General features: G+C 63.3%; 38 protein-coding genes. 18 read left to right on the top strand and 20 right to left on the bottom strand.

The window, feature by feature from the left end:
• Window positions 1-91 precede the first annotated feature (91 nt).
• The 6 genes from CP49_RS04175 to CP49_RS04150 all read left to right on the top strand — a co-directional run bounded on the left by CP49_RS04175 (window position 92) and on the right by CP49_RS04150 (window position 6,704).
• On the top strand, window positions 92-1,633 hold the full coding sequence (locus CP49_RS04175; protein ID WP_057849039.1) for an acyl-CoA synthetase: 1,542 nt from the start codon (window positions 92-94) through the stop codon (window positions 1,631-1,633).
• Window positions 1,634-1,801: 168 nt separating this feature from the next.
• A complete protein-coding gene (locus tag CP49_RS04170) occupies window positions 1,802-2,962 on the top strand; it encodes an alpha/beta fold hydrolase (RefSeq protein WP_057849038.1) in 1,161 nt (386 codons plus the stop codon).
• Between the two features lie 86 nt (window positions 2,963-3,048).
• The gene (gene mbfA / locus CP49_RS04165) at window positions 3,049-4,020 is read left to right on the top strand and encodes an iron exporter MbfA (RefSeq protein ID WP_057849037.1); all 972 of its coding nucleotides are present in this window, start codon (window positions 3,049-3,051) and stop codon (window positions 4,018-4,020) included.
• A gap of 181 nt (window positions 4,021-4,201) precedes the next feature.
• Window positions 4,202-5,674 (top strand): amidase, encoded by a 1,473-nt coding sequence (locus CP49_RS04160; protein WP_057849036.1) that lies wholly within the window; start codon window positions 4,202-4,204, stop codon window positions 5,672-5,674.
• Between the two features lie 76 nt (window positions 5,675-5,750).
• Window positions 5,751-6,311 (top strand): hypothetical protein, encoded by a 561-nt coding sequence (locus tag CP49_RS04155; protein WP_057849035.1) that lies wholly within the window; start codon window positions 5,751-5,753, stop codon window positions 6,309-6,311.
• A gap of 39 nt (window positions 6,312-6,350) precedes the next feature.
• Window positions 6,351-6,704 (top strand): nuclear transport factor 2 family protein, encoded by a 354-nt coding sequence (locus tag CP49_RS04150; RefSeq protein ID WP_057849034.1) that lies wholly within the window; start codon window positions 6,351-6,353, stop codon window positions 6,702-6,704.
• 104 nt (window positions 6,705-6,808) lie between these two features.
• Here CP49_RS04150 and CP49_RS04145 read toward each other — a convergent pair whose 3' ends face one another.
• Together CP49_RS04145 and CP49_RS04140 are read right to left on the bottom strand one after the other, a co-directional pair.
• The gene (locus CP49_RS04145) at window positions 6,809-7,897 is read right to left on the bottom strand and encodes a Zn-dependent alcohol dehydrogenase (protein ID WP_057849033.1); all 1,089 of its coding nucleotides are present in this window, start codon (window positions 7,895-7,897) and stop codon (window positions 6,809-6,811) included.
• A 47-nt stretch (window positions 7,898-7,944) separates the two neighbouring features.
• Window positions 7,945-9,714, bottom strand: a complete 1,770-nt coding sequence (locus CP49_RS04140; RefSeq protein WP_245310489.1) for an acyl-CoA dehydrogenase family protein — start codon at window positions 9,712-9,714, stop codon at window positions 7,945-7,947.
• A 482-nt stretch (window positions 9,715-10,196) separates the two neighbouring features.
• Between CP49_RS04140 and CP49_RS04135 the strand changes: the two genes are divergently transcribed.
• Window positions 10,197-10,898 (top strand): SDR family NAD(P)-dependent oxidoreductase, encoded by a 702-nt coding sequence (locus tag CP49_RS04135; protein WP_057849031.1) that lies wholly within the window; start codon window positions 10,197-10,199, stop codon window positions 10,896-10,898.
• A gap of 129 nt (window positions 10,899-11,027) precedes the next feature.
• Complete coding sequence (locus CP49_RS04130) at window positions 11,028-11,858, top strand: enoyl-CoA hydratase (RefSeq protein WP_057849030.1); 831 nt, start codon at window positions 11,028-11,030, stop codon at window positions 11,856-11,858.
• Between the two features lie 43 nt (window positions 11,859-11,901).
• On the opposite strand, the gene CP49_RS04125 is transcribed toward CP49_RS04130, so the two are convergent.
• The gene (locus CP49_RS04125; protein ID WP_057849029.1) at window positions 11,902-12,534 is read right to left on the bottom strand and encodes a GNAT family N-acetyltransferase; all 633 of its coding nucleotides are present in this window, start codon (window positions 12,532-12,534) and stop codon (window positions 11,902-11,904) included.
• Between the two features lie 69 nt (window positions 12,535-12,603).
• Window positions 12,604-12,807 (bottom strand): DUF1127 domain-containing protein, encoded by a 204-nt coding sequence (locus tag CP49_RS04120; RefSeq protein WP_057849028.1) that lies wholly within the window; start codon window positions 12,805-12,807, stop codon window positions 12,604-12,606.
• Window positions 12,808-12,922: 115 nt separating this feature from the next.
• Between CP49_RS04120 and CP49_RS04115 the strand changes: the two genes are divergently transcribed.
• The 4 genes from CP49_RS04115 (at window position 12,923) to tcuB (ending at window position 17,728) form a co-directional block, all read left to right on the top strand.
• On the top strand, window positions 12,923-13,822 hold the full coding sequence (locus CP49_RS04115; protein WP_057849027.1) for a transcriptional regulator GcvA: 900 nt from the start codon (window positions 12,923-12,925) through the stop codon (window positions 13,820-13,822).
• Between the two features lie 189 nt (window positions 13,823-14,011).
• Complete coding sequence (gene tcuA, locus CP49_RS04110; RefSeq protein ID WP_156438038.1) at window positions 14,012-15,403, top strand: FAD-dependent tricarballylate dehydrogenase TcuA; 1,392 nt, start codon at window positions 14,012-14,014, stop codon at window positions 15,401-15,403.
• Window positions 15,404-15,562: 159 nt separating this feature from the next.
• Window positions 15,563-16,591: an alpha/beta hydrolase gene (locus CP49_RS04105; protein WP_057849025.1), complete on the top strand. Its 1,029-nt coding sequence runs from the start codon at window positions 15,563-15,565 to the stop codon at window positions 16,589-16,591.
• Window positions 16,592-16,621: 30 nt separating this feature from the next.
• Window positions 16,622-17,728 (top strand): tricarballylate utilization 4Fe-4S protein TcuB, encoded by a 1,107-nt coding sequence (tcuB, locus tag CP49_RS04100; protein ID WP_057849024.1) that lies wholly within the window; start codon window positions 16,622-16,624, stop codon window positions 17,726-17,728.
• A gap of 145 nt (window positions 17,729-17,873) precedes the next feature.
• On the opposite strand, the gene CP49_RS04095 is transcribed toward tcuB, so the two are convergent.
• From CP49_RS04095 to CP49_RS04080, 4 genes are all read right to left on the bottom strand, one after another.
• The gene (locus CP49_RS04095; RefSeq protein WP_156438032.1) at window positions 17,874-18,479 is read right to left on the bottom strand and encodes a DedA family protein; all 606 of its coding nucleotides are present in this window, start codon (window positions 18,477-18,479) and stop codon (window positions 17,874-17,876) included.
• Between the two features lie 92 nt (window positions 18,480-18,571).
• Entirely contained in the window at window positions 18,572-18,985 is a 414-nt protein-coding gene (locus tag CP49_RS04090; RefSeq protein WP_057849022.1) for a Rieske (2Fe-2S) protein, read from the bottom strand.
• Window positions 18,985-20,094, bottom strand: a complete 1,110-nt coding sequence (locus CP49_RS04085) for an amidohydrolase family protein (protein ID WP_057849021.1) — start codon at window positions 20,092-20,094, stop codon at window positions 18,985-18,987. Before CP49_RS04085 ends, CP49_RS04090 begins: the two co-directional genes overlap by 1 nt.
• Window positions 20,091-21,176 carry an amidohydrolase family protein gene (locus CP49_RS04080; protein WP_057849020.1) on the bottom strand — a complete coding sequence of 362 codons (1,086 nt, stop codon included), beginning with the start codon at window positions 21,174-21,176 and terminating at the stop codon, window positions 20,091-20,093. The genes CP49_RS04085 and CP49_RS04080 overlap by 4 nt, the downstream gene beginning before the upstream one ends.
• 133 nt (window positions 21,177-21,309) lie before the next feature.
• Between CP49_RS04080 and CP49_RS04075 the strand changes: the two genes are divergently transcribed.
• Together CP49_RS04075 and CP49_RS04070 are read left to right on the top strand one after the other, a co-directional pair.
• Window positions 21,310-21,792 carry a CinA family protein gene (locus CP49_RS04075; protein ID WP_057849019.1) on the top strand — a complete coding sequence of 161 codons (483 nt, stop codon included), beginning with the start codon at window positions 21,310-21,312 and terminating at the stop codon, window positions 21,790-21,792.
• A gap of 169 nt (window positions 21,793-21,961) precedes the next feature.
• Window positions 21,962-22,852 carry a VOC family protein gene (locus CP49_RS04070; protein WP_057849018.1) on the top strand — a complete coding sequence of 297 codons (891 nt, stop codon included), beginning with the start codon at window positions 21,962-21,964 and terminating at the stop codon, window positions 22,850-22,852.
• Window positions 22,853-23,011: 159 nt separating this feature from the next.
• On the opposite strand, the gene CP49_RS04065 is transcribed toward CP49_RS04070, so the two are convergent.
• The 3 genes from CP49_RS04065 to CP49_RS04055 all read right to left on the bottom strand — a co-directional run bounded on the left by CP49_RS04065 (window position 23,012) and on the right by CP49_RS04055 (window position 26,710).
• Window positions 23,012-24,319, bottom strand: a complete 1,308-nt coding sequence (locus CP49_RS04065; protein ID WP_057849017.1) for an HlyD family type I secretion periplasmic adaptor subunit — start codon at window positions 24,317-24,319, stop codon at window positions 23,012-23,014.
• Complete coding sequence (locus tag CP49_RS04060) at window positions 24,316-26,058, bottom strand: type I secretion system permease/ATPase (RefSeq protein WP_057849016.1); 1,743 nt, start codon at window positions 26,056-26,058, stop codon at window positions 24,316-24,318. The genes CP49_RS04065 and CP49_RS04060 overlap by 4 nt, the downstream gene beginning before the upstream one ends.
• A gap of 382 nt (window positions 26,059-26,440) precedes the next feature.
• Window positions 26,441-26,710 (bottom strand): GlsB/YeaQ/YmgE family stress response membrane protein, encoded by a 270-nt coding sequence (locus CP49_RS04055; protein ID WP_057849015.1) that lies wholly within the window; start codon window positions 26,708-26,710, stop codon window positions 26,441-26,443.
• A 166-nt stretch (window positions 26,711-26,876) separates the two neighbouring features.
• Between CP49_RS04055 and CP49_RS04050 the strand changes: the two genes are divergently transcribed.
• Entirely contained in the window at window positions 26,877-27,092 is a 216-nt protein-coding gene (locus CP49_RS04050) for a hypothetical protein (protein WP_156438030.1), read from the top strand.
• 57 nt (window positions 27,093-27,149) lie between these two features.
• Here CP49_RS04050 and CP49_RS04045 read toward each other — a convergent pair whose 3' ends face one another.
• The 7 genes from CP49_RS04045 to CP49_RS04015 form a co-directional block, all read right to left on the bottom strand.
• A complete protein-coding gene (locus CP49_RS04045; protein ID WP_057849013.1) occupies window positions 27,150-28,127 on the bottom strand; it encodes an ABC transporter ATP-binding protein in 978 nt (325 codons plus the stop codon).
• Entirely contained in the window at window positions 28,124-29,536 is a 1,413-nt protein-coding gene (locus CP49_RS04040; protein ID WP_057849012.1) for an Asp-tRNA(Asn)/Glu-tRNA(Gln) amidotransferase GatCAB subunit A, read from the bottom strand. The genes CP49_RS04045 and CP49_RS04040 overlap by 4 nt, the downstream gene beginning before the upstream one ends.
• On the bottom strand, window positions 29,533-29,730 hold the full coding sequence (locus tag CP49_RS04035) for a hypothetical protein (RefSeq protein WP_057849011.1): 198 nt from the start codon (window positions 29,728-29,730) through the stop codon (window positions 29,533-29,535). The genes CP49_RS04040 and CP49_RS04035 overlap by 4 nt, the downstream gene beginning before the upstream one ends.
• Window positions 29,727-30,806 carry an ABC transporter ATP-binding protein gene (locus CP49_RS04030; protein WP_057849010.1) on the bottom strand — a complete coding sequence of 360 codons (1,080 nt, stop codon included), beginning with the start codon at window positions 30,804-30,806 and terminating at the stop codon, window positions 29,727-29,729. Before CP49_RS04030 ends, CP49_RS04035 begins: the two co-directional genes overlap by 4 nt.
• A 4-nt stretch (window positions 30,807-30,810) precedes the next feature.
• Complete coding sequence (locus CP49_RS04025) at window positions 30,811-31,689, bottom strand: ABC transporter permease (protein ID WP_420807589.1); 879 nt, start codon at window positions 31,687-31,689, stop codon at window positions 30,811-30,813.
• Between the two features lie 12 nt (window positions 31,690-31,701).
• Window positions 31,702-32,655 carry an ABC transporter permease gene (locus CP49_RS04020; RefSeq protein ID WP_057849008.1) on the bottom strand — a complete coding sequence of 318 codons (954 nt, stop codon included), beginning with the start codon at window positions 32,653-32,655 and terminating at the stop codon, window positions 31,702-31,704.
• Window positions 32,656-32,842: 187 nt separating this feature from the next.
• Window positions 32,843-34,501 carry an ABC transporter substrate-binding protein gene (locus CP49_RS04015; protein ID WP_057849007.1) on the bottom strand — a complete coding sequence of 553 codons (1,659 nt, stop codon included), beginning with the start codon at window positions 34,499-34,501 and terminating at the stop codon, window positions 32,843-32,845.
• 198 nt (window positions 34,502-34,699) lie between these two features.
• Between CP49_RS04015 and CP49_RS04010 the strand changes: the two genes are divergently transcribed.
• The 3 genes from CP49_RS04010 (at window position 34,700) to CP49_RS04000 (ending at window position 37,411) form a co-directional block, all read left to right on the top strand.
• A complete protein-coding gene (locus CP49_RS04010) occupies window positions 34,700-36,313 on the top strand; it encodes an ABC transporter substrate-binding protein (protein WP_057849006.1) in 1,614 nt (537 codons plus the stop codon).
• A 178-nt stretch (window positions 36,314-36,491) separates the two neighbouring features.
• Window positions 36,492-36,701 carry a hypothetical protein gene (locus CP49_RS04005; RefSeq protein ID WP_057849005.1) on the top strand — a complete coding sequence of 70 codons (210 nt, stop codon included), beginning with the start codon at window positions 36,492-36,494 and terminating at the stop codon, window positions 36,699-36,701.
• Window positions 36,702-36,760: 59 nt separating this feature from the next.
• The gene (locus tag CP49_RS04000; protein ID WP_057849004.1) at window positions 36,761-37,411 is read left to right on the top strand and encodes a hypothetical protein; all 651 of its coding nucleotides are present in this window, start codon (window positions 36,761-36,763) and stop codon (window positions 37,409-37,411) included.
• Between the two features lie 116 nt (window positions 37,412-37,527).
• Here CP49_RS04000 and CP49_RS03995 read toward each other — a convergent pair whose 3' ends face one another.
• On the bottom strand, window positions 37,528-39,753 hold the full coding sequence (locus CP49_RS03995) for a CHASE2 domain-containing protein (protein ID WP_057849003.1): 2,226 nt from the start codon (window positions 39,751-39,753) through the stop codon (window positions 37,528-37,530).
• Between the two features lie 76 nt (window positions 39,754-39,829).
• On the bottom strand, window positions 39,830-42,059 hold a 2,230-nt coding region (locus tag CP49_RS45760; RefSeq protein ID WP_197423013.1), incomplete at its 5' end, for a VCBS domain-containing protein.

The raw sequence follows: 42,059 nt of genomic DNA, 5'->3' as shown, positions 1-42,059 counted from the left end.
CCTCGGCTACCTCGCTCCGCTCGAAGCTCTCGCCAATCTCCCGGGACCAAACACGTGCGCAGGGGCGACCACATTGTTTTCGGGATTATGAATGACCCACCCCTCTATCCACGCCCGCAACACACCGAACAAGATCGCCTATCAGATGGCGGGGACCGGCAAGGCGATCACCTATCGCGAACTGGACGAACTCTCGAACCAGGGCGCGCAACTGTTCCGCTCGCTTGGCCTGAAGGCCGGCGACCACATCGCGCTCTTGATGGAAAACCGCCTCGCTTTCATGGAAATCTGCTGGGCGGCGCAGCGCGCAGGGCTCTATTACACCGCGATCAGCCGCTATCTGACGCAGGACGAGATCACCTACATCGTCAGGGATTGCGGCGCAAAAGTCTTCATCACCACGCCGAAATGCGCCGAACAGGTCAGGAGCCTCGTCGGCCAGCCCAGTGGACCGCTGCTCTACATGATGGACGAGCCGGAGCCTGGCTTCCGTTCCTATGACAAGGAAGCCGCCGCGCAGCCGGCTACGCCGATATCGGATGAAGTGGCGGGCTACGACATGCTCTATTCCTCCGGCACCACCGGGCGGCCGAAGGGCATCAAGAAGGAGTTCGAGGGCAAGGCGATCGACGTGCCGAACCCGCTCCTGAAAATTCTCTGCGCCGACATGTGCGGCATGTCGCCCGACAGCATCTATCTGTCGCCGGCGCCGCTCTATCATGCGGCTCCCTTGCGCTTCAACATGATGGCGATCACGCTCGGCGGCACCTCCATCATCATGGAGCATTTCGACGCTGAGGAATTTCTGAGACTGGTCGAAAAATACAAGGTCACGCAGTCGCAGCTCGTGCCGACCATGTTCGTGCGCATGCTGAAGCTGCCGGACGAGGTGCGCCAGCGTTACGACGTCTCGACGCTGAAGGGCGCCATCCACGCCGCGGCCCCCTGCCCGGTCGACGTGAAGGCAAAAATGATCGAGTGGTGGGGACCGATCCTGATCGAGTATTACGCCGGCTCCGAAGGCAACGGCGTCACGGTTTCGACGTCGCAGCAATGGCTGACCCATCGCGGTACCGTCGGCCGCGCGGTGGTCGGCAAGGTCAAGATTCTCGACGAGAACGACGAGGAAAGGCCGGTGGGCGAGATCGGCACGGTCTATTTCGCCGATGCGCCGGCCTTCACCTATCACAACGACCCCGAGAAGACGAAGAAGGCCTACAACGACAAGGGCTGGTCGACGCTCGGCGACGTCGGCTATCTCGACGCGGAAGGCTTTCTCTATCTCACCGACCGCAAGAGCTACATGATCATCTCCGGCGGCGTGAACATCTACCCGCAGGAAACCGAGGACGTGCTGATCACCCATCCCGCCGTCTCCGACGTCGCCGTGTTCGGCGTGCCGAACGAGGAAATGGGCGAAGAGGTCAAGGCCGTCGTGCAGCCGCACGACATGTCGAAGGCCGGCAAGGCGCTCGAGGCCGAACTGATCGCGTTCTGCCGAAAAAATCTATCCCCGATCAAATGCCCGAAGAGCATCGACTTCGAGGCTGAACTGCCGCGCACGCCGACCGGGAAACTGGTGAAGCGGCATTTACGCGATCGGTATTGGCCGAAGGCGGCAGCGAAGGGGTAAATCTCTCCATTGTCGTCCCGGCGAACGCCGGGACCCATAACCACCGCTGTTGATCGCTTTACAAAGCTGGGGCCACAGCCTTTTATCGCGGCAAACATTTGTGGTTATGGGTCCCGGATCGCGCTCGCTACGCTCGCTTGTCCGGGACGACAAGGGAGTGCGCAACCGATGAACACGACAACCATCCTCCCCGAGATCCCGCTCCCCTCCTCCATCCGCTCGCGCTACGTCGACAACATCAACGGCCTGCGCATGCACGTGCTGGAAGCCGGCTTCGAGACACGCGGCAGGCCTTGCGTGCTGCTGCTGCACGGTTTTCCCGAACTCGCCTTTAGCTGGCGCAAGGTGATGCCGGTTCTCGCAGAAGCCGGCTATCACGTGATCGCGCCGGACCAGCGCGGCTATGGCCGCACCACCGGATGGGATCCGGACTACGACGGCGATCTCGCCTCGTTCCGGCTCCCCAATCTGGTGCGCGATGCGCTGGGGCTGGTGTCGGCGTTCGGCTATCGCAGCGTCGACGCCGTCATCGGGCATGATTTCGGCTCGCCGGTCGCCGCATGGTGCGCGCTGATCCGGCCCGACGTGTTTCGCTCCGTCGTCATGATGAGCGCGCCGTTCGGCGGCCCGCCGTCACTGCCCTTCAACACCGTGGACGGACCGGCCATATCAGCAGCAGAAGATCCCATTCATCGCGATCTTGCCGCGCTGCCGCGCCCGCGAAAACATTATCAGTGGTACTATTCGACACGCGAGGCGAATAGCGACATGCACCACGCGCCGCAGGGCGTGCATGATTTTCTCCGTGCCTATTACCACCACAAGAGCGCGGACTGGAAAGCCAACAAGCCCTACCCGCTCAAATCCTGGACGGCGGACGAAATTGCGAAACTCCCGACCTATTATGTGATGGACCTTGCCAAGGACATGGCCGCCACCGTGGCGGAAGAAATGCCGTCGGCCGCCGAAATCGCCGCCAACAAATGGCTGCCGGACAGCGAGCTTTCCTTTTACAGCGCCGAGTATGAACGCAACGGATTCCAGGGCGGCCTGCAATGGTATCGCTGCGGCACCTCGGGCGCGTTCCTGCCGGAATTGCAGATATGGTCGGGCCGTACCATCGACGTGCGCTCTGCCTTCATCTCCGGCAAGCAGGACTGGGGCACCTATCAGCGCCCCGGCGTGTACGAGGCCATGCAGAAGGCCTGCACCAACATGATCGGCTGCAATCTCGTCGATGGCGCAGGCCACTGGGTGCAGCAGGAGCAGGCTAACGAGGTGAGCTGGTTGCTGGTGCAATTCCTGCGAGGGGCGAAGGCAAGCGCTTAGACGAGGTGAACCCGGCCACGCCCGGCAATTGACCGCGGCGACAGCCAACATTAGAATAATTCTAAATTATAAAAAAGGCCCGTTCCGTGAAGAATTTCGCCGATCTCACTGAGCGCGAAGTGCTGGCCGTTGCGATCTCTTCCGAGGAGGAAGACAGCCGCATCTACATGACGTTCGCGGAAGATCTCGCCGAACGCTATCCGGATTCGGCCAAGGTGTTCGAGGAGATGGCCGAGGAAGAACGCGGCCATCGTCACCGTTTGCTCGAACTTTATGAGAAGCGTTTCGGGACGCATCTGCCGCCGATCCGCCGCGAGGACGTCAAGGGCTTCCTGAGGCGACGCCCGATCTGGCTGACCAAAAACCTGCCGCTCGACACCATCCGCAAGGAGGCCGAGACGATGGAGCTCCAGGCCGAGCAATTTTACATCAAGGCCGCAGAGCAGGCCGAGGACGTCGGCGTGCGCCGCCTGCTCGGCGACCTCGCCGAGGAGGAAAAGGGCCACGAGAAACTCGCGATCAAACTCACCGGCGAAATCTTGAAGCCCGACGTGCGCGCTGAAGAGGATCGGACGCGGCGGCGCATGTTCGTGCTGCAATATGTGCAGCCGGGACTCGCCGGCTTGATGGATGGCTCGGTCTCGACGCTGGCGCCGCTGTTCGCCGCGGCCTTCGCCACGCATCAGAACTGGCAGACGTTTTTGGTGGGACTAGCCGCCTCGATCGGTGCCGGCATCAGCATGGGGTTTGCCGAAGCTCTGTCCGACGATGGCTCGCTCACCGGGCGCGGCTCGCCCTGGCTGCGCGGCTTGACCTGCGGGTTGATGACCACACTGGGCGGTATCGGCCACACCCTGCCCTATCTCGTTCCCGACTCCTGGCCGAACGCGTTCTGGATCGCCACCGCGATCGCCTGCATCATCGTGTTCTTCGAATTGTGGGCGATCGCCTTCATCCGCGCACGCTACATGGATACGCCATTCCTGCAGGCGGTGTTCCAGATCGTGCTCGGTGGCGCCATCGTGCTCGCGGTCGGGATAGCCATCGGCGCGGCTTAGGTTTCGACATCGCGTTTGTTTCGCGATCGTCCGCTCCTTACTCATCGATCGACAAGGTGCGACGTGCGCTGATCGCGTAACACTATGATCAGCTCGCCGCTGTACAGCTATTGCTCTTGCGGCATGCGCGCAAACTGAGCATCATCCGCGCCGCATTCGAAAAACAGAGCGGGAGTACGCCTTGGCCAAATCGCAATGGAGTTTCAAGACCGCCGTCGAATTGTCGTCTGCGCTTGCTGACAGGAAAGTCTCAGCGGTCGAACTGGCAGAGGACGCGATCGGCCGGATCGAGCGGCACGATGCGAAGATCAATGCAATCTGCGTTCGCGATTTCGAGCGTGGCCTTGCGGCGGCCCGCGCCGCCGACGCCGAACTCGCGCGCGGCGTGAGGAAGCCGCTGCTCGGTCTCCCTGTGACGGTAAAAGAATCCTACAATATCGCAGGCCTGCCGACGACCTGGGGCATTCCGGCGCAGAAGGATTTCATCCCGACCGAAGACGCGCTGACGATCACCCGGGTCAAGGACGCCGGCGGCGTCATTCTCGGCAAGACCAACGTCCCGCTCGGGCTTGGCGACTGGCAGAGTTACAACGAGATCTACGGCACGACCAATAACCCATTCGATCTCGGCCGCACGCCGGGCGGCTCCTCCGGCGGATCGTCGGCGGCGCTCGCTGCGGGTTATGGCCCGCTGTCGCTCGGCTCCGACATCGGCGGATCGCTGCGCGTTCCGGCATTCCATTGCGGCGTCTGTGCGCACAAACCGACCTTTGGGCTGGTGCCCGGACGCGGCCACACGCCGCCGCCGTTCCAGCCGCTGCCGCTCGACCGCGACCTTGCCGTGGTCGGTCCGATGGCGCGCAGCGCCGCCGATCTCTCCCTGCTGCTCGATACGATCGCAGGGCCCGATCCGCTGGAGGCCGGCAAGGGCTACAAGCTCGCACTGCCGCCGCCGCGCCACACAGCGTTGAAGGATTTTCGCGTGCTGGTGGTCGAGACTGATCCGGTCATGCCGACCGACAAGACGGTGCGCGGCACGATCGACACGCTCGCCAGCAATCTCGGCAAGGCCGGTGCCAAGGTCGAGCGCAACAGCCCGCTGTTGCCGAACTTTGCGGAGACGTCCCGGCTCTATATGCGGATGCTGATGTCGTTCCTCGCCGCGTCCTTCCCGCCGGAAGCCTACGCCGGCGCGCAGGCTGCCGCTGCGGCGCTATCCATCGACGACACCAGCCTTGGCGCCGAGCGCCTGCGCGGGATCGTGCTCAGTCACCGCGACTGGCTGATGGCCGACGGCGGGCGCTCTCGCCTGCGCGCGCAGTGGCGCGAACTGTTCAAGACTTACGACGCGGTGATCTGCCCGATCATGCCGACGCCGGCCTATCCGCACGATCATTCCGACGACCAGGAGAAGCGCCGCATCAAGATCGACGACAAGGACTATGTCTATCCAGACCAGCTCTCCTGGCCCGGCATCGCCACGCTTCCCGGCCTGCCCTCGACCGCGATCCCGACCGGCTTTTCGCCAGACGGACTGCCGGTCGGCGTGCAGATCGTCGGCCCGTGGCTGGAGGACCGCACGCCGCTGAAGCTGGCGGAATTGATCGAGCGTGAATTCGGCGGCTTCAAACCGCCGCCGATGTTTGATGATTGAAGACGCTCCGTGGCAGGAGGTTGCGCGCAAGCGCACCTCCTCGCCACGAGGGTGAAGCGGCACCGTTGAAAGCGCCATGCGGACTTTCATTCAAAGCGTCATCGCCGTCGTTGCCGGCTTCCTGCTGATGTGGCCGCTTGGCTATGCCTATGCCGCGCTCGGCTGGCCAACATTCCACTTGTGGGGGCTGATGCATGGCACATTTGTCGCGGCCTGGCCCGCCCTGTCGGTTCTGGCATTCCTGGCACTGGGGTATCTGCCGCTTTTCCGGAGCATCGACGACGCCGCGCTTCTGATCGTCGGCCTTGTTTGGGGTCTGTTGCTGGCCACTGCTTTCAACATCCGCCACGCTCTCGGCTTTGAGATTGCCTATGGCCTGTTCAGCGCCACGGCCGTTATCGTTGCAGCATTATGCACCTTTGCCAAACACCGGCTCCGTTTGGCGCTGCTCGTGATATCGCCGCTTGTCTTCCTGAACTTGGATCTTCTGCTGGCGCCACCGACGCTTGAACAATTCCTGTCTCAAACCATCTTTGATCTCAGGGCGCTCTTGCCGCCACTCGCCTTCTCGCTTGCGGGTTATGTGCTTGGTTCGCTCGTCCGCTTCGTGATCAAACGCTCGGCGAGAACAGCGTGATGACCGCTCTACATTGACGAATAAGGACCGGAGGAAATCATGAACAACGACCTCGCCGAACTGACAGAGCTCAACCGCGACTATGTCGCCTCGGTCCAGAACTCCGACGTCAAACGCTTCGACGAAATCCTTGCCGCCGACTTCTATTGCTCAAATCCCGACAAGTCGCTGGTCGACCGCGCCGCGTTCCTGAAGCAGACCGCGATCCCAGTGACGATCAGGAACCTCACCGCGCACGACGTGAAAATCCGCATCCTCGGCGATTTCGCCATCATCCACGCCGCCACCAGCTATACGACCGCCGATGGCCAGCAGGCCCACGGCCGCTACACCGATTGCTGGGCGAGACAGGGCGGCAAGTGGCTCGCGGTGTCCGCGCATGTGTCGCGGTGATAACGCCGTCATTCCGGGGCGCGCGCCAGCGCGAACCCGGAATCCAGAAGTGGTGGCACGAGATTCCGGGTTCAGCCCTGCGGGCTGCCCCGGAATGACAGCTACTAGCTATCAAACATGATTACGCTGCGCAGCGTTTTGCCGGCTTTCATGCTGGCAAAGCCCTCGTTGATCTCGGAGAGCTTCAGCTTGGCCGAGATCCAGTCCTCCAGATGCAGCTTGCCGCGCATGTAGAATTCGACCAGGCGGGGCATGTCGACGCGAAAATGGTTGGAGCCCATCGACGAGCCCTGGATGCGGCGCTCACGCAGGAAGTCGAAACCGTGCAGCTCGATCTTCTGGCCGAACGGAATCATGCCGACGATGGTCGCGGTGCCGCCCGCTGCCAGCATCGCAAAGGACTGCTCCGCGGTTTCCTTGCGACCGAGCACCTCGAAGGAGTGATGCACGCCGCCGCCGGTGAGTTCACGCACCTGCTGCACCACGTCACCTCTCGCGGGATCGACGATGTCGGTCGCGCCCAGCTTGGTCGCAAGCTGCAGCTTGGCCGGGTTGGTGTCGATCGCGATGATGCGGCCGGCACCCGCGATCGCCGCGCCGTTGATGGCGGCCATGCCGACGCCGCCGCAGCCGATCACCGCAACGGTTTCGCCGGCCTGAACCTTGGCCGTGTTGACGACAGCGCCATAGCCCGTGATGACGCCGCACCCGATCAGCGCTGCGAGCTCCAGCGGCATGTCTTTGCGGATTTTGACGATGGCGTTTTCGTGCACCAGCATCTGCTCGGCGAACGACGACAGATTGAGGAACTGGTTGAGTTTCTCCGAGCGCGCCCAGGACAGGCGGTTGGACTGGCCGGGCAGCATCTTCACGGTGGTGTCGGTGCAGAGCACCGTGCGGCCGGTGGTGCAATTGTCGCAGGTGCCGCAGAATACCGACAGGCAGGTCACGACGTGATCGCCGGGCTTTACATAGGTGACGTCGGAGCCGACCTTTTCGACGACACCGGCGGATTCATGCCCAAGCACCGCGGGCAGCGGATGCGGGTAGAGCCCCTCCATGAAGTGCAGGTCGGAGTGACAGAGGCCGGCGACGCGGGTGCGGATCAGAACTTCGCGCGGGCCGGGGTTCGGCACGCTGACATCCTCGATCACCAGCGGCGTGTTGACTTCATGCAGAACAGCGGCCTTCATCGGTTTCCCCTTTTATTTCTGTTCTTTTGACTTGAACTAGCGGCAGCCTACGCTGCGAGGAGCAATTCGCCAACCTCGGCCATGCCGACGCTGCGATCGCCGAGCAGATGGCCCGTGATGGCGCGCTGGGTAACATTTTCCGCAAGCCGGAACGGGTCGCCCGCCGAGATGCGATGGTCGATCACCATGCGCGACAGCAACAGCCGCCTGGCGTCGCCACGCATCTCGTGAATACGCCCGCCTTCCCAAGTGAGCGCTACCGCGCTGGCGACATGATAGAGCAGGCTGGTGGCACGCCGCGCATCGCCCTCATTGTCGCTCCGGCTGGCCACTTCGCGCGCAAAGCCGACAGCGCGACCGGTCAATTCGCGCAGGCGGTTGCGCCAAGCCTGCGGTACGTTGGCGCTGTCGTCGAGACGGGCGTGCAGATCGGCGGCGAGCGCCGCATCGGCGCCATGGCGGCCGACGGCGCGCGTGAGCGCATCGATCGCGACGATATTGCCGGTGCCTTCCCAGATCGAGCCGAGATGCGCGTCGCGCAGCAGCCTCGCGGTCGCGAATTCCTCGATGTAGCCGATGCCGCCGCGCATCTCCAACGCGTCGCCGCAGACTTTTCGGGCGTCGCGGGTGGCGCGGAATTTCAGGGTCGGGGTCAGGATCCGCAACAACGCCGCCGCATCCTGGCTGCCGGCCTCTGCGCGATCGAGCGCATCTGCAGTGAAGAAGCTCATCGACAGCGCCTGCTCGGTCGGCAACATGATCTTCATCAATTGCCGCCGTGCCAGCGGCAGATCGATGATCCTCTGGCCGAACACCACGCGGTTTTTTGCCACCGTCATCGCATCGTGGTGCGCACGCCGCATCAGCGCCGTGGACTTGACGCCGTTGGAAAGCCGGGACGAATTGACCATCTCCGCCATCTGCACGAAGCCGCGATCGAGCTTGCCGACGGCATAGGCGATCGCGCCCTCGAACTTGATTTCGCCCGAGGCCATCGAGCGGGTGCCGAGCTTGTCCTTCAGGCGGACGATCCGGTAGTGATTCTGCGACCCGTCGTCGAGATGCCGCGGCATCAGGAACAGGCCTACGCCGCGCGTGCCTGGGCCCGCCCCTTCCGGCCGCGCCAGCAGCATCACCACCTTGGCGTCGGCGTTGGAGCAGAACCACTTCTCGCCATAGAGCCGCCAGTGATCACCTTCCTGCACGGCCGTCGTCGTCAGCGTGCCGACATCTGAGCCACCCTCCTTCTCGGTCATGAACTGGCCGCCCTGGGTCAGCTTGCTCATGTCGGTCTGCGTCAGACCGTCGAGATATTTCGCCTTTAGCGCTTCACTGCCGAAATTGTTGAGCAGCTTCGCGCAACCGTCGGTGACGTTGATCGGACAACCCATGCCGAACTCGGTCTGATTGAACAGGAACGTGAAGGCGTGCTTGGCCACGACGGGGTATTTGTCCGGCCAGCCCATGATACCCTTGCGGATCGACATCGCGTGAATGCCGAACTCGCCGAACGCGGCCTTCTCCAGCTCGCGGTAAGCCGGATGGTATTCGATGTATTGGGTGTCGCGCCCGAACTTGTCGCGCTGATGCAAGATCGGCGTATGACGATCGGCGAGCCGCGCGCATTCGTCGAGATAACCGCCGGCCAGTTCGCCGAGGCGATCGAGATGCGGCTCGATATGGCGAAACAGCGCATCGGGGAGATGCAGCCGCAGCAGATCCGTCAGCGCCGGATCGGCCCGGTAGAAATTCATTCCCGTCGTATCAGGCGCGAGCAAGCCCGGCTGGTTTGCCGAAGCCGCCCCGCGATCATGCATGGTTGGATGCATATTTAGCCCTTGTTCGTTCCGCCCGACCTTGATCATCTACCGATAACGCAGGCGCTTGAGCCGTCAACAAGCATAATTGGAGGACCGCCCCATGGCGGACGGATACCGCATCATCGGCGCCGAGATATTTCCGCTACAAGGACATTCCGCTCCAACGGATTTGCGAAACGCGGCCAATAGGCGCGATCTCAAGCCTATCCCCGCCCCGGCAGGGCTATCGCATATGCGGTCATTGTAGTGGTTCGGCGTGTCCACAAACTCGTCATGCCCGGGCCTGTCCCGGGTATCCACGTCTTGGCCTCAGCGCGAAAAGACGTGGATGGCCGGGACAAGCCCGGCCATGACGATGCGGAGACTTGAGCGATCGTGAGTTCGGGCCATCATATGCGATAGCCCTACCCGCCCCGGCAGGTTGCCTGGCGGAATTGTGTGCCTAGATACCAAATCCCGGCCTTCCCTGGAGAGCGCTCATGGAAATTCCGAAATACAAGATTGCCCTGATCGTCGGCGTCGGCGAGGGATTGAGCGCATCGCTGGCGCGCCTGTTCGCGCGCGAAGGCATCAAGGTTGCGCTCGCCGCGCGCAAGATCGAGAAGCTTGGCGCGCTTTGCACCGAAACCGGCGCCCGCGCCTTTGCCTGCAACGCCACCGATGCCGAGGAGGTCGAGCGTCTCTTCGGCATGGTGGAGCGCGAGATCGGCACGCCCGACCTCGTCGTCTACAACGCCAGCGGACGGGCGCGCGGCGCCTTTACCGACCTCGTGCCGGCGGATGTTGCGCAGGCAATTGCCGTTTCGGCCTTCGGCGGCTTTCTGGTGGCGCAGCAGGCGGCGCAGCGCATGCTGCCGAGCAGGCACGGCGCGATCCTGTTCACCGGCGCTTCCGCCAGCGTCAAGGGCTATCCGCAATCGGCACCGTTCGCGATGGGCAAGTTCGCGTTGCGCGGACTTGCCCAGAGCATGGCGCGCGAATTGTCGCCGCAAGGCATCCATGTCGCGCATTTCGTCATCGATGGCGGCATCCGCAGCGCCGCGCGCACCGAACCCGCCGACAGACCGGATTCGATGCTCGATCCCGATGCGATCGCATTGAGCTACTGGAACGTGCTGCAGCAGCCGCGCAGCGCCTGGAGCTGGGAACTCGAACTGCGTCCTTGGGTGGAGAAGTTTTAGAGCTAAGCCCGTCATTCCGGGGCGCGAAGCGAACTATGGTGCGCAATTGCGCACCTGAGAATCTCGAGATTCCGGGTCTGGTGCTAGCGCACCATCCCGGAATGACAGAAATCAATTACAGGGCGAACCATGACCACCGAAACCAAAATCGACACCGGCACCGGCGAACTGCTTTGTGTGATCCGCGACCGCGTCGCCATCATCACGTTGAACCGCCCCGAGGTGCGCAACGCGATGTCGGACACGCTGACGCCGGCGCTGCGCGCGATGATCAAGGCCTGCGGCGAGAACCCCGATGTCGGCGTGCTGCTGCTCACCGGCGCAGGCGCCGCATTCTGCGCCGGGGGCGACGTCAAGGGCATGGGCGCGCACCGCGACAAGAAAAAGCTCGAAATGTCCTATGAGGAGAAGGTCGCCGATCTGCAGGAGCGGCAGCGGCTGCTGACCGGCGCGCTGGCCTCGGTGCGGAAGCCGACCATTGCAGCGCTGCCTGGCCCCGCGGTCGGTGCAGGCCTCGCGCTCGCGATGGCCTGCGATATCAGAATCGCGGCGCAATCGGCGTTCATCTCTACCGGCTATCTGCGCGTGGCGCTCTCCGGCGACTACGGCATCGCCTGGCTGCTGACGCGGCTGGTCGGGACCTCACGGGCGCGCGAACTGATGTTCACCGCCGAGAAGGTCGATGCGGCCAGGTGCGAGGCGATCGGCCTCGTCAACCGCGTGGTACCTGATGAGAAGCTGCAAGCCGAGGCCTTTGCGCTCGCCAAGTCCATGGCGGAGGGGCCGACGCTGGCGCTCCGCTACATGAAGGACAATCTCGACGAGGCGCTGCAATTCGACTTCGCCACCGCCCGCGATCACGAGGCCGAGCGTCTGGTCCGCCTGACCACGACGGCGGATCACCAGGAGGCCGTGCAGGCCTTCATCGACAAGCGCAAGCCGGTATTTTCAGGCCATTGAGAAAATAGCCCGGTTCTGGTGTGGCCAGAACCGGGCTCAGTCGTCAGACCGCAAGCGAGGACATTGCGCTGGGAGAGACGGCGGCAAGCCGCCAACTGGCGCAGGGGATATCTTGCGGTTCGACGTGGGGCTGTTCTTGGATTTCTTTCTGGAAGCGCGTCAGCTTCCAGTCGCCGGGCGTATTGGTGAAGGCGTAGCCCGACTTGCGGGCGAGCGCGATCATTGCGTCATTCGAGCGCAGCGTGTCGCCGAACAGGCGCACGGCGCCGAATGAAGCAGCACGGCATTCGAGATTATTCAAGAGCGCCTTGCCGATGCCCTGGCCCTGCCAGCGGTCGTCGATCGAGAGGCCGAACTCGATGCTGGCGGTGTCGCTGTCAAAGGCATAGCGCGCCTCGCCGACGATGGTCTCGCGGCCGTCAATCCGCATAGTCGCGACCACGCTGAATCGATCGGCCTCGCCGACATGGATGAAGCGCTCGAGCTCAGATGGCGGCAGCTCACTGGCGGCGCCGAGGAAACGGCTGTAGCGGGAGCGCGTCGACAGCGAGCGGAAATAGTTCTGCAGCGCATCCGCATCACGCGGCTCGACAAAGCGTACGGCCAGCATCTCGCCGTTACGCGCGCGCAGCACGTCGGAATGTTGCCTGAGATCGTCGAGCCGCATCATGGTCATCGCTCGCTCCCGCGGAGCAAAAAATCTGCTGGCGTCCCCGTGATCGGGCGGCGCCAGCCCGGCTGCTATTCAAGCCCGCCAGAACGGTTTGTCGACTTCGTAGGCGACATCGCTCCAGGAGATGCCAATGTCGTGCAGCTCCCGCTCGGACCAGCTCGCCAGCTCGCGTCGCGACCGGTAGCGCTGCCGCCAGACATGAAGGGTCTCGGCCAACTGGGTCAAAAGCCCCGGTTCATGATGATTTATCATCGATTCATGGGTGTAAGTGGACATTTTCGGCTCCTGTAGCTAATCTGTTGCCGCGAATATCCGCCCTACGCGGGCTTTCCACAAACGACACTTTGTACCGTTTCGGATGATATAAACTCATGTATTTGGGGATCGCGGAATGACCGCCAGGCTGCCGTCGCTGAATGGATTGCGCGCGTTTGAGGCCGCCGCCCGGCATTTGAGCTTCACGCAGGCGGCGTCGGAGCTGAACGTCACACAGACCGCGATCAGCCACCAGATCAAGCGGCTGGAGGAAGAGCTCGGCGTTCGCCTGTTCATCCGCCAGAACCGATCGCTGGCGCTGACTGCGGAAGCGCAGGACTACCTGCCGGGAATCCGCGCCGCCTTCAACGATCTCCGCCTTGCGACCGACCGCCTGCTGCGCAAGGACGACGACAACGTGCTGACGGTCTCGACGCTGGCGTCGCTAGCGGCCAAATGGCTGCTGCCGCGGCTCGCCTCGTTTCAGGAAGCCCATCCCGGCATCGACGTGCGCATTACCACCTCGACCAGCCTTGTCGACTTCCAGCGCGACAAGGTCGATGCCGCGATCCGCTACGGCCGCGGCCAGTGGCCGGGCGTTCGCGCCGACTGGCTGATGGCGGACGAGCTCTTTCCGGTGTGCAGCCCCGCGCTGCTCAAGGGTAACAAGCCGCTGAAATGCCCCGAGGATCTCAGGGATCACGTGCTGCTGCATACCAGCAACGCCAACAGCGACGACTGGCGGCTGTGGCTGACCGCGGCCGGACTGCCGGCCGATTTTTCCAAACAGCCGGGCGTCACCTTCGACATGATCTTCATGACCGTGCAGGCCGCGATCGACGGCGTCGGCGTCGCCATGGGACGCACCGCCTATGTGCAGGAGGACATCGCCAAGAGTCGGCTGGTAGTTCCCTTCAAGATCTCGCTGCCGGTCGATGCCGGCTTCTATCTGGTCTCGCCCTCGGGGCGAACCGATCCGCCAAAACTGTCGGCCTTTCGGCAATGGCTGCTTGCCTCGGTGCAGAACCATCTCTGACCGCGCGGATATTCGCGCGCTGCATGCGACATCGTCGCATGCGGCTGCGCAGATCACCGATGCGAGCGCACGCCGCGCGTGACGCGGTCGCTCTGTCAGGCTAGAAAAACGCCGGGGCGGATGGATTTGCCTGCCGGGGCGCCGGTGTGATTTCCAGGCCAACAACGACAACAAGAGCGCATGGCCGATTTGAAGAAGAAGTTCGATGTGCTGGTGATCGGCGGCGGCAATGCCGCCCTCTGCGCCGCCATCAGCGCCCGCCGCGCCGGCGCCTCTGTGCTGGTCCTGGAAGGCGCGCCGAAATTCTATCGCGGCGGCAATACCCGTCATACCCGCAACATGCGTTGCGCGCACGATGCCGCTACTGACATTCTCACCGGTCCCTACACGGAAGACGAATTCTGGGACGATCTGTTGCGCCTGACCGGCGGGCAGACCGACGAGGAACTGGCAAAGTTCATGATCGCCGAGTCCAAGGACATCCTGAACTGGATCGTCGAGCAGGGCGTGCGCTGGCAGCCTTCGCTCGGCGGCACGCTGAGTCTTGGCCGCACTAATTCGTTCTTCCTCGGCGGCGGGCGCGCGATGCTGAACGCACTCTATCTCACGGCGGAAAAGCTCGGCGTTGAGATCGCCTACGACGCTGAGGTCACCGACCTCCAGATCGAGGACGGCATGTTTCTTTCCGCGACGCTGAAGCAGCCGATCGATGGCGCGAGTGAGATCCGCGCGTCCGCACTGGTCGCGGCCGCCGGCGGTTTTGAAGCCAACATCGAATGGCTGAAGGAATATTGGGGCGATGCCGCCGACAATTTCCTGATCCGCGGCACGCCCTATAACCGCGGCTCGATCCTGAAAATGCTGCTGGACAAGGGCGTGCAGGAGATCGGTGATCCCACCCAGTGCCATGCGGTCGCAATCGACGCCCGCGCGCCGAAATTCGACGGCGGCATCATCACGCGGCACGACTCGGTGGTGTTCGGCATCGTCGTCAACAAGCATGCCCAGCGCTTCTATGACGAGGGCGAGGACATCTGGCCGAAGCGCTACGCGATCTGGGGCCGGCTGGTGGCGGTGCAGCCGGACCAGATCGCCTACATCATTTTCGATTCCACAGTGGTGACCAGCTTCATGCCGACGCTATTTCCGCCGATCGCGGGCGCGACACTTGCCGAACTCGCGGGCAAGCTCGGACTCGAGCCGACAGCGCTGGAAAAAACCGTCGCCGATTTCAACGCCGCAGTCCGGCCCGGCACCTTCGATCACACCATCCTCGACGATTGCCGCACTGAGGGATTGACGCCGCCCAAGACGCACTGGGCGCGCAAAATCGAGACGCCACCATACCTTGCCTATCCGGTCCGGCCCGGCATCACATTCACCTATCTCGGCACCCGCGTGAACAGGCAGGCGCGCATGGTGATGAAGGACGGCAAGCCTTCCGCCAACATGTTCGCGGCCGGCGAGATCATGGCCGGCAACGTGCTCGGCAAGGGTTATGCCGCCGGCATCGGCATGACCATCGGCAGCGTGTTCGGACGGGTGGCGGGACGGGAAGCGGCGAAGAATGCGAGGAACTAACGAGTTACCTCGCCCCGCTCTTCGCGGGGAGAGGTCGGATTGCAAAGCAATCCGGGTGAGGGGCTCTCTCCGCGAGCACGGCGCGTGGAGAGAGCCCCTCACCCCGACCCTCTCCCCGCAAAGGGCGGGGAGAGGGGGAAACCAGAGGGAGGATTGACGATGCGCGTAACGATTGTTCCTGCTGTTGCAGTTCTGATGTCTGCGACACTGGCCAATGCGGCGGAGCCGATCGCGCTGCGCGACATGGGCTCGTTCCATGTCGGCGGGCGGCTGGTTGAGATCAGCGGCAAGCCGGTCAAGGAAGTCACCTTCACGCCGGGCGGCGTACCCGCAAAGGTCGATCCCAACGGCACCTATCAGGTCGAGCAGATGTATGTGCAGTACTTTCTGCCGGCCAACGAGAAGGGCGCCTATCCGCTTCTGATGTGGCATGGCGGCGGCCTCACCGGCGTCACGTACGAAACGACGCCGGACGGACGCGAAGGGTGGCTGAACTACTTCCTGCGCAAAGGCTGGGCCGTCTACAATTCGGATGCGGTCGAGCGCGGCCGCGCCGGCTGGGCGCAATATCCAGATATCTTCAAGAGCGAGCCGGTATTCCTAACGACAGCCAATCCGTTCGAGCGCTTTCGGATCGGCGACGGCGTTGGCTCCTATAATCCGGATCCGGCCAAACGGAAGCTGATGCCCGGCAGCCAGTTTCCGAACGAAGGCTACGAGAACTTCGTCAAGCAGAACGTGCCGCGCTGGACCACCACCGATGATGCGATCATCGCCGCCTATATCGCCGAGATCGACCGTGTCGGTCCGTCCATCATCCTGTTCCACAGCCAGGCCGGCAGTTTCGGCTTCAAGGTGGCGCAGGCGCGGCCGGACAAGGTCAAGGCGCTGATTGCGATCGAGCCCGCCGGGGTCGGCGATCCGGCCAAGGTCGATGTCCTGAAAAACATTCCGACGCTGATCGTCTACGGCGACTATATCGAGAAGGATTCGCGCTGGCCGAAAATCCGCGCCAACGGCATCGCCTTTGCGGACGCCATCAAGGCCGCTGGCGGCAGCGTCGATGTCGTCGACCTCCCGCAGGCCGGCATCAAGGGCAATTCGCACATGGTGATGATGGACAAGAACAACGCCGAGGTCGCGGCCCTGATCCAGAAGTGGCTCGAGGGCAAGGGCCTGACGAAGTAACCGGGTTCGCCGGAGGGCAGGAAGCAACGGATGCACGGAACGCGAATTCTGGAAGAGGCCGACCGCCTGATGACGGTCTGCAATTCCTGCCGCTATTGCGAGGGCCTCTGCGCGGTGTTTCCGGCGATGGAAATGCGCCGCGCGTTTTCCGACGGCGACCTCAACTATCTCGCCAACCTCTGCCATTCCTGCGGCGCCTGCTACACCGACTGCCAGTTCTCGCCGCCGCATGAATTCAACGTCAATGTGCCGAGAACGCTGGCGGTGGCGAGGGCCGAATCCTATGCGGCCTATGCGTGGCCGCGCGCCTTCTCCGGCGCCTTCGCGCGCAACGGGCTCGTCATCAGCCTTGTTGCCGCGCTCAGCGTCGCCGCGTTCATTTTCGGTTTTGCCGCTTTGCATGACCGGCAAGTGCTGTTCGGCGTCCATACCGGCCCGGGCGCGTTCTACAAATTGATGCCGCATAATGCGATGGCGGCGCTGTTCGGCGCGGCATTTCTCTACGCGATCGTGGCGCTGGTGATGGGGGTGCGGGCGTTCTGGCGCGACATCGGTGAGCCCGTTGGCATGAAGACCGATATGGCCGCGCTGCTGCAAGCGATCCGCGATGCCGGCGAGTTGCGCTATCTCGACGGCGGCGGGGTCGGCTGCTTCAACGAGGACGACCGCCCGACCGACCGCCGCAGGCTCTATCATCACCTGACCTTCTACGGTTTTGCATTGTGCTTCGCCTCGACCTGCGTCGCGACGCTCTATCACTATCTCCTGGCGCGGCAGGCGCCCTACCCGTGGTGGGATATTCCTGTCGTGCTCGGCACGCTCGGCGGCATCGGGCTGCTGATCGGGCCGATCGGTTTGCTCGCTGAGCGATGGAAGCGCGATCCCGTGCTGGTCGATGAAGCGCGCTACGGCATGGATGTCGCGTTCATCGTGATGTTGTTTCTCACCAGCCTGACCGGCATGGCGCTGCTGCTGCTGCGCGAGACGGCGGCGATGGGTCCGCTGCTGGCACTGCATCTCGGCGTGGTGTTCTCGCTGTTCGTCACCATGCCCTACGGCAAGTTCGTGCACGGCATCTACCGGTTCGCCGCGCTGGTGCGTTATGCGATGGAGCGGAAGGCGATGGCGCATGTCTGACATCGTCATTGCCAGCCAACGGGTCGGCGGCTTCTCGTAGGATGGGTAGAGCGAAGCGAAACCCATCAACACCGGTGTTCGTGGCGATGGGTTTCGCTTCGCTCTACCCATCCTACGCGTTGCCATTCAGCGCTAGCGTCTTGCGTCAGTACCGCTCCACGATCTGATCGAGCTTCCTGCTGAGCAACCAGGACAGGCCGAGGAATGCGACCAACATCACGATACCCAGGCCCGAAGAGGCATTGTTGATCGACTTCTCCGAGAACTGACCGAAGGCATAGCCGGCCGAGACAACGGCGCCGGACCAAAGGCCCGCCGCGACGAAGTTGAGCGCAAGGAAAGTCGACCAGGGCAGCCGCGATATTCCGTAGGCAAACCCCGCGATCCCGCGGACGCCGTGCGGGAAGCGATGAAACAGGATCATCCAGACATAGTGACGCTCTGTCAGCCGGACTGCGGTCTGGACGGGGCGCTCAAACCGCGGGAAACGATCGAGCAAGCGGGAACCATAACGCCGCCCGATCCAGAAGCGAATGACGTCGCCGGCGAAACTGCCGAACCAGCAGACCACGATGAGCGTTCCAAGACCCAGCGCACCCGAGTGCGCCGCGTAGCCCGCGAATAGCGCAAGCAGCAGGCTATGCGAGGCCGCATAGGCAAACATGAGGCTGTAGGCCACATCGCCGTGCTGGCGTATGAGGTCGAGGAACGAGGTGAGGTCCGTCGGAAACAGCAATGTAAGCGCACCCACTCATGTGAAATGTTCCCCCAGATGAGTGGGTTCGGCTTGAACGCTAGCACTTCGCGGAAAGACACGGAAGCCCAATAGGCAGGCCACGGCCGCTACAAATCGACCACCACGTAATCGCTCTCGACCGATACGGCGATCGTCTCCGCCACATACGGTCCCTTCACCACCGCGGCTCCCGGCTCGACATTGACCGGATAGGCGCGGGCGCGGAAGCGCTTTGGGTCGCAGTAGGACTGCCCGGTGCGGATGTCGAATTCCCAACCGTGCCAGGGGCAGCGGATGATTTCGCCGAGTTTTGTGTATTCGATCTCGCCGGGGTTCGTCGATTGCGCCAGCCCGATAAGCGGGCCTTCGCATAGCGCGGCGCCCTGATGCGGGCAGCGGTTCAACAGGCCGAAGAACTCGCCTTTGATGTTGAAGATCGCGATCGGCCGTCCGTCGATATCGAGGAATTTTCGTGTCCCCGGCGGCAGCTCGTCCACCGGGGCAATGACGTGACGCACCATCAAGAGATCCCGTATAGCTTCTTCGCGTTGCCGAGATAGAACGCCTCGCGGTTGGCGTCGCTGACGCCGGGCGGCAGCACGCGCGACGGCTCGTCAAAATCCCAGTGCGGGTAATCGGTCGCGAACAGCAATCTGTCCCAGCCGATCCATTCGATCGTCTCGAACAGATGATCGCGCCGCTCCGGGTCTTCCATTGGCTGCGTGGTCCACCAGATGTGATCGCGGATGTATTCGGACGGCTTGCGCTTGAGATGCGGCACCTCGCTGTGCAGCCGCTCGAAGGTCTTGTCGAGCCGCCAGCCCAGCGACGGCGCCCAGCCGAAGCCCGCCTCGATCATCACCATCTTCAGATTAGGGTATCGCTCGAACACGCCTTCGAGCACGAGGCTCGCCAGCGCGGTCTGCTGGCACTGCGAATGGCCGACCATCTCCTCGATATAGAAGCTCGGCCACCCCGAGGGAGTGAGCGGATTGCCGCCGAAGCCGAAGGCGTGGACGCCGACCGGCAAGCCGATCTCCTGCGCCGCCTCGTAGACCGGCCAGTAGCGGCGCTGGCCGAGCGGCTCGACATTGCGCGAGAGGAGCAGCACCTGCACAAAATTCGGATCGCCCGCGCGCTTGCGGATCTCTGCGGCAGCGGAGATGCCGTCCTCATTGGCGACGACGATCGAAGACTTCAGGCGCTTGTCCTTGCTGGTCCATTTCTCGATCTGCCAGTCGTTGATTGCGGAGCAGATCGCGCCGGCCAGATCCTGGTTGCGCAGGCCCTGTCCGCTGGCGAGCGGATTGAGCACGCCGAGGGCCACGTTGTAGGGATCGAGGAGCTGCTTCTGCATGAAGGACAGCGAGGAGCCCTGCGGCCCGCCTTCCGGCGGCCAGGCATCGCGGCGCGAGGCGTTGGGCTGCGCCTTCGGATAGGGCGGGCCTTCCATCATGCCGTGATAGGCCTGCTTGCCATAGGCCTCGAGATGCGCGTGCCAGCGCTTTTCCAGGAAGGGGTAGAGCTCGGTCGCGGTCGCGCGTGCCGGATGGATGTCGCAATCGGCAATGGCTGATTTGACGCTGACAGACGCTGACGACTCCGGACGGTCGCGGAACTGAATGTTCATGGCGTCGCCTCCTGTGTCACTGTCTGCTTCAACCGGCCGTAGGTCTTAAGCGGGTTATCGATCATGATCTTGCTGACAAGATCGGGCGAAATTCCCTCAGGCAGCACCTCGTCGCCGTCGAATTGCCAGTGCGGATAATCGGTCGAGAATAAGAGCAATTCGTCGGACTGCATATGGTCAAACAAGCGGTTCAGGGTTGCCGGATCGGGCGGCGCATCGACCGGCTGCAGCGAGAAGCGGATATTGCTGCGCACAATCTCCAGCGGCGCGCGATCGACCCACGGCGTTTCCATCCGTATGCCGCGCCAGAACTTGTGCAGCCGCCACAGATAGGCCGGCAGCCAGGTGAAGCCAGATTCCAGCATCACCATCTTCAGATTCGGGTGGCGGGCGAACACGCCCTCCACGATCAGGCTGGTGAGCTGGGTCTGGAACGCGGTCGCCTGCGCGACATAGTCCTCGATGTGGTAGGAGCCCCAGCCGATCGAGGTCGGCGGGTTGTGATAGGCACTGCCGGCATGGACGCCGATGGTGAGGCCCAGCCGTTCGGCGGCGGCGTAGATCGGCCAGTAGGCGCGTTTGCCGAGCGGCATATCGCCCATGACCAGCATCAGCACCTGGACGAAACGGCTATCCTTGGCGCAGCGCTCGATCTCGGCGACCGACTTCTCGACGCTTTGCGTCGGGATCACGATCGAGCCGCGCAGCCGCTCGTCCTTGTCGAGCCATTCCTTGGCCAGCCAGTCGTTCAGCGCGCGGCAGAACGCATCCTGCATGTCCTCGGAGAACACCATCTGCACGCCGTAGAGCGGATTGCAGATGCCGTAAGCTACGGCGAATCGGTCGAGCGCCTGCTTCCGCATGTCGGCAAGATCAGCGCCCGGCTTACCCTGCGCCGGCCGCCAGTCCGGCCGCGAGGAGATCGGCGAATTGGTCGGATAGGATTGCGAGACCAGGTCGGTCATGCCGCGCGTCGTCACCTGGTCGCGCCAATAGTCGTTCATGTAGGGCAGCAAGCTGGTCAAATGCGGAACAGCGGGATGCAGATCGCAATCCACGCCGCCCGCGATCGGCGACGTCATGGTGTTTCCTCAGCAAGCCGCATCAGTGCGGTCGTTTGAGGTATTCAATCAGGGCAGCACGCGCGCCGCAACTCGGCAAACGTGGACCTCCTGTGCTAGGAAGACATGACTGGCGGGACTTTTGGGAGTTGAGATGAAAGAGCTCATAACGATAGCCGAAAAGATTGCCACTCAACTGATCGCCCGGAAACAGACGATTTCGGTTGCGGAATCCTCAACCGGCGGCCTGATCTCGGCGGCACTGCTGTCGGTGCCCGGCGCATCCGCCTATTTCCTCGGCGGCGCCGTGGTCTACACCCGCGATGCGCGGCGGCTGTTGATGGATATTCCGGACGAGGCGATGAAGGGCATTCGCTCGGCGTCCGAGCCTTACGCAAAACTTCTGGCGAGTCAGGTTCGCCAGCGCTTCTCAACGGATTGGGGACTGTCGGAGACCGGCGCGACGGGTCCGACCGGCAACCGCTATGGCGACGCTGCCGGACATTGCTGCACGGCGGTGGCGGGGCCGTCGCAATCGGTATTCACGCTGGAGACCGGGAGCGATGATCGGCAGGCCAATATGCAGGAGTTTGCGAAGACGGCGTTGAATCTGCTGTTAAACGAATTGTCGAAATGAGATGTCGTCCCTGCGAAAGCAGGGACCCATACGCCGTGTCACCTGTTTTGAAACACACTGTTCGATAGCTTTTCGGCCAACAACTAATTCCTGTGGTTATGGGTCCCTGCGTTCGCAGGGACGACAGCCGGATAGAGAGCCCGGATGTAGACCTATCGAGGAGCTCGTTATGCAACAACCATTCGACCGCGCCGCAGAGGATATCGGCAACTCGATCCATTTCGAGCATGTCAACGTCACGATCCCGGATCAGCGGCTGGCGACGCTGTTCTACATCGCCGGCCTCGGGCTGACCCGCGATCCCTATCTGATGGTCTCGGATAGCAACATGTGGGTCAATGTCGGCAGGAGCCAGTTTCATCTGCCTGATGGCGCGCCGCAGGTGCTTCGCGGCCATACCGGCATCGTCATCGCGGGCCGCGAGGCGTTGCTGGATCGGCTGGCGTCGGTGGCGAAGAAGCTGGAAGTGACATCGTTTGCGTTCAGCGAGCGCAACGACCATGTCGAGGCGATCTGTCCGTGGGGCAATCGCGTGCGCTGCTATGAGCCGGATGCCGCACGCTTCGGGCGCATCACGCTCGGCATTCCCTATGTCGAGTTCGACGTGCCGGTCGGGGCGGCGAAAGCGATCTGTGCCTTCTATCCTGAAATCATGGGGATGCAGGCCGAACTCTTGAACGGTGACGGCACTGTTGCGCGCGTCAAGGCCGGCAAGGACCAATATCTGCAATTCCGCGAGACCGACCGTCGCCTGCCGGAGTTCGACGGGCATCACGTGCAGATCTACATCACGGACTTCTCAGGCCCCTATCGCCGCCTGCGGGAGCGCGGCCTGATTTCGCAGGAAGACAACCAGTATCAATACCGCTTTCGCGACATCATCGACCCCGACGGCGGCAGGCATCTGTTCACCGTCGAGCACGAGGTGCGCAGCGCCACACACCCGATGTTCATGCGGCCGCTGGTCAACCGCAACCCGGCCGAAACCAACCGCACCTACGCGCCGGGCCATGAACAATGGGCTTGGGCGATGGAACCGGATGAGTATGACAGAAGGTAGAGGCTGTTCGAGACACTCCGGCCCGTCGGTCGTCCCTGCGAACGCAGGGACCCATACGCCGTGTCGGATGTGTTGGGAGACGCTGTTCGACGGCTTTCGTTCGACAACCAAAGCCGGTGGTTATGGGTCCCTGCGTTCGCAGGGACGACCAAGAGAGAATCACCGCTCCCTAAACGAGCGCATGAGTTGATCGCTGAACGGCTTCATCAAATAGGAGAACATGGTGCGGTCGCCGGTTTGCACGAAGGCTTCCACCGGCATGCCCGGGATGATCTTGACTTCGCCGAGGCGGGCGACTTCGTCCGGCGGCATCGAGACGCGGATGGTGTAGTAGCTCTGGCCGGTGCGCTGGTCGGTGGTAACGTCGGCGGAGACGCGAGTCACCACACCATTGAGTTCCGGCGTGGTACGCTGGTTGAAGGCGGATAGCCGCAGCAGCGTCTTCTGGCCGATCTGCAGCTTGTCGATGTCCTGCGGATTGACCTTGGCCTCGACCGAGAGGTCGTCCGCCCGCGGCACCACCATCATGATGGCGTCGCCTGCGGTGATGACGCCGCCGACGGTATGAACCGTGGACTGCAGCACGACGCCGTCCTGCGGCGCGCGGATGTCGATGCGGCGGAGCTGATCCTCGGCGGTGACCTTGCGCTCGACGAACTCGCCGATCTTGTCGTTGGCCTCGCGCAGATCCTTGGAGACCTCGCTGACCACGTCCTTGTCGATCTGGATGATCTGCAGTTCGGTTTCGGTGATCTTGCCCCTCGCCTGCGCACGCGCGGCGATGTATTGCGCCCGCTCGCCCGACAGCCGGGCAAGGTCGCGCTCCAGCACCGTCAGCCGCGAGATCTGGATCAGGCGCTGCTCGTAGAGCTGGCGCACACCGACCAGCTCCTTCTCGACCAGCGCGATTTCCTTTTCCTTGGCCTGTTCCTGCGCCGTGAGGCCCGAAATTTCCTCATTGAGCTGCGCCACCCGCTCGCGCAACTGCGATTTCTGTCCCGCACGGCCGAACACGCGCACCTCGAACAGTTTTGTTTCGCTCGCGATGACGTCGCGGACATCGGGATCGTCGGCGCGATCGGTCAGCATCGACGGGAACTTGATCTTGTCGAGCCCGCGCTGCTCGGCCTCCAGCCGCGCGGCGCGCGCCCACAATCCGTTCAGCGTCTTGACAACGATGGCGAGACTGGCCTTGACCACGGTCTCGTCGAGACGCACTACGACGTCGCCGGCCTTGACGATGTCGCCGTCGCGCACCCGCACCTCGCCGACCACGCCGCCGGTCGGATGCTGCACCTTCTTGACATTGGAATCGACCACCACCGAACCCGGCGCGATCAGCGCGCCTGAGATCTGCACCGTCGAGGCCCAGCCGCCGAATCCGCCGGCCAGCACCAGCATCAGCGCCAGGCCGACGATGAGATGCGTTCTTATCGAGCGCCGCGCACCGTTCAGTTCGCCGGTCATTTTTTCGCGGCTCCTGCTTCGGACACAATCTTGATCGGCGGCGGCGGCGCGACGCGCTGCAGCACCTGGCCGAGCACGGTTTCCTTCGGACCGAACGCCTGCATGCGGCCGTCCTTCAGGACCAGCAATTGATCGACCGCCTCGATGCCGATCGGCCGGTGCGCCACCACGACCACGATGGCGCCGCGCTCGCGCGCAGCGCGTACCGCGCGGGTCAGCGCCTCATCGCCCTCGCTGTCGAGATTGGAGTTCGGCTCGTCGAGCACGATCAGGAACGGATTGCCGTAGAGCGCACGCGCCAGCGCCACGCGCTGCGCCTGGCCGGCGGAAAGCGCCGCACCCTGCTCGCCGATCTGGGTGTCGTAGCCCTCGCGCATCTTGATGATCATCTCATGCACGCCGGCTTCCTTGGCGGCGGCGATGATCGCCTCCGACTTCGCTTCCGGATCGAAGCGGCAGATGTTCTGCGCCACGGTGCCGGCGAACAATTCGACGTCCTGCGGCAGGTAGCCGATGTGGCGGCCGAGCACGTCCGACGACCACTGGTCGAGCGCCGCGCCATCGAGCCGAACCTTGCCGCGGACCGGCATCCAGACGCCGACCAGAGCGCGCACCAGCGACGACTTGCCGGAACCGCTCGGGCCGATGACGCCGAGACCGGTGCCGGCGTCGACGGCGAAATTGACGTCCTGCACGATGACGCGCTGGTCGCCCGGCGGCACGATGCTGACGGCTTCGACCGACAGCCGCTTGGTCGGGGCCTGCAGCAGGGTCTGCTGGTTCGATGCCGGCATCTGCTCCAGCAGCTTGCTGAGGCGATGCCAGCTCTGGCGCGCGGCCACAAAACCCTTCCAGTGGGCGATGGCGAGATCGACCGGCGCCAGCGCCCGCGCGCTGAGGATCGAACCCGCGATGATGATGCCGGCGGTGGCTTCCTGGTGGATCACCAGATAGGCGCCGACCCCAAGCACCGCCGATTGCAGCATCATGCGCAACACCTTGGCGACCGCCCCCAAGCCGCCGGCGATGTCGCTGGCGCGCTGATTGCCCGCCAGATAGGTCTCGTTGGCCTCGCCCCAGCGCCTGGTCAGCCGTCCGGACATGCCCATCGCGACCAGCACTTCGGCGTTGCGGCGGCTGGTGGCGGCCAGATCGTTGCGCCGTGCCGCCAGCGTCATCGCCTCCTTGGCCGGCGTGCGCGACAGGAACTCGGTGATCAGCGTCAGCGTCACCAGAATGATGGCACCGGCCAGCGCGGTAACGCCGAGCAGCCAGTGAAAGGCGAAGCAGATCAAGAGGTAGAACGGCAGCCAAGGCAGATCGAAGAATGCGCCCGGCCCCATGCTGCCGAGGAACGACCTGACATTGTCGAGGTCGCGCAGCGGCTGAAGGCCCTCGTTGCGGCTGCCGACCATCAGCGGCAGGCGCACCACGGTTTCGAACACGCGCGTGTTGATCGCTTCATCGAGCGCAGTGCCGATGCGGCCGAGAATCCGCCCGCGGATCAGATCGAGGCCGCCCTGGGCAACGTAGAGGCCGCCGGCGAGAATCATCAGACCCACCAGGGTCGGCACGCTGCGGCTCGGCAGCACGCGGTCGTAGACCTCCAGCATGAAGATCGAGCCGGTGAGATACAGCAGATTGATCATGCAACTCATGACGCCGACGCCGATAAAGGCGCTGCGACAGGCGCGCAGCGCTTCACCGAGCTCGGACCGCCGGACCGGAGCGACTGCCATAAATGCGTGTCTCTTCAAAAGGATCAGGTGACGGGCTGGTTTTACCGATGTTTTTGGACACCGTCTATTTTAAGTCACGTTAACTCCAATCCAGTTCATGCTCGTGAAGAGGGGGTGAAGGCGGAAACCGCCTGTTTGGGGAGCAAATTTGACGCCGGCGCCAGCCGTTCGGCGGGTTCGGGCCTCAGGCCGCCCGGAAACGGGACTGAGATCACGGACATCGAGACCCAGCCGACCTTGACATGGAGGTCGAGCTGCGCGCCGCTTCCGGCGCGACCCCGGCCGCTATCTTCTACCGCACCTTCGGCCGGGCTAACCGGAGGGCGCCAGGCGACCTGCGCAGGTCCCTGCCGCTGACTTCAAGCCATCGGGCTGTACGCAACTATAACCGCCCGCCGGTGCGGACCAGCCGCACGACCAGCAACAGGATGACGGCGCCGATGGTGGAGTAGACGATCTCCGACACCAGCCCGGTGCCGAGGCGAATGCCGAGCTTCGGAAACAAGAGGCTTGCGAGCAGCGCGCCGGCGATGCCGACGATGATGTCGCCGATGATGCCAAAGCCGGTGCCGCGCACGATCTTGCCGGCCAGCCAACCGGCCACCAGGCCGACGAAGAGAATTACGAGAATGCCTTCGTTGGAAATCTGCATTTGAAGCCCCCCGGATGTTGCGGCGCGTCGCGTCCAGCCGAACGATAGCTATAATTGCCCGATGTGACGACCCAAAAACTTTGCGGCTTGCGGCGGCTGCCGCAGCGTTGAAACTTTTTTCCGCCACACGCGTTATGCAGCCATGAAGCATGGCGACATTTGGTATGTGACTTTTGGTCGGGACAGGACGGACGAGACTGCGGAGAACACGACCCGCTCGACCCGCACCTTCAAATCTGAAATCGACGCCAAGCTGTTTGCGATGCAGATCCTGGCCAAGGGCTGGTCCGCGAGCGCAGGTACGCTAAATCCCCATCAGCCGAAGCAGGTCGTGGGACCAGCGCAGATCGAGCGCTGGGCCGATCCGGGATTGGGTGGGTGAGCACGATTCCGTCATGGCCGGGCATGACGAACTAGACAACACCTGGCTCGCTAACTCTTAGCCAACCGCGGTCGCTCGCTCCGCCAGCACGCAGCGCGCGGTTCGATCCGGCGACACCTGCACATTGGGCGGCAAGCGCTCGCTGCAGCGCGGCTGCGCATAACTGCAGCGCGGCGCGAATGAGCAGCTCGCGGGCGCCTTGTCGAGCGAAGGCGGGGTGCCCGGGATCGTCTCCAGCCGCTGGCCGCGCTTGGCGCCGTGGACGGTCGAGGCCAGCAAGCCCTTGGCATAGGGATGAACCGGCGAGCGCACGATGTCGCGCAAGCGTCCCTGCTCCACGATCTGGCCGGCGTACATGACGGCGACGCGGTCGCAGATTTCGATGGCGACGCCGATGTCGTGGGTCACGAAAATCACGGACATGCCAAACTCGCGCTGCAGTTCGCGCAGCAGCAGCAGGATCTGGATCTGCACGGTGGCGTCCAGCGCCGTGGTCGGCTCGTCGGCCAAAAGAATCTTCGGCTTGCAGGCCAGGGCGAGTGCGATCATCGCCCGCTGCCGCATGCCGCCGCTCATTTCGTGCGGATAGGCATCAAGGCGGCGCCTGGCGGAGGGAATCCGAACTACCTCCAGCATTTCCAGCGCTCGCGCCATCCCTTCCTTCTGGCTCTTGCCCTCATGGCGCATCACGCTTTCCGCGATCTGATGGCCGATCGTGTAGACGGGATCGAGCGCCAGCGCCGGCTCCTGGAAGATCATGGAGACGGTCTGGCCGCGGAACGCCGCAAGCTGTTCGTCGTTCATCGCCAGCACGTCGCGGCCCAATACCTTCACAGTCCCTGAAATCTGCGTCCGCTTCTTCGGCAATAGCCGCATCAGCGCGCGCAAGGTCACGCTCTTGCCCGAGCCGGATTCGCCGAGCAGGCCGAGCACCTCGCCCTCGCCAAGCGTGAGCGAGATGTCGTTGACGGCGTGAACCGTGCGCTCGCCGGTGAAGCGGATGTTGAGGTCGCGGATTTCGACGAGGTTGCTCATGCAGCTTTCGGTACCTGCTGGTGAAAATCCGTGGCGCGCTGGAACGCCGCGCCGATCCGTGACAGCCCGGCCTCATCGAAGGGGCGGCCGATCAACTGCATGCCGACCGGCAGGCCCTTTCCGGTGAAGCCGGCGGGAATCGAAAGCGACGGCAGGCCGAGATAATTGATCGGCCGGGTGAAGCGCGTGATCCGCTGAATCACGGCTTCCGCATCTAAGCTGTTGCCGACATCGCTCTCGGCAATGGTCGCCGCCGGCATCGGCGCGACCGGCGCGATCACGGCATCGGTGCCGGTGACCGCCGCGAGGTACGCAGCCAGCGCCGGACCGCGCCAGCGCATCGCTTCGAGATAGGTCACGGCGGGAATCGCAAGCCCGTTCTGCAGCCGCATCAGGACCTGCGCGCCGTAATCCTGCGGCCGCTCGATCATCCAGCGCTTGTGGAAGGCGGCGGCTTCGGTGGCGAGCACGATCTGACAGGCGGCGGTGAGCTGGCGCTGGTCCGGCAATTCGACTTTGACGATTTCGGCACCCTCTCTCTTGAGGGTAGCGATGGTCTCGTCGAGCACCCGCGCCACTTCGGAATCGAGATCGTCGACATAGAAGGCGGTCGGCACGCCGATCTTCACGCCTTTGAGCGAGCCTGTGGTCGCGGCCATGTAGTTCGGCACCGGGAGCGTCGAGGCCGTGGGATCCTCGGGATCAGCGCCAGCCATCAGCCCGATCAGGAGCGCGCAGTCTTCGACGGTTTGTGCCAGCGGGCCGACTGTGTCGAGCGATTGCGATAGCGGCATCGCGCCGGCACGGCTGATAAGGCCGACCGTCGTCTTGAAGCCGGTGACGCCGCAGAAATGCGCGGGCATCCGGATCGAGCCGCCGGTGTCGGAGCCCAGCGCCGCAAAGGTCAGCCGCGCCGCGACCGCCGAGCCCGAGCCGGATGACGAGCCGCCGGTGATGTGATCGACATTCCAGGGGTTGCGCACCGCGCCGTAATGCACGTTGTGGCCGGTCGGGCCGTAGGCGAACTCGACCATCTGCAGCGAGCCGAGCCTGACCGAGCCTGCATCCTTCAGGCGCTGCAGCGCGGTCGAGGTCGTCGTAGCCACGAATTCGCGCCGGATCTTTGAGCCGCAGGTCACGACCTTGCCGGCCTCGTAATACATGTCCTTGTGCGCCATCGGCACGCCGTGCAGCACACCCAGATTCTTGCCCTTGGCAAGATCAGCGTCGGCGGCGTCAGCGGCAGCAAGCGCCTCCTCCGCCTCGATCGCCATGAACGCGTTGACGAGCGGCTGCCATTGCGCGATGCGGTCGAGACAGGACTGCGTCACCTCGCGCGAGGACAATTTCTTGCCGGCGATCGCCTTGGCGACCGACACCAGCGACATCAGGGCTGGTTCGCCGCTCATTTCGACACCTTGGCGTTCTGTACGAGAAGGAAGCTTGCCGGCTCGAGATCCATCGGCAGTGTACCAGAGATCGGCGCAAAGCCGTCGAAGGCCGGACCGATGGAATTGGCGATGCGCGCGGAAACTTCCGAATCCTGCGGAACGCCGGCGACGTCAGTCATTACCTTGACCTGCTTGGGATCGGGTCTCGTCATGCGGCGGTTGCTCCCTTGTCATTTTCTTTGGCCGGTGCGCGGCTGTGCCCGGAGCCAGCAATGGCCATGTAGCACGCCGCCTGATGGCCCATTGTATCGACATCGCTGAGTTCTGGCGTCGCATTTGCGCAGAGCGGCTCTGCAAATGGACATCGGGTGTGAAACCGGCAGCCGGACGGCGGGTCGATCGGGTTGGGCGGATCGCCCGAGATCGGCGGCGTCTCGGTGCGGTTGTCAGGATCGGACGACGGCATCGCTGCCAGCAGCGCCCGCGTATAGGGATGCGCCGGCGCATCCCAGACCTTGTCGACCGGGCCGAGTTCGACAACTTCGCCGAGATACATCACCAGCACGCGGTCCGAGATGTAGCGCACCACGTTGAGATCATGGCTGATGAACAAGTACGTCAGGCCGAATTCGCGCTTCAGGTCCGCCAGCAAATTGAGCACTTGCGCTTCGACCGATTTGTCCAGTGCCGAGACCGCTTCATCGAGGATCACGAGCCGCGGCGACAGCGCCAGCGCACGCGCGATATTGACGCGCTGGCGCTGGCCGCCGGAAATCTCGTGCGGATAGCGGTTGGCGAAGGTTTCGGGCCGCAGGCCCACCTTGCCGAGCAGCTCGCGCGCCAGCAGCCGCGCGGCAGCATCCGCCATGCCGTGAACCTTGGGGCCGAACGCGATGGAGTCCTCGATGGTGAGGCGCGGGTTGAGCGAAGCGTAGCTGTCCTGAAACACCATCTGCATGCCGCGACGCAATTCACGCAGCGACAGCGCGCGACCGACCTGCATGCCGTCATAGACGATATCACCGGCATCGCGCTTCATGAGATGCATCAGCAGCCGCGCCGTCGTCGACTTCCCGCAGCCGGATTCGCCGACGATCCCGACCGTTTCGCCCTTGGCGATGGAAAAGGAAACATTATCGACCGCACGCACGGTTTTACGAGGGCTGAACAGATCGCCCCGCACCGGGAAATGCTTTGTCAGCCCCGACACCTGCAACAGCGGCTGCGCTGCGCCGCCGACGTCCTCGACCTGTTCCAGTAGCTCGACTGACGGGCTTGTCTCACTCATCGCGTCAGTTCCTGATATCCATGGCGCTGCGCATGCCGTCGCTGAGCAGGTTGAAGCAGATCGACACCGCAAAGATCATGACGCCCGGCAGCGCCGCCACCCATGGGTTGACATAGATCGCGGTGCGCAGCGTGTTCAGCATCAAGCCCCATTCCGGCTCCGGCGGTTTGGTGCCCAAACCGAGGAACGACAGCCCCGCCGCGAGGATCATCGACACCGAGATGAGCCCCGTCGCGTAGACGAAGATCGGGCCGAGCACGTTGCCCAGCATATGCACCCGCATGATGGTGAACGGCCCGGCGCCGGAGGCGCGCGCGGCCTCGACGAAATCCATGTTGCGCACGCCCGTGGTGACGCTTTCGGCGACGCGGGTGATCTGCGGCACGAACACGATGGTCAGCGAGACGATCGAGTTGACGATACCGGCGCCCAGCGCGCCGGAGATCGCAATCGCCAGCAGGACGGACGGGAAGGCGTAGAACACGTCGATGGTGCGCATGATCGCGGTGTTGAGCCTGCCGCCGACATAGCCGGCGACGAGCCCGAGCGAGGTGCCGATCACAAAGGCGAGGATCACGGGAAGGATACCGATGATCAGCGACAGCCGGCCGCCATAGATCAGCCGCGCCAGCATGTCGCGGCCGAGTTCGTCGGTGCCGAGCGGATAGTTCGGCGTACCGATGTGGCGAAGCCTGCGGATCATCGAGCCCTGGTAGGGATCGGCGAGGCCCAGCCACGGCGCCAGCAGCGCGGAGGCGAAGATCAATACCAGCACGAAGGCGCAGACCATGCTGACCTTGTCGCGCGCGATGCGGCGACCGACGGTCGCCCAATAGCCGCGCGCCTTGGTCGCGGGCGCGGCTTGCAGGGCGGTATCCGACATCACGGTCATGGATCAGCCCCGCTTGATGCGCGGATCGATCGCGGCTTGCGCGATATCGACCAGCAGATTGAGGGCCACGAAGAACAGCGCCAGCACCAGAATCGTGCCCTGCAGCAAGGGAAGATCGCGCTGGAAGATCGCCGAATTGAGCAAGAGGCCCGAACCGGGCCAGGAGAACACGGTTTCGATCAGGATCGAGCCGCCGAGCATGTAGCCGAGTTGCAGCCCCATGACCGCGAGCGCAGTCGGCGCGGCGTTCTTGATAACGTGTTTGAACACGTCGAGTTCGCGCAGACCCTTGGCGCGCAGCGCCTCAACGAAATCCTGCGAGAGAATGTCGCCGGTCAGCGCTCGTACGGTGCGGGTGACGATGCCCATGGGAATCACCGAGGTCGTGATCGCCGGCAGGATGAGATACTTCATGTGCTCCCAGTCCCAGCCCCACGCGCCGGAGCCGCCGGGACCGGCGCCGACCGCGGGCAGCCAGTTGAGTTGCACCGAGAAGATGATGACCATCACCATGCCGAGCCAGTAATGCGGCACCGAGACGCCGGCGATGGCGACTGACGTGGCGACCTTGTCGATCCAGGTGTCGCGAAAATAGCCGGCGATCAGGCCGAACAACAGCCCGAGCGTGAAGCCGATCAATGCGGCGGCGACGGCGAGCGTCACGGTGTTGCCGACCGCGCGCAACACTTCGGTCAGCACCGGGCGACCGGTGGCGATGGAGCTGCCGAGATCGCCATGGATCGCCCGCCACAGCCAGAGCCCGAACTGAACCGGTAGCGGCCGGTCGAAGCCGTAGGCCGTGCGCATTTGCGCGGCGAGTTCCTGCGAGGCATCGGCCGGCAGCACGGCAACGAGCGGATCGCCGGGCGTGATGTGCACCAGGAGGAAACACACCAGCGCGACGCTGAGCACGATCGGAATGACGTAGACGATACGCCGGGCGATATAAGCGAGCACGGGTTACCTGACTTGATGCAGCACAATGAATGCGCAGGTTACAGTAAGGGACGCACGATGCGAGGGTTCCCTCCCCCCTTGCGGGGGAGGGTTAGGGAGAGGGGTGGCCCCACCGGGACTGCCCGTGTGAACCCCTTCCCCCACGCCTCCCCGCAAGGGGGAGGGGAGCCCTATCAGCGTGCCCACCTCACGGTGCCATCGACACCGGCGAGAAGTCGACGAACCAGCTCTTCGGTTGCACAAAGCCCTTGACCTTCGGGCTCATGGCGCGCGGGGAGACGTCGTGGGCGACGTAGAGGAACGCCGCATCGTCCACCGAAGCCGCATGCAGTTCGGCGAGCGCCGCGTCACGCGCTGCAGGATCGAAGGTCTGGCGCGCCTTGGTCACCAGCTCGTCGAACTTGGGGTTGTTGATGAAGCCCCAATTGTTCGAGACGGGCGGGGCCATCGACGACTGCAGGAAGCGCACCAAAGCGAAGAACGGGTCCATCGCCGCATAGGTGACGTTGGTGGCGTTCGCGCCGTTGGCGGTCGGATCCTTGGCGCCGCGGCGCCAGTTGGTGAACAGCGTGTTCCACTCGATGACGTCGAGTTGAACGTCGAAGTAGCATTCGGCCAGCGCCTGCTGCAGATACTCGTTCATCGGCAAAGGCTGCATCTGGCCCGATCCCGACGCCGACGTCTGGGTCTTCACCGTCAGCTTCTTGCTCGGGCCATAGCCCGCTTCCTGCATCAGCTTCTGCGCAGCCTTCAGGTCATACTTGATCTGAAAGGTCGGCTTGCCGCGCCAGGGGTGCCCGGGCTCGAAGGTGCCGGTGGCCGGCACCATCAGGCCGGCGAGCAGGCCCTCCTTGAGGCCTTCGCGATCGATGCAGAGATTGGCCGCCTTGCGGACGCGGATATCGTTCCACGGCGAGCCCTCGATGCGCGAAAACTGCCACGGCCAGACATGCGGAGATTCATTGGCCTGGAGCTGGAAGCCGCGCTGCTTGATCTCCTTGACCGCGTCGGGTGCCGGCGCTTCGACCCAATCGACCTGGCCGGAGAGCAATGCTGCGGTGCGGGCATTTGCTTCCGGCATCGGCAGCAGCACCATCCGGTCGACCTTGGGCACGCGGGCCTTGTCCCAATAGCCCTCGTTCTTCACCAGTTCGAGCCGTTCGCGCGGCGTAAATTTCGACATCTTCCAGGGGCCAGTGCCCGAGGCGTCCCTGGCAAACGCAGCCCACGCAGCCTGCGACTTCGCCTTGGCGTCGGCGCCTTCAGCCTTGTCATAAAACGCCTGCCACTTGGTCGGGCTCGCCATGAACAGGTTGGTCAGATTGATGGGCAGGAAGCTGTCCGGCTCCTTGGTGGTCAATTCCACCGTCATGTCGTCGATCTTGCGGGCGGACGCGAGCGTCGGCATGCGCGAGGCGGTGACGCCGACCTGGCTGGCGTCGAAATGCGGCGCATCCTGCTTCAGCACCTTTTCGACGTTCCAGACCACGGCGTCGGCATTGAACGGCGAGCCGTCATGGAATTTGACGCCGGGACGCAGCTTGAAGGTCCACTTCTTCTTGTCAGCATCGTCGACCTTCCATTCGGTCGCGAGCCCGGGAATCATGACGCTTGCCTTCTCCGCCGACGACAGGTCCCACAGCGTCAGGGCGTCATACATGGTGAGGCCGGTGAAGCGGTTGCCCTCAAAGCCCTGATCGGGCTGCCCGAGCGTGCGCGGAATATCAGCGGCCGTCATGCCGATCCGCAGCACCGTTTCGGCGCTCGCGAGTTGCGGCAGACCTACCACCAGCGCCGTCGCCAGCAGCCACGCGGTGGCCGTCTTCTTCGATTTGTCGTTACGCATATGCAGCAATCCCTTCTCGACTTGGGTGACTAATTCTTATGCAAAGGTATGCAACGCCTGTGCCAAGGCAGGCGCTTTCGCGGGGGCGATTAGCCGCACAACTCCCTGTGAGTGCGTATACACGCGCAGGTTCTATGCTCGATCTGGCACCAAGCTTGCATTTTTTAGCTCCAACCCCTGCCCGATGGAGCTTAATTCATGCGCATCCGAAATTCGATGCTTCTTGCTGCCACAGCACTCACCCTCGGATTTCCTCTTGGCTTGCCTACGAATTCGGCGCAGGCGGAGACCGTTGTGCGCTACGGCATTTCGATGGCGGACATCCCGCTGACCACCGGCCAGCCGGACCGCGGCGCCGGCGCCTACCAGTTTTCGGCCTACACGATCTACGATCCGCTGGTTGCCTGGGAGATGGACGTGTCCGACCGGCCGGGAAAACTGGTGCCGGGGCTTGCGACCGAATGGAAGGTCGACGAAGCGGACAAGAAAAAATGGCGCTTCACCCTGCGCCAGGGCGTCAAGTTCCATGACGGCAGCGACTTCAATGCCGACGCGGTGATCTGGAATCTCGACAAGGTGCTCAACGAGAAGGCACCGCAATTCGACAAGCGCCAGAGCGCGCAGGTGAAAACCCGCCTGCCTTCAGTGGCGAGCTACGCCAAGATCGACGATGCGACCATCGAGATCACGACCAAGGCCGTCGATTCCTTCTTCCCGTATCAGATGCTGTGGTTTCTGGTGTCCAGCCCGGCGCAGTATGAAAAGCTCGGCAAGGACTGGGACAAGTTCGCCAGCCAGCCCTCCGGCACCGGACCGTTCAGGCTGACCAAACTTGTCCCGCGCGAACTGGCGGAGCTCACCAGGAATCCCGGCTATTGGGACAAGAAGCGGCTTCCGAAGGCCGACAAGATCGTGCTGATCCCGATGCCGGAAGCGTTGACGCGCACCAATGCGCTGTTGGCCGGCCAGGTCGACCTGATCGAGACGCCGGCGCCGGATGCTGTGCCGCAGCTCAAATCCGCCGGCATGAAGATCGTCGACAACGTCACGCCGCATGTCTGGAATTATCATTTGAGCGTATTGCCCGGCTCGCCCTGGACCGACATCCGCCTGCGCAAGGCGCTGAACCTTGCGATCGACCGCGAGGCCGTGGTCGGGCTGATGAACGGATTGGCAAAGCCCGCCAAGGGCCAGGTCGATCCATCGAGCCCGTGGTTCGGCAAGCCGGGCTTCGAGCTGAAATATGATGTCGCGGCGGCGAAGAAGCTGGTGCAGGAAGCCGGCTACTCGAAGGAGAAGCCATTAAAGGCGACTTTCATCATCGCGCAGGGCGGCACCGGGCAGATGCTGTCGCTGCCGATGAACGAATTTTTGCAGCAGAGCTTCAAGGAAATCGGGATCGAGATCGACTTCAAGGTGGTCGAGCTCGAGACGTTATATACGGCTTGGCGAAAGGGCGCGGCTGACGAGATGAACGCCAACATCACCTCGAACAACATCGCCTATGTCACTTCGGATCCACTCTACGCCATTGTCCGCTTCTTCCATTCCGGCCAGATCGCGCCGGTCGGCGTCAACTGGGGTGGCTACAAGAACCCGAAGGTCGACGCGCTGATCGACGAGGCCAAGCAGACGTTCGACGTCGCAAAGCAGGACGAACTGTTGGCGCAGGCGCACGCAGAGATCGTCGACGATGCTACGCTGGTGTGGGTGGTGCACGACACCAATCCACACGCGCTGTCACCGAAGGTGAAGAAGTTCGTGCAGGCGCAGCACTGGTTCCAGGATTTGACGACGATCGGGCTGGAGTGAAAGGGGCTCGATCTGGAGCAACGGGTTCTGCCCGCCTCACAACTGCCGCACAGCAGTCATGTTCGCCGAACGTGTCCGCCGTACTGTGGTCGTATTCCGACGATCATGTGCACGGCATGCCTGCTGGGCTGCGCTCGGCAGGCATGCTTTGTTTCGTCTAACCTTATGGGGAACTGCCGTGATCAAGATTGCGATTGTAGCGGGTGCAACGCTTGCCGTGGTGACTGCCGCCAGCGCCGCCGACATTCCACGCCGGCAGCCCGTCTATCAGCAAGCTGCCGTCGGCAAGATGCCGATTGGCAAGACGCCGGTCGCGACGATTGGCAAGACACCGGTCGGCAAGAGCCCAATCGGGAGGCCGCCCGGGCCCGTCGTGTCGCGCTACTAGCGCACGGCATTGACCGAGGGATCGTTCCTGCCTTTGTTGTCGACGGTTGAGGGCGAAGCGTGGCAAGTCCACCCAACAGATTGGGACCATGGTTGCTTGCGGGACTCACACTCGCAGCTTCGCTCCCAGGCACAATCCCATCGGCTTCTGCACACGAGGGACGCAAGCGCTTAGCTGCCGCGAATGCACTTGTGTCTGGTGACGCGCCCATCCAGCCAAGACCGGCGGCGCAGGCGGCGCGAACGCAGGGCATAGCCAAGGGCCCGTACTACGTCGATTTCAGAGCCAGGACGGCGGCGAGCTGGGGACATGCTTTCGTCTGGTACGGGAAGACGAGCGAGCGAGCAGTTGAGGTCGCGGGCCTCACGCCTGCGGGAGACACCTTTGCCTACGTGCTGGGGCATTTGACGTGGGTCCCGTCCGAGACCGGAGCGAGCTATGGCGATCTTGACCCGGAGTACCTGACCGCGAGCTACCGGGTTTACCTGAGTGAGCCGGACGCAAAAAGGGTGTTCGCTTACATCAAGAAATTGCAAGCGAGTTCACCGGTCTGGAACGCGGAAACATCCAACTGCACGGCGTTCATCGGCAGCATCGCAAGTTTTATGGGACTGAAAGTGCCTCTCCGCTGGCTGCGTCCCGAGAACTACGTCAACAGCCTCAAGGAAATGAATGGCGGACGCCAGATGGTCCGCCTGTCGTCGGAGTAGTCCCGTAGGACGGGTAGAGCGGAGCGAAACCCATCACGCTTCCGCGTAGGGATTTGATGGGTATCGCTCCGCTCCACCCATCCTACATTCTTCTGCTTTCTCAGGGACGACGGAAACTACTTCGTCAGCAGCGCGAATGCGCCGTTCCAATCTTCCGGCGGCGGATTTTCGAGATAGCCGCGGATGCGCGCCTCGTACAAATCGTAGAGCAGCTCCAGCGAATTTGCGTCGTCGGTCTTGCGGCCGCGTTCGATCGCGGCCAGCGTGCCTTCCCAGTCGCGGTTGCGATAGCAGGCGAGCATCTCGATGGTCAGGTTGCGCAGGCGCTGGAAACGGCCGGATTGCGCGACGTCCTCGCGGCCGGCGATGGCGTAGATCACCTCCGGCTCCTTCTTGCCCTTCACCATGATGAAGTCGAGTTCGAGGATCGCGAACCTGTCCTTGACCGCCAGCGCGGTCCTGGAGCCGACGATGATGGGGAAGCCGTATTCCTTGGACTGCCCTTCGAGCCGCGAGGCCAGATTGACGCTGTCGCCGAACACCGAATAATCGAAGCGCTGGTCGGAGCCCATGTTGCCGACCACGCAGGTGCCCGTGTTGAGTCCGATGCCGGCATTGAGCGGAATGAACGGGCGCCCTTCTTCCTTCGCCTCCAGCTCGCGCGCCTGATTGAGTTCGTCGACCCGTTCCAGCATGTCGAGCGCGGCCTCGCAGGCGTTGAGCTCGTGGTCCTTGTCGTCGAGCGGCGCATTCCAGAACGCCATAATGGCGTCGCCCATGTACTTGTCGATGGTGCCCTTGCGGTTGAGGATGGCGTTGGTCAGCGGCGTCAGGAAGCGGTTCATCAGCGCGGTGAGGCCCTGCGGATCGTTCTTGTAGGTTTCCGAGATCGAGGTGAAGCCGCGCATGTCGGAGAACATGATGGTCATCTCGCGCTCCTCGCCGCCGAGCACGAGTTTTTCCGGTGACTGCGCGAGCTGCTCGACCAAAGCCGGCGACAGGTACTGGCCGAAGGCGGAACGAATCTGCCGACGCTGCGCTTGCTCGCGCACGAAACTTGCAAAGATCAGCGTCAGATAGATCGACGTGGTCGACATCAGGGGATAGGTGAAATCGATCAGCAGCCGATGCTGCGCGTAGAAATACGCCGACGTTCCGATCAGGGCGGTCGCAAACGCCGCGCCGAGCGCAACCAGCGTGACCGGTCCGAACAGCGGTGCAAACGCGATCACCAGAAGGCCGAACAGAAGCGCGGTCGCGAACTCGACGGCGATGCCGTAGATCGGCGTCGAGATCACCTCGCCGGTCAAGGTGGTCTCGAGCACCTGGGCGTGGATCTCCACGCCGGGCATGGCGCGCGATACCGGAGTGGTCTTGATGTCATTGAGGCCGACCGCCGAGGTGCCGATCAGCACCAGCTTGCCAGCGATCATGTCGGGCGCGACATTTTTCTCCAGCACATTGATCGCGGGTACATAGATGGAGGCATCGTTGCGGGCATAATGAACCCAGATCTGGCCATTATGGTCGGTTGGAATCTGAAACCCCTTGACGCCGATGCTCTTGATGCCGGCCTTTTCGGCCTTGATCAGAATGGTGCCCGAACCGCTGGCGACCCGCAACATCTCGAACGTGAGCGACGGCAAGGTCTGGCCCTGCGCCTGCATGATCATCGGCACTCGCCGCACGATGCCGTCGCGTTCGGGCTTGATCGTGAACAAGCCACGCCCGGCGGCGGCATGTTCCAGCACCGGCACGTTGCGCAACAGGCCGGGAAAATTGAACATGAAACGCTGCGGCTCCTCGCCAAGCATCGCGAGGCCCGTGACCGGCAGCGTCTTGTCGAGCGCCGTGATTTCCTCCGGCAGCCCGGATTCGCCGAGCACGACGCGCGACTTCCTGATCGCATCGGCGAATATCTGGTCGTTGCTCGGCAGCGCGCGCAGCCTGGCGCGGGTTTCCTCGTCGAGATTGCGGAAAGTGTCCGCCGCCAAGGCAGGGTTGAGACGGTCGGGCTCCGGGAACACCGCGTCGAACGCGATCACGACCGCGCCGAGCCGGGTCAGTTCGGTGATGAGGTCAGCAAGCCGGGTGCGCGGCCACGGCCACTGCCCGAGCTTTTCGAGGCTCTTGTCGTCGATGTCGACGATGGTGACCGGCCGCGCGGTCTTCTTGCGCGGGTCGATGCGCTGGAAAGCATCAAAGGTTCTGACGCGGATTTCCTCAACGGGAGCCGGGTCGGCGTAGCGAAGGGTGGCAAACCCGATCAGGAGCGCAAGGCACAGCAGCCGGGCATAGCCGATGCGCCGCTTGAACCACCTCGGTAAGGCCCGGAGCTTCATGCGCTCTGGATATCACGCATCGGACAGTCTGGCACGCCTGGAGTCTCGTAGAGGCGCACCAGGCCCGGAGGCGCGATCAGCCATTGCCGCCGGGATGAAGAATGAAGTCGCTCATCTGCAGGTTCGCCTTGGCAATGTTCGACAACTGGATGCTGTTGCCTGCATCGAACTGAATCAGGGTATCCGAACCTACCTGCTCGACCGCACCGCTCTTGAGCCACAAAGCGAAGGAAGCTGAATCGCCGGGCGCAAATGGGACGTGGGCAAGGAGGTCTATCTTGTCCTGCTCCGGCTGGAAGTCGGTGATCGTGTCGTTGCCCATGTGCTCGGCGAACACGAATTGGTCGGCGCCTGCCCCGCCCTTCAGGACGTCGTCGTGCTTGGTCGAGAAGATCACGTCATTGCCCGAGGTCGCGGACTTCCCCTTGGCCTGATCTTCGACCACGGTGGACTGGGCGGTATTGATGACCGGCGCGTCGTTCTTGGCGCCAACGCTGTAGACTCCGCTGCTGAATGCCGTCGTGCCGCCGGTCACCGACGGCATTGCAATGGTCGAACCGGAGTCCCGGTCATCGGTGCCATCCCAGGCCATGAATGTCAGATGCTCGGTGTCGCCGCTTCCGGAGCCATCGAAGCGCACCTTTGCGTCGGCGGACAACAAGAAGGCCTTGCCGGGATCCAGTTTGATCGCGATCCAATTCCCGTTGGGGAGATGATACTCCCAGCATCCGCCCGCGCCACCGTTGTCGACCCCGGTGATGGCGATACCATGCAGGGCGCCATCGGGATCGCTCACGGTGAGCTTGTCGCTGCCAAAGAACTGTCCGTCGAAGACGGCAACGCCGTTCTCGTTCGAGAGCTGCGCCACCTTTGCGGATACGCCGGACTGCACGATTGGCGCATCGTTGACCGACGTTACGGTGACGGTGGCGGTATCGGACGTCACGGAGAAGGCCGTGGAACCACCTGCCGATGATGCATCGGCGGTCGCGCCGCGGGCTCCCGTCGTTTGATCCCACGCCAGGTAGCTAATCGTAGCTGTTTCGCCACCTTCTCCGCCGGGGACGAACCTGACTTTGTCGGTAGCAGCCAACAGCAAGGCCGAGGATGTCGTCAACACCGCCGGGAAAGCGAAGAAGGTGGTGCCGTTGGTGGAATATTCCCACTGGCCATGCGCGCCGGTCGTGGCGGTGATCGCGATACCCTGCACTGCGCCATCATCGACGTCGGTGATGCTGGCCCCGAGGAACGAGGCAACGGTCTGACCGGCGATCGTCGTAGCGTCCTCCGCGACCGGCGTCAGGGAGGGCTGCGAGGCGGTCAGCACCGGAGCATCGTTGGTGCCGGTGACGGTGACGTCGATCGTGCGGCTGACCGTACCTCCACGACCGTCGTCCAGCGTGATCGTGAAGTGCTCGACCTTTGTCTCGCCCTTTGCGAGGTGCTCGACGGCCGAATCCGGAACGCTGTAGGTCCAGTTGATGATGCCACCCGTACCGTTAACGGTGTCGGGATCTACCGATGCCGTCAAAGCGCCCAGCGCTCCGCTGGACGCCGTGATCGCTGGTCCAATCTTGTGGGCGTCCGTGAGATCCACATCCGCCAGCGCAATGGTGCCGCTATCAGTCAGATCGCCCGCGGGCACGCCCTGCTCCGTCACGGCGCCAGTCACGTCCTCCGTTGCAACGACGGGGTAATCATTGGTGCCGGTGATGGACACCACGAACGTCTTCGACGTGGTCCCGCCATCGCCATCGTTGATCGCGACCGTATACGTCAGCGTCAGGACCTCGCCCTTCGCCAGATAGTCGAACGCGGTCGAGGCGGCCGAGAACGACAGATTGACCGAGCCGGCCGAGGAGCCGGCATCCTTGGTCATCCCGCCAGGCGTCACCAGCGCCTTCAGTGCGGCCTCGCCGAGCGCCAGGCCTGTCGTCGTGCCGGACGCCACCACGCCGGTGATGGCTGCGGTATGGCCGACATCGGTCAGGTCGACGTCGGTGAACGTCACCGGAATCGTGGCCGTCAGCGCCGACGTATCGGTCTGCTCCGTCAGGTCTTGCTGCGCAATGTCGGCAATAACAGGCGCGTCGTCGGTTCCGGTGACGGTGACGACAAAAGTCTTCGGCGTCACGCCGCCATCGCCATCGTTGATCGCGACCGTATAGGTTAGCGTCAGGATCTCGCCCTTAGCCAGGTAGTCGAACGCGGTCGAGGCGGCCAAGAACGACAGATTGACCGAGCCGGCCGAGGAGCCAGCATCCTTGGTCACCCCGCCAGGCGTCACCAGCGCCTTCAGTGCAGCT

It is taken from the genome of Bradyrhizobium valentinum (assembly GCF_001440405.1).
GTDB lineage: Bacteria > Pseudomonadota > Alphaproteobacteria > Rhizobiales > Xanthobacteraceae > Bradyrhizobium > Bradyrhizobium valentinum.
The sequence above is the reverse complement of the archived record's forward strand: the minus strand, read 5'-3'. Positions and strand labels throughout refer to the sequence as shown.

Coding starts and splice junctions, on each gene's coding strand:
- CP49_RS04175 (WP_057849039.1), top strand. CDS start 92: ATGACCCACCCCTCTATCCACGCCCGCAACACACCGAACAAGATCGCC.
- CP49_RS04170 (WP_057849038.1), top strand. CDS start 1,802: ATGAACACGACAACCATCCTCCCCGAGATCCCGCTCCCCTCCTCCATC.
- CP49_RS04155 (WP_057849035.1), top strand. CDS start 5,751: ATGCGGACTTTCATTCAAAGCGTCATCGCCGTCGTTGCCGGCTTCCTG.
- CP49_RS04150 (WP_057849034.1), top strand. CDS start 6,351: ATGAACAACGACCTCGCCGAACTGACAGAGCTCAACCGCGACTATGTC.
- CP49_RS04145 (WP_057849033.1), bottom strand. CDS start 7,897: ATGAAGGCCGCTGTTCTGCATGAAGTCAACACGCCGCTGGTGATCGAG.
- CP49_RS04140 (WP_245310489.1), bottom strand. CDS start 9,714: ATGCATGATCGCGGGGCGGCTTCGGCAAACCAGCCGGGCTTGCTCGCG.
- CP49_RS04135 (WP_057849031.1), top strand. CDS start 10,197: ATGGAAATTCCGAAATACAAGATTGCCCTGATCGTCGGCGTCGGCGAG.
- CP49_RS04130 (WP_057849030.1), top strand. CDS start 11,028: ATGACCACCGAAACCAAAATCGACACCGGCACCGGCGAACTGCTTTGT.
- CP49_RS04125 (WP_057849029.1), bottom strand. CDS start 12,534: ATGACCATGATGCGGCTCGACGATCTCAGGCAACATTCCGACGTGCTG.
- CP49_RS04120 (WP_057849028.1), bottom strand. CDS start 12,807: ATGTCCACTTACACCCATGAATCGATGATAAATCATCATGAACCGGGG.
- CP49_RS04115 (WP_057849027.1), top strand. CDS start 12,923: ATGACCGCCAGGCTGCCGTCGCTGAATGGATTGCGCGCGTTTGAGGCC.
- CP49_RS04105 (WP_057849025.1), top strand. CDS start 15,563: ATGCGCGTAACGATTGTTCCTGCTGTTGCAGTTCTGATGTCTGCGACA.
- tcuB (WP_057849024.1), top strand. CDS start 16,622: ATGCACGGAACGCGAATTCTGGAAGAGGCCGACCGCCTGATGACGGTC.
- CP49_RS04090 (WP_057849022.1), bottom strand. CDS start 18,985: ATGGTGCGTCACGTCATTGCCCCGGTGGACGAGCTGCCGCCGGGGACA.
- CP49_RS04085 (WP_057849021.1), bottom strand. CDS start 20,094: ATGAACATTCAGTTCCGCGACCGTCCGGAGTCGTCAGCGTCTGTCAGC.
- CP49_RS04080 (WP_057849020.1), bottom strand. CDS start 21,176: ATGACGTCGCCGATCGCGGGCGGCGTGGATTGCGATCTGCATCCCGCT.
- CP49_RS04075 (WP_057849019.1), top strand. CDS start 21,310: ATGAAAGAGCTCATAACGATAGCCGAAAAGATTGCCACTCAACTGATC.
- CP49_RS04070 (WP_057849018.1), top strand. CDS start 21,962: ATGCAACAACCATTCGACCGCGCCGCAGAGGATATCGGCAACTCGATC.
- CP49_RS04065 (WP_057849017.1), bottom strand. CDS start 24,319: ATGACCGGCGAACTGAACGGTGCGCGGCGCTCGATAAGAACGCATCTC.
- CP49_RS04060 (WP_057849016.1), bottom strand. CDS start 26,058: ATGGCAGTCGCTCCGGTCCGGCGGTCCGAGCTCGGTGAAGCGCTGCGC.
- CP49_RS04055 (WP_057849015.1), bottom strand. CDS start 26,710: ATGCAGATTTCCAACGAAGGCATTCTCGTAATTCTCTTCGTCGGCCTG.
- CP49_RS04045 (WP_057849013.1), bottom strand. CDS start 28,127: ATGAGCAACCTCGTCGAAATCCGCGACCTCAACATCCGCTTCACCGGC.
- CP49_RS04040 (WP_057849012.1), bottom strand. CDS start 29,536: ATGAGCGGCGAACCAGCCCTGATGTCGCTGGTGTCGGTCGCCAAGGCG.
- CP49_RS04035 (WP_057849011.1), bottom strand. CDS start 29,730: ATGACGAGACCCGATCCCAAGCAGGTCAAGGTAATGACTGACGTCGCC.
- CP49_RS04030 (WP_057849010.1), bottom strand. CDS start 30,806: ATGAGTGAGACAAGCCCGTCAGTCGAGCTACTGGAACAGGTCGAGGAC.
- CP49_RS04025 (WP_420807589.1), bottom strand. CDS start 31,689: ATGTCGGATACCGCCCTGCAAGCCGCGCCCGCGACCAAGGCGCGCGGC.
- CP49_RS04015 (WP_057849007.1), bottom strand. CDS start 34,501: ATGCGTAACGACAAATCGAAGAAGACGGCCACCGCGTGGCTGCTGGCG.
- CP49_RS04010 (WP_057849006.1), top strand. CDS start 34,700: ATGCGCATCCGAAATTCGATGCTTCTTGCTGCCACAGCACTCACCCTC.
- CP49_RS03995 (WP_057849003.1), bottom strand. CDS start 39,753: ATGAAGCTCCGGGCCTTACCGAGGTGGTTCAAGCGGCGCATCGGCTAT.